This is a genomic window from Pseudomonas sp. 10S4, assembly GCF_034344865.1.
In the GTDB taxonomy this organism is placed as follows: Bacteria; Pseudomonadota; Gammaproteobacteria; order Pseudomonadales; family Pseudomonadaceae; genus Aquipseudomonas.
Genome location: NZ_CP133774.1, coordinates 115,343 through 170,778 on the forward strand (window position 1 = coordinate 115,343; position 55,436 = coordinate 170,778).

The following is a 55,436-nucleotide window of genomic DNA, read 5'->3' on the forward strand; positions in this document are numbered from 1 at the left end:
CGCCGCAACTGGTGCCCGCCCTCGCCTCGCTGGCCGGCAACATCGGGAACGAAGTGAAGGGCTACGGCTCGCTGTCGAAAGTCCCGGCCGAAGCCATGGGCAACGTGCGTAACGACATGTACCTGACCAGCGAAACCATTCGCCTGATGGACAAGAACAAGGTCGGTAACTTCGACGCTGACACCACCGGCAAGCTGCAACTGTTCAAGCAACAGATCGACAACGCCACGCGCTTCATTCCGCTGTGGGTGAAGATCGCCGTGGCCATCGCGCTGGGGCTGGGCACCATGGTCGGCTGGAAGCGCATCGTGGTGACGGTCGGTGAAAAAATCGGCAAGACCCACCTGACGTATGCCCAGGGCGCGTCGGCCGAAACCGTGGCCATGCTGACCATCGGTGCCGCCGACATGTTTGGCCTGCCGGTGTCCACCACCCACGTTTTGTCTTCAGGGGTGGCCGGGAGCATGGTCGCCAATGGCGGCGGCTTGCAGATGAAGACCATCCGCAACCTGATGATGGCCTGGGTGCTGACCTTGCCGGCGGCGATCCTGTTGTCGGGCAGTTTGTACTGGTTGTTCACCAAATTGTTCTGACCCACCAAGGATTTGTAGGAGCGAAGCTTGCTCGCGAAAGCGATCTGTCAGTCAACATCAGTGTTGAATATGAAATCGCCTTCGTGAGCAAGCTTCGCTCCTACACAGGTCAGTCAAAAGATCGCAGCCTTCGGCAGCTCCTACGGGGGCGAATATGTCCCGGCCTGGTTCATTCCGGAGCCGGGATTTTTTTGCCTGGCCTAAGCATTTCGTCGCAAATGCAGCCGTTCTCACTTTTATTGACCCACCAAGCGATGGATCGCACTTCAGTTTGTTACCGTGGTGCCGATTCTTAAGAGACTCGATGCATTCAGGAGTGCGAACCGTGAATCTGTACATCAATCAGCTTCAGAAAAAAGCTGACTTCAAAGAAGCCATCTACGCCGGCGACATCTTCTTGAACACTGAGCTACGCGCTGCCAAAGCGCTGTGCGCGTTCGCCCAGGAAAGCATCACCGCCGCCTTCAATGGCGAGACTAACCACCAGGCCCTGCATACCTTGATGCCGGTGGAAGAATTCGTTGTGCTGGTGACGCGCCTCAAGGGCCAGTTCACCAACAGTCTGCGCGCCAAGGAATTGATCCTGAGCTTCATCGATGAAATCGGTGTCGACCCGCACGAATACATTTTCGACGTGCCGCGTATTCGCGTCGTGCCCAACTACGAATACCTGCACGCGGGCGTCAGCTACGCCTACAAGCCCCATCGCGATACCTGGTACGGCAGCGTCGATTGCCAGATCAACACCTGGATGCCGGTGCACACCATCAGCCCCGACCAGACCATGATGATCAATGCTGGCTACTTCGACATGCCGGTGAAGAACACCTCCAGCGAATGGAGCCTCAACGACTGGATCAGCAACCAGCGGCATAAAGCCAAGGACAACCTCAAAGAGGAAGTCCGCGTGCACCCAGTGCCGCTGGAAGCGATCAACAGCGCCTCTGAAATGCGCGTGGCCGGCAACACCGGTGACATGCTGATCTTCTCCGGCTCGCACCTGCACGGTACTGTTCCAAACCACACGCAACAGACCCGCTTCAGCGTGGACTTCCGCCTGATGCACCTCGACGACCTCAAGCACAAGCGCGGCGCGATCAACGTCGACAGTGCCTGCCCTGACGTCGGCGCCGGTTTCAAAGACTATTTCCACGCCCACGACTTTTCGAATTTCCAAGGAATCCAGCAATGACCAAGCGTCGCATCACGCCCGCCGAGGCCCAGTACAACGAAACCCGTGCCAACGTCCTGAAACGGGTCGATGCCGAGTACGTGGCCGACGCGCCGTTCGTCTTTGCCAACCGCATTGGCGTAACCGCTGCACTGTCGCGCATGGAGCTGTTCAAGAAAGTCGCCGAAGTACCCGGCGCGATCATTGAGTGCGGCGTGTACAAAGGCAACTCGCTGATGCTTTACATGCACTTGTCGATGATCCTGGAACCCTACGCGATCAACCGCTCGATCATTGGCTTCGACACCTTCGAAGGCTTCCAGAGCATCGACAAGAAAGAAGACCCGGCGGACGTCAACGAGACCATGTTCTCCGACACCGACCAGTCGCTGATCCAGGACATGATCGACGCCAACGACCTGCTGCGCCCGGTCAACCGCATCCCGCGTTGCGAGCTGGTCAAAGGCGACATCGTCAAGACCGTGCCGGAGTGGGTCAAGACTCGCCCGGACCTGGTTGTCGCGATGCTGATCCTCGACACCGACCTGTACGAATCGACCAAAGTCGCGCTGGAAACCTTCCTGCCGTACATGCCAAAAGGCGCGGTCGTGGTGCTGGACGAAGTCGCGTACCGCAACTTCCCAGGCGAAACCAAAGCCCTGCGCGAAGTGCTGGACCTGAACAAAATCGAACTCAAGCGCCTGCCGTTTGATTCGTGCGTAGGCTACTTCCACGTTTGATGCATAACCCTGTGGGAGCGGGCTTGCTCGCGAAAGCGGTCTATCAGTCAACATTTGCGTTGAGTGTTATTCCGTCATCGCGAGCAAGCTCGCTCCCACAGGGGATTACGGTTGATCACAGATTTTGTGTACGCCGTAGGTCCATTGTGGGAGTGAGCCTGCTCGCGATAACGGACTATCTGTCGACATCAGTTTTGCAAGTGCCCCAATCCCACAATTCAATGGGTTGTCGGGATGACTTGTCCCAACCAATCCATGAACGCCCGCACCCGCAAGGGTAAATGCCGTTGCCGTGCATACAGCAGCGACACTTCCATCGACGGCGCGTTGAGTTGCGGCAAGACCGCCACCAGTTCACCGCTCAGCAAGTACAGGTGCATGCCCATCAGCGGCGCCTGGATCAAGCCGAAACCGCCCAGGCACGCCGACTCATAACCATCGGTGTTGTTCACCGTGATGCTGCCGGCCATCGGCACGCGATGCAGCTTGCCCTCTTCCTCGTACAGAAAACCTTCCGAACGCGAACCCAGCACGCCGACGTAATGCACCAGCCGATGCTGCGTCAGGTCTTCGAGTTGCTGTGGCATGCCATAGCGTTGCAAATAGGCCGGGCTATGCAGCGATGAAAGGCGCGATGGAAGCGCTGACTCGGTATCAGGCCAAGGAGTTGGGCGCGCGTGCGATTGCGGTGAACATCCTCGCACTTGGGGCCATCGAAACCGATTTCGGCGGTGGGACCGTGCGTGATAACAGCGCGGTGAACCAGATGGTGGCGAGCAATACAGCCCTGGGTCGCGCCGGTCAGCCGGATGATATTGGTGCGGCGATTGCGCTGCTGCTGTCGCCAGGTGGCCAGTGGATCAACGGCCAGCGCATCGAAGCGTCGGGCGGGATGTTTTTGTAAATAACCCATGGCATGAGCGGGCCGGCATCAGCCCGCTCAACGCGATCAATGGCGCGATAACAGTTGCCCCAAGACCGTCAACAATTCGACCCGGCCCTTGCGCGGTTCGCCTTCAAACTCGATCCAGCCCTCGTTGAAGCCATCGATCATCTGCATCCGTGGCAGTGGATGGTTCATCCCCTGACTTTCGAACAACCCCTGCCACGTCTCCCGAGGCACGCTTTGCATGCGCACCGGTTTGCCCAGCAGTTCGCTGAAACCGGCGCCCAGTTGCAGCGGTGAAATCCGATGTGGGCCTTCCAGTTCGACAATGCGCTGACCGCTCCAGGTTTCCAGCAGCAGTTGCGCCGCCACTCGACCGACGTCAGCGGTAGCAATCATCGGCACTGGTTTTTCCAGCGGTTGCAGGAAGCTCGGAATGACGCCCGAGCCGAGCGCATGCTCGACGTCCCACAAGGCGTTTTCCATGAACCAGGCTGGCCGCAAAAAAGTGACTGGCAGCGCCAGCGAACCCAATGCCAGCTCCAGCAATCGCAATTGATTGAGCAGGTTTGGCTGACTGGCCTGGGCGCCAATGGTCGACAAGCCCACCACTTTGCCGGGGCGTGCAGCTTCCAACGCCGAGCGAATGTTTTCCACCACTTGCCGGGTTTCCGGGAAGCCTGGCGATGGGTCGAAATTCGACGGCATCATCACGAACACCCCTTCTACGCCGGTGAACGCTTCGATCATGGCGTCGCGGTCATCGACATCGGCCACGGCCAATTCACACCCTTGCTGCGCCCACACCGCGCCTTTATCAGCACTGCGAACCACCGCACGCACAGTGTGCCCGGCGGCCAGCAACGTCCGGGCGACCGCGCCGCCCACTTTCCCGGTAATGCCCATGACTGCGTACATCAGCTGTTCTCCTGCTCGAGGGCGACGGTTATCGCGTTGGGCAGATTATTGAGCGCAAGGCAGACATTCTCCGATAGCATGAATGTCATTGAACAAATGACCAGGAATCACCAATGAGCTTTGACGCCAGTCTCGCCAGCGGCATGGGTGTGTTCAGCGCGGTGGTCGATGGCGGCAGTTTTGTCCGCGCCGCCGAGGTGTTGGAGCTGACACCGTCCGGGGTCAGCCGGGCCATCGCCCGACTGGAGAAACGCCTGGGTATCCGGCTGTTTGATCGCACCACCCGCACCGTCACTCTCACCGATGAAGGTCGGCGCTTCCATGGGGAAATCGCGCCGCTGCTGGCCAGTCTGGAAGAAGCCGCCAACTCGGCCTCGACCAGCGCCACTCAGGTGCGCGGCCGGCTGCGGGTCAACATGGACCCCTATTTCTCGCGGCTGATTCTGGGACCGCAGTTGGGGCAGTTCATGACGCGCTATCCCGAGCTGTACCTGGAACTGCAAACCCGCGATCAACTCGGCGACATGGTGGCGGACGGCTTTGACCTGGCGGTGCGTTTCGGTCATCCAACGTCCTCGTCGCTGGTGGCGCGCAAGTTACTGGAAGTGCGAGTCCTGACCCTCGCCTCGCCGGCGTACCTGAAGCGTCATGGCCGACCGCTGGCGCCGCTGGACATGGAGGACGAGCGGCATGTGTGCGTGCAGTTCCGTGACCCGCAAACCGCCCGGCCGTTTGGCTGGGAATTTCATCGCCCGGGCCGCGCGGTGCTGCATGTGCAGCCGCATTGCCGGTTGCTGGTCAATGATGTCGGCACCTTGCACAGTGTTTGCGAAAGCGGCCAGGCCATCGCCCAGGTGCTGGATTTAGGGATTGCTCCGGCGTTGGCCGAAGGACGGTTGGTGGAGTTGTTTCCCGATTGGCCGGATGAGCGATTTCCGTTGTACGCGCTGTACCCGTCGCGGCATTTGCCGGCGGCGAAGGTTCGGGCGTTTTTGGAGTTTGTGGGTGAGTTGTGTGGCGAATAACCCAGGCATCACACAGACCCTGTGGCGAGGGAGCTTGCTCCCGCTCGGCTGCGAAGCAGTCGTAAAACCATCCAACGCGGTTCCTCCCGATGCACCGCGGTTTGCCATTTTGGGACCGCTTCGCGCTCCAGCGGGAGCAAGCTCCCTCGCCACAAAAGCTAGTTGTGCCTCTTAACGCAGCGCTCGGCTCATCAACATCCGCTCCCGCACCACGTCATACCCCCAGTGGTAAACGTAGGTGTATGGCAGGAAGAACAGCAGCACACCGATGTCCAGCAGGAACGCCTGCCACAGACTGACGCTCAGCCACCAGGCAATCAGCGGCACGCCCATCACGATCAGGCCGCCTTCAAACAACAACGCGTGCACCACCCGGACCCAGGCGTTGCGCACAATATCCAGACGCTTGAGCAACCGGTCGAACATGCCGTTGAAGATCACGTTCCAGATCAGGGCAAGCGCGGCGATGGCCATGGTGACGAGACCCATTTCCACCATCGGTTTGTCCATGACCCAGGCCAGCAGCGGGGTGCAGATCATCACGGCGAGCGTTTCGAAACCGACGGCCTGGAAAATACGTTCAGTAATGGATTTGTTGGCGTTCATGGCCAGACTCCCTGAGTGACTGTGGTTGCCATGATCTGTCAGCACACCGATACTTCATAACCAATAACCATCGATCAAGGCGATAGTTCATGGCCTCTCACGAAGTGTTGCTCGCGTTTGTCCAGGCCGCGACCCAAGGTTCGTTTTCCGCGGCGGCACGCAAACTCGGGCGCAGTCAGTCGACCATCAGCGCCGCCGTGGCGAGCCTGGAAATCGACCTGAACCTGGTTCTGTTCGACCGCAGCAGCCGCAAGCCCAGCCTGACCCCGGCCGGGCACGTGATGCTGCAACGGGCCGAAGAAATCCTCGCCGCCACCAGTCGCCTGGAAATGACCGCCAGCCAATTGTCCCAGGGGGTCGAGGCAAAGCTGACCGTGGCGATTTCCGACACTTATCAGTCCGACCGTTTCGAAGCGGCCCTGAGTGCGTTCGAGCAGCGTTATCCGGACCTGGAGCTTGAATGCCTGATCGCCGAATGCGACGACCTGGTGGCCTTGCTGCAACGGGGGCGGGCTCAAGTCGCCTTTGCCGAAATGCAGGACAGTTACCCGCCGGACCTGGTCAGTTCGACTGTCGATGAGCGCACGGAAATCGCGTTGTTCGTTGCCCAAAAGCACCCGTTGGCGACGCTCAGCGGGATCGATCAAGACGTGTTGCGACAGCACCGGGAGTTGCGTCTGGCGACCATCGTCAACCCGTATGAAAGCCGCGCCAAGGGCCGGGTCTGGTCGGCGCCGAGTTACTTGATGCTGCTGGAAATGGCTCAGGGCGGATTCGGCTGGGCACCGCTGCCGCGTTGGCTGGTGGGGCGGTTTGGCGCCGGGTCGCTGGTAGAACTGGAGGTGCGGGGCTGGCCAAAACCGGTGTATGTCGATGCACTGTGGTCACGGCTGCATCCGCCGGGGCCGGCGGGGAGTTGGCTATTGAGCAAGATGCTGGAATGAGATCTTTTGATTTTGGTTTTGTTATGCAGCCTCAACCTCTACCGGCCGATTCACCTGAAAATACTCATGCAACCCCCGCAACGCCGGCAACTCCAGCGCCTGCGCCGCGTAACACAACCCGACCCGACGCGTCGGTGCCGGCAGGTGCAAGGCGCGGGTCACGACCCGTTCGTGCCCACTGACCAACGACTGCGGCAACATCGCCACACCGACCCCGGCGGCGACCATGTGCAGCGCCTGTTTCAATGACCCTGCTTGCCCCGCCACCGCTTCCGGCGAACGCCCGTACAACGCCATCAAGCGCTGATGGGACGGATGTTGCGGGCAGGTGATCCAGTCATCGATCGGCGCCCAGGCCTGTCCCGATTCCGCCGATGCCATCGGATGCCCGACCGGCAACGCCATCACATAGGACTCTTCCCACAATGGCAGGAACAATTCGTCCTCGCAGCACATCTCTTCCACCGCCAACCGACCGTCGCCGTGACAGCCTTCTTCCAGCGTCAGCAGCAGGTTGGGCAGCGCCTGATGAGCCATGCGCACGAAGGCTTCGATCTGACGATCCGCGATATCGCCTTCAATGCCCAAGGTTAGCGGCGCACGGTTTTCCCGGCCCCGAAACAAACGGCTCAAGGCCTCGGCTTCGGCCACCATCCGCCGCGCTTGCGGATACAGCACCCGCGCCTCGTCACTGACCTCGACACCTCGGGGCTGACGTACAAACAGCACGGCACCCATTTCTTCTTCGAGTTGCTTGATGGTCACGGATAACGTCGGCTGACTGATGAACAGCCGCTGGGCCGCCGAGGTGATATTGCGTTCCTCGAACACCGTGAGGAAGGCTTTGAGATGACGGATATCCATAGGAAATTCCGATAGCAGACAGAGGAATAAGGCATTTTTCAGCCTGAACGGCGGTAAATATACTGCGCCCCACGTTCAGATATTTGTTTTTCTTATTTCAGGAGTCTAGCCATGAGCAAGCCATTGATCATCATCACCGGGGCCAGTTCGGGCATTGGCGAAGCCGCTGCAAGGCTGTTGAGCGCTGCCGGCCATCCACTGTTGCTGCTGGCCCGTCGGGTTGAACGCCTGGAGGCGTTGGAACTGCCGAACACCCTGAGCCGCCGCGTCGACATCACCGACCGCGCCGCCCTGCTCGCGGCAGTCGCCGAAGCTGAAGCGCAATTCGGCCCGGCGGATGCCTTGATCAACAACGCCGGGGTGATGCTGCTGGGTGAAATGACCAAGCAGGACCCGGCCCAGTGGGACCAGATGCTCGACGTCAATGTGAAGGGTTTGCTCAACGGCGTGCACGCGGTGGTCGCGGGGATGGTCGAGCGCAAACACGGGACGATCATCAACATCAGCTCGGTGGCCGGACGCAAGACGTTCCCGAATCACGTGGCGTATGTCGGCACCAAGTTCGCGGTGCATGGTTTGTCGGAAAACCTGCGTGAAGAGTTGTCGCCGCACAATGTGCGGGTCATCACCATTGCACCGGGCGCGGTGGAAACCGAGCTGTTGAGCCACACCACCGATGAGGCGATCAAGACCGGTTACCAGGCCTGGAAACAGGACATGGGCGGTACAGTGTTGAGTGCCGAGGATGTGGCTTCGGCGATTGCTTATGCGTATCAGCAGCCGCAGAACGTATGTGTTCGCGAGATCGTGTTGACCGCGACTCGGCAGCAGGCCTGATCCTTTATCGCCGGTCCTGATGACGCTTTCGCGAGCAAGCCCGCTCCCACAGTGGATCCTCGGTGTGCATACAATCTGTGGCACACAGGCGATCATATGTGGGAGCCGGGCTTGCTCGCGAAGAGGCCGGCAATCATAAAGCACCTCCCGAATCATTCCAGATCCCTGAGCCGCCCCTCGATAAACCGCCGCTCCGGCTCTTGCTGCGTCAGTTCAAGCGCCCGTTGATACGCCTCCCGCGCCTCTTCCACCCGTCCCAACTGCCGACAAAACTGTGCTCGCGCCGAGTGCACCAAGTGGTAATCGCGCAACTCCCCGCGCGCCAGTATCCCTTCCACCACCGTCAACCCCGCCAACGGTCCATCGCGCATGGCCAGCGCCACCGCACGGTTCAGTTCGATTACCGGCGACGGCACCGCCCGCAGCAACAAGTCATACAAGCCAACAATCTGCGGCCAATCGGTCTCCCCCGCCGTCGGTGCTTCGGCATGCACCGCCGCAATCGCCGCTTGCAGGCAATACGGCCCGAAGCGCCGCAAAGTCAGCGCCCGCTCCACCAATGCACAACCTTCGGCAATCATCCCGGCGTCCCACAAAGAACGATCCTGCTCATCCAGCAGGATCAGCTCGCCAGTGTCCGAGGTCCGGGCCGGGCGCCGCGATTCATGCAACAGCATCAGCGCCAGCAACCCCATTACCTCGGGCTCGGGCAACAATTCCATCAACAAGCGCCCAAGGCGAATCGCTTCGCGGGTCAGATCTTCCCGGGTCAGTTCGGCGCCGATGGACGCCGAGTAACCTTCGTTGAACACCAGGTAAATCACTCGTAACACGCTGTCGAGGCGCTCGGGCAACTCGGCCAGTGACGGTACTTGATAAGGGATTTTCGCGTCACGAATCTTCGCTTTGGCCCGCTGACGATCGGGCGCTGGGCGATGGTGGCCGGCGCCGAGAGGAAGGCCCGGGCGATTTCTTCCGTGGTCAGGTCACAGACTTCGCGCAAGGTCAGCGGCACTTGGGCGTCGGCCGCGAGCGCCGGATGGCAGCAGGTGAAGATCAGCCGCAAGCTGGTCGTCTTCCACGTCTTCGTCACTCCAGTCGGCCTGTTCCAGCGCTTCCAACTGAGCGATCAACATCGGTCGCGACGCGTTGAAACGAGCGCGCCGACGCAACACGTCGATGGCCTTGAAGCGCCCGGTGGACACCAGCCAGGTCCGTGGATTGTCCGGCACACCATCGCGCTGCCAGCGCTCGACCGCGACGAAGAAGGCCTCGTGCAAGGCCTCTTCGGCGAGGTCGAAATCGCCGAGCAAACGGATCAGCGTCGCGAGAATCCGCCGCGAGTCTTCGCGGTAGACCTGCTCGACCCGCGCCTTGACGGCCTCGGCCGACATCAGTCCGGCATGCCTTCAGTCACCAGTGTCACCAGGCGATCGAGGCTCTGCCCCCAGCCGTCGTGGAAACCCATGGCCTCATGGGCCTGGCGATCTTCTTCGCTCCAGTGCATGGCGCGGGCGGTGTAGAGGGTTTTGCCGCCCTGGTCTTCGAGGGTCACTTCGGCACTCATGAACGGTTTGCCCGACGGAATCCAGCCGGGGATAAACGCGTCGGTGAACACCAGTCGCTCAGGCGCGACGATCTCCAGAAACACGCCCATTGTCGGGTACTCGCTGCCGTCCGGGGCGCGCATCAAGGTGCGAAACTGGCCGCCGACCCACAGGTCCATTTCGCACTCCGGCGTGGTCATGCCGTGCGGCCCCCACCATTGGACGAGCAAGGCCGGCTCGGTCCAGGCACGAAAGATTTTGCGGCGTGGCGCGTCGATCAGGCGGCTGATCGACAACTCAAATGGGGCAGGTTGTTTTTTAATCGGTTGTGGGCTCATGCAGATCTCCTGTTTATTTTTGATTGTTCAGGGATTCAACTGGCGAACGGGACGGACCTCGACGCAGCCGACCCGGGCCGCCGGAATATTGCCGGCGACCTGGATGGCTTCATTAAGGTCTTTGGCATCGATCAGGTAGAAGCCGGCCAACTGCTCCTTGGTTTCGGCAAACGGGCCATCGGTGATCGATAGTTTGCCGTTGCGCATACGCACGGTAGTGGCGGTCTGCACCGACTCCAGCGCCTCGGCGGCGAGCATCCGGCCGCTGCCCTGGATCGACTCGGCATAGGCCATGCATTCGGCGTCTTCGGGGCTGTCGGGCAGTGAGTGCAGCGCCTGCTCGTTGCTGTAAACCAGGCATAGGTATTTCATGGGGCTCTCCGTGATCGGCTGATCAACTATGGCTGCTGTTGGGTGGGGTGGCTGCTTTTCCGACGAATAAGCTCGACGAATTGGCCCGGGCGATCAGGGTTGCAGGCCGAACAGCGCAGTGCCGGTCATCATGTCGAACGGCGCCGACCAGTGCTCATGGATGATCTGCCAGAGCCCCGACTCTTGCCGATAGCACGCGGTGACGCGCATCCAGCAGGCCTGGGTTTCGCCCTTGTCATTGGTGCCACCGCAATGGGCCAGCCAATGAGCGAACGCGACTTCTTGCGACGCCTCGATGTCGAGTTCATGGAATTCGAAGATGTGCGGGCCGGGGCACATTTCCAGGCATTCCTGCCAATGCGCGCGGTACGCCGCTTTACCCTTGAATTGCAGGGCCTTGACCGCGTCGAAGGAGACGATGTCGTCGGCGTACAAGGCCATGACTTTTTCCACGTCCTTGGCGATGACAGCCTGGCGGTAGGTTTCGATCAGGTTGCGAATTTGGGTTTGCGCATTCATGGCGGTTCTCCATGTTTTTTGTTGTGAAGACACCCTTAGTCGTTCGGCGAAAAGCCAAATCGACAACCAAAATAAAAATAATCCAACAACGCAAACTCGCTAGAATCCGAAGCTCATTTCTATTGGGAAAAGGACACTCCAGTGACAGCCCTACTTGTGCCATACGAAAGCCTGAATGCGTTGCAGCGCCAACAGGTCGAGGCCATTGAAGTCCATTCGGAACAGATCAAGTTTAGCGGCGACATCCATGGTGCATTGCACACCCTGCTGTCCAAACCCGGCCCCGGCGTCAAAGGCTTTGCCTTATTGGTCGAAGAGATTCCCGTGGCGTTCCTGCTGCTCAAGCGCCCACCGGTTTTACCCGCCTGGGCGAATGAACACAGCGCCACGTTGCACGCCTTGCAGGTCGATCAACGCGCCCAGGGCAAAGGTTACGGCAAGGCCTGCCTGCAAGCCCTGCCCACAGCCGCGCGCCAGGCGTTCCCGGAAATAAAAGGGCTGGAATTGTCGGTGGATGCCGACAATGAAGCGGCTATTGCGTTGTATGCCCGATATGGCTTTGTCGACAGCGGCGAGGCGTACAAGGGCCGGATCGGTTACGAGCGGCGGATGGGTTTGGTTTTCTGAATCGCTTAGGGAAAAACGATGCCGAAGACTACGATCGGGAGGCGTCGGCTCGGGTGCGCGACAGCCTCTATTAGAGATTGAGATCTTCCGATCGCCTTCGCGGGCAAGCCTCGCTCCTACAGGATCGCGCGGGACCTGTAGGAGCGAGGCTTGCCCGCGAAAGCAATTTACGCTGCACCGAATCAATCAGAGCTCAAGCACCATCTCATGCCACGCCATCCCGCCATGATCCGACGCCGAGGGCTTGATGTAGGCAAACCCGAACCCGGCATACAGCGGAACATGCCGTTCCTTGCACATCAGGTGGATGCTGGCCTTGCCCATCGCGCGCATCCGCTCGATGAACTCACCCATCAAGCGCTTTGCCAAGCCAAGCCCCTGATAATCCGGATGCACCACCACCGACATGATCACCACATGGGGACCTGCCGGGTCGTGGCCGATCAGTTCCTTGAACGCTTCGTCCGACATTTCCACCTCAAACGCCGCACCGGAATTGACGAAACCGGCTACAACGCCATCGACTTCAGCCACGATAAAGCCCTCTGGCCAGGTGGCGATGCGGGTGGCGATTTTTTCCCGAGTGGCGGCTTCGTCGCCTTCGTAGGCGACGGTTTCGATGGCGTAGCAGCGTTCCAGATCGGCAGGCGTGACGTGGCGGATGACGGTGTTCATGGCAGCTCGGTTTCAGCGATGGAAAGGTGGGAGATCATAAATTAATAAGGTGTTCATATCGATCACCGCAAGCGCCGTAAAGCCTGCGTATAGGCGCTGTCATTGCTCAATAATTCAGACTATTTGTGTTTCCTGTCTCTGATCATCAATAGGGAAACACACCATGAGCAGCGTTCAGATCGGCCTTCTTATGCTGTTGGGCATCAGCACCTTTGGCTTCATTACCTTGTCTGTCGACCTGTTGCGGGCGCGACGGATGAAGCAAGGTAAATGAGAAGTCGAGAGGCGGACGCGTGGTCCGCCTCTCGCGGTATTCATTCGGGTTTGAGCGGCAGCCAGATTTCCAGCACGCCGGTATTGAGCTTCGGGTTGAAGTCCTCGCTGTAGCGTTCAAACTCCGGGGCATCCGCCGCCGCGCGACCAGACTGCGGCAACCAGGTTTTCCAGATGTACTGAAAGGTCTGCGCCAAGGTGTCCAGTGAACCCTGGTGTTCGAAGACTGCGTAATGCTGTGGCTGAACCTCGACCCAGCGATACTTCTCAGGCAGGTCGTCGAGCTTGCTGATTTCGACGCCGGCGATGTACTCGAAACCGCCCTTGCCGTCGGGATTGCAGCAGATGCCGTAGGTCACTTCGCCTTTTTGACCTGGAATTTTGCCAATCTCGGGAATGAATTTGTCCCAGAGATCGGGGATTTTCTTCGAGGTTTCCTGGGTAAATCGCCCGCCAAACCCGGCAATGAGCAGGAAATGCCCGCTCTCGAATCGTGGCTCGGCCGGTTTGACGCGTGTTTGCTCATCCATGACTCGACTCCTGGTACAAAAAAGTGGGTTCGGCTGGAAGTATAGAAGCCAAACCCGATTCGCCCAATCAGAGGCCGGGAAGCTGCCCGACGGCAGCCTTTTCGATGAACTCGTTATAGCCCGATAGAATCACGTAAACCGCGAAATAGCAGAAGATCGCTGCTGATGCCATATAGGAATAGCGCAGTAACTTGTCACCCAGCAATTTGCCGCCATGGCTCGCAGCGAAGCACAAACCGGCACTCCAGAGCAGACCGGCACAGAGAAACCCACCAAGGAACAACGCAGAACTGAGTGCACCACCACCGCCGGAACGCGCGATCAGCGTGCCGCCCACCGCGGCGAACCAGAGAATCGCGCTAGGCGACGACATCGCCAGGAAAATGCCACGAAAAAATTCTTTGCGGTGCGAGTTCTGACCGACTTCGGCGGTCTGGGCCAACGCTGCTTCGTGGTGAATCGCCGAATAAATCATCTTCGCCGCGAAGTACACCAGCAGCGCCGAACCACCGATCCACAGTACCCAGCGCACGGTTTCGTATTGCAGCAAAACGGTCATACCGGCCAGAGCCAGCACGGCGTAGATCAGGTCGCCGACACACGTCCCCAACCCCAGCGCAAAGCCTTGAAAATAGCCGCGCTGCATCGCCAAAGTGATCATTGCAATGTTGGCCACGCCGATATCCAGGCACAGCGAAAGGCTCAGCAAGAAGCCGCTGCTAAATTCCATCAACCCGTTTCCTTCGGAAAAAATTGTTCACATAGTCGCTGGACAGTGTGCCACATCAGCCCTTACATTCCGCCACAGGCCACCGCAGTGGCCAGCGTCGCTCGGACGGTTCCGGGCGCTCACGTTATCCGAGGCAACAATGGCTAACCCAGGTTCGCCGCGCCGCTTTGCGCGCATAGATCGACTCCCCCTTACGTATTCAACATCACTGCCGAGCTGAAGATGGCCGCCCGTCGTCGTGGCGAAGACATCATCGACTTCAGCATGGGCAACCCTGATGGCCCGACCCCGCCGCACATCGTCGAAAAACTGGTGACCGTCGCCCAGCGCGAAGACACCCACGGTTATTCAACGTCCAAAGGCATTCCACGTCTGCGCCGGGCGATTTCCAATTGGTACAAGGATCGCTACGAGGTCGACATCGACCCGGAAACCGAAGCCATTGTCACCATCGGCTCCAAGGAAGGCCTGGCACACTTGATGCTGGCCACCCTCGACCAGGGCGACACCGTGCTGGTGCCAAACCCGAGCTACCCGATTCACATCTACGGCGCGGTGATTGCCGGCGCCCAGGTGCGTTCGGTGCCGTTGATACCGGGCGTGGACTTCTTCGCCGAACTGGAAAGCGCGATTCGCGGCTCGATCCCGAAACCGAAGATGATGATCCTTGGCTTCCCGTCGAACCCTACCGCTCAATGCGTAGAGCTGGATTTCTTCGAACGAGTGATCGCCCTCGCCAAACAGTACGACGTTTTGGTGGTGCACGACCTCGCCTACGCCGACATCGTCTACGACGGCTGGAAAGCCCCGTCGATCATGCAAGTGCCAGGCGCCAAGGACATCGCAGTGGAGTTTTTCACCCTGTCCAAGAGCTACAACATGGCGGGCTGGCGGATTGGTTTCATGGTCGGTAACGCTGAACTGGTCAACGCCTTGGCGCGGATCAAGAGTTACCACGACTACGGCACCTTCACTCCGCTACAAGTTGCAGCGATTGCCGCGCTCGAAGGCGATCAGCAGTGCGTCAAAGACATCGCCGAGCAGTACCGCCAGCGTCGCAACGTGCTGGTCAAAGGCCTGCATGAACTGGGCTGGATGGTCGAAAATCCGAAAGCATCGATGTACGTCTGGGCCAAAATTCCCGAGGCCTATGCACATTTGGGCTCGCTGGAATTCGCCAAGAAAATGCTCGCCGAGGCGAAGGTTTGCGTCTCGCCGGGGGTAGGATTCGGCGAATACGGGGATGATCATGTGCGCTTCGCACTGATCGAAAACCAGGACCGGATTCGTCAGGCCGTGCGCGGGATTCGCGGGATGTTCCGGGCGGATGGGTTGGTAGCAAAAACCAACGCCTGACACACACCAATGTGGGAGCGGGCTTGCTCGCGAAGAGGGCCTGACATTCAACGATGATGTTGACTGTCAGACCGCTTTCGCGAGCAAGCCCGCTCCCACATTTGGTTTTGCGGTGTACTTAGACCACCAGCGACAACAACATAATGAAGCCCAGCGCGACCACAGACAGGATGGTTTCCATCGCAGTCCAGGTCTTGAAGGTTTCCGCTACGGTCATGTTGAAGTACTGCTTCACCAGCCAGAAACCCGCGTCGTTGACGTGAGACAGCACCAACGAACCGGCACCGGTGGCCAACACCAGCAGCTCACGGTTCACACCTGGAATCATCCCCACCACCGGCACCACGATGCCCGCGCCAGTAATGGTCGCCACGGTCGCCGAACCCGTTGCTACGCGAATCACCGCCGCTACCAGCCAGGCCAGAAGGATCGGCGAGATCTGCGCGTTCACTGCCATGTGGCCGATCACGTCACCCACACCGCTGGTGACCAGCATCTGCTTGAAACCACCACCGGCACCGATGATCAGAATGATCGCCGCAGTCGGCGCAAGACTCGAATCCAGCAGTTTGAGAATCTGTTTGGAGCCGATGCCCTGACGATGGCCGAAGGTGTACAGCGACAACAGTAACGCCAGCAACAGTGCCGAAATCGGGTGACCGATCAGGTCCATCCAGTTGCGGAAGAAATGCCCGTCCGGCAGTGCCACGTCGGCAAAAGTCTTGAGCAGCATCAGGAACACCGGCAGCAGCACGGTGATCAGGGTGATGGCGAAGCTCGGCAGGGTCGTGGCTTGTGGCTCGCGCGCCAGTTGATCCACCAGTTCCTGGTTAGCATGGCCGGGAATGTACTTGGCGATGAACGTGCCGTAGATCGGGCCGGCAATGATGGCCGTCGGCAACGCAACGATCAGGCCGTACAGAATGGTTTTACCGATGTCGGCACCGAACACGCCGATGGCCAGCAGCGGACCGGGGTGCGGAGGCACCAGGCCGTGCACCGCCGACAGACCGGCCAACAGCGGGATACCGATCTTGATGATCGACACGCCGGTACGCCGGGCAACGATGAACACCAATGGAATCAGCAACACGAAGCCGATTTCGAAGAACAGCGGAATACCGACCAGGAACGCCGCGAACATCATGGCCCACTGCACGCGTTCTTTACCGAACGCGCGAATCAGCGTCTGGGCAATCTGATCCGCCCCGCCTGATTCGGCCATCATTTTGCCGAGCATGGTGCCCAGCGCCAGGATGATCCCGACAAAACCAAGCACACCACTCGAAGCCGTCCTGGAACGCCTTGAGAATGGTGCCTACCGGCATGCCGGAAGTCAGGCCGAGGAAACCGGCGGCAATGATCAGGGCAATGAACGGGTGCAGCTTGAACTTGGTGATCAGGAAGATAAGCCCGATCACAGTGACCACTGCATCTAGCAGTAGAAAGGTTTCATGGGACATGCCAAACATGGGGGGTGTCTCCTGTTTGTTGTTGTTATGAAAGCAATTATTCAAAAGCTATCAGGACAGCGCTATCTCTTGGAGCAAGACTTAACCGGCGAGTTTCAAACCGTGTTTGAGCCACCAGGCTTGAGCTTGTTGAGCCAATTCGTCGACGCTGTGATTCGAGGCGTCGAGGGCCAGGGTCAAGGGTTCGCCGACTGGCGACTCAAGGGTGGCGAACTGGCTGTCGATCAGGGTCGACGGCATGAAGTGGCCCGGTCGATGGGACACCCGCTCGGCGGCGACTTCAGGGGTCAGCTCAAGGAACACAAAGCCCAGGCCCGGCAAGGCACTGCGCAGTACTTCGCGGTAACTGTGTTTGAGGGCCGAACAGGTCAGCACCGGGCGTTCGCCCTTGGCATCGACGCGGCGCAGTTCATCGCACAGGCTGTCGAGCCAGCCGGCACGGTCTTCGTCATTCAGGGGAATACCCGCGCTCATCTTTTCGATATTGGCGGCAGGGTGGAAAGTATCGCCTTCAATGGCAGTCGCGCCGCTGAGTTGGCACAAGGCCTCGCTGACGCAAGTCTTGCCGCAACCGGCAACGCCCATGATGACCAGGGCGGTGATGGGATGATTCATGAAACACCTCAGCGCGCAGACAGCGCTACCTTTGCCAGTTATGACACTAGACCAAAAGTAGAAGTTGCCGACGCCTTCTTGTCATTTTTGTGGGTTGCAGCATGTTCGTTCCCAACGCCAAAAAGCGAGGATCAGGCAAAACTCGCTTACGCATTTGCAGCTGCTTCGGGACAGCGCTACCTTAGTGCCTTGAATTTTGTTTGGCAAGCCGCCCGATGACCTCCCCTAAAAACGACAAAAATACACGCACCACCGGCCGCCCTACCCTCAATGAAGTCGCGCGCCTGGCCGGCGTCAGTCCGATTACCGCTTCCCGGGCCTTGCGCGGTGTCAGCACCGTGGCCACCGAACTGGTGGAAAAAGTCCAGAAAGCGGCGCTTGAGCTGAACTACGTGGTCAACCCCGCCGCCCGCGCCCTCGCCTCGGCCCAGAGCCATTCGGTGGTGGTGTTGGTGCCGTCGCTGTCCAACCTGTTGTTCATCGACACCCTGGAAGCCATTCATCAGGTTCTTCGGCCCAAGGGCTTTGAAGTGCTGATCGGCAACTTCCATTACTCGCGCGATGAAGAAGAAAACCTGCTGCGTAACTACATGGCCTATCAGCCACGCGGCTTGCTGCTGACCGGTTTCGACCGCACCGAAAGCTCGCGACGGATGATCGAGGCGAGCAATATTCCCTGCGTGTATATGATGGAACTGGACAGCGGCGCGGGCCTTAATTGCGTCGGTTTCTCGCAACTGGCCGCTGGCGAAACGGCAGCCGAGCATCTGCTGTCCCGCGGTCGCAAACGCCTGGCCTACATCGGCGCGCAGCTCGACCAACGCACCTTGTTGCGCGGCGAAGGTTTCCGCAAATCCCTGCAAAAGGCCGGCTTGTATGACCCGGACCTCGAAGTGCTGACCCCGCGCGCGTCCTCCGTCGGTTTGGGCGGCGAACTGTTCCTGCAACTGCTGGCCAGCCATCCGGACGTCGATGCGATCTTCTTTGGCAACGACGACCTGGCCCAGGGTGCACTGCTCGAAGCCATGCGTTGCGGGATCAAGATCCCCGAGCAAGTGGCGATCCTCGGCTTCAACGACCTGCCGGCCTCGGCGCACATGGTGCCGCGCCTGAGCAGCATCAGCACCCCACGCGAAGCCATCGGCCGGCGCGCGGCGGAACAGATGCTGACGCTGATGGCCGGCAATGCAGTGGCCAAACCGGTGCAGGACATGGGGTTTGAGTTGAAGGTGCGGGAAAGCACCTAAGGCCAACCGCAGTCCATTGTGGCGAGGGGGCTTGCCCCGTTGGGTTGCGAAGCAGCCCCAGAACCTACGACCGCATTTTTTCAGGTAGTCCGCATGCACCGGTCTACGACTGCTTCGCAGCCGAACGGGGGCAAGCCCCTCGCCACAGGTTAACTCTCAGCCCTGGATTCAGCGGTTAGTCTTGCGAATCGAGGTTATCCAGCACCCGGTTCACCGCCAGTTCAGCCTGCAGAATGATCTGGGCAATCCCCTGCGCCGTGTTGCGCTGCGTACCTTCCAGAAACGCAGCGAAGTCATGGGCAATGACACACGCCGAGGCCAGTGATTCGCAGGCGTGGGCCAGCAGGGTCTCGTTGTCGATATTGGGATTGATGGCGAAGATTGGACTGGGTTTACGCGGGGGATTGGGGGTTGGCTTGAACATGATCACGCTCCTAGAGTCATGGAGCTGCCACGATTCGCTGCTAGACGAAAATAAGGTGACAGCTGTGCGCGGGCTAGCAGACCGGGACTCTAGAGACCGGTAGACCCGAAGGTCTTCCCACGCACAGCCGCCATAACGTGAACGGATCACGAACGGTGAACGCTATGCGTCTAAAGTACCCAGGCTGCTAGACCCGATCGCTGAATTGCAGCGACACGGGAACGATAGTGTCCGGATGCCAGGCACACAAGCCGGCGGATTCTGGCGTAGTTGTAGGCAATGGAGCAAGAACCTGTAGCCTTCGGCAACCTGCTGAAACCTCTTTCCTACGGAGCATTCCTACATGCTTGTCTGTGGCGAGAGAAGCTGAGACCGGCGACTGATCATCCGCATTCTGAAACACCTTTTATCGGACACTCTATCGGCACGCGTGCAGAATCCTCGGCACTCGTGACCTGACTCAACAACGGCCCCCGGCACTTCCCCCCGGACACCTCCATGCGCAAAACATCCCTTTTTAACCCACTCCTGCTGCTCTGCATCAGCCAGCCACTCCACGCCGCAGAGCCAGACAACTGGACGCACCTTTTGAACGAACCAGGCTTCATGCCGGCGATCAAAAGCTGCCTCGCCGTTCATCCGCAAGGTCAGGGACCGGCCGTTGTCATGAATGTCTGGCATGCCAGTCTCGAAGAGGCCGGCGTCATGACCACCGATCTGGGCGGAGGCCGACAGGTATGTTACGCCAGTAAACAAACGGGCCAGGTCAGTCGATCCGAGACGTTGTTCGATCTGCCCGGGCCGTTGTTTGTTTCCGTTGATCAGGTTTCGGTCGCCCCCAAGGGAACGTGCATCGAATCCACCCCGGTGTACGTCAACCTAAAACTCCAGGGCTGGATTCTCAGGCAACCCGTACTCGACCCCAACCTTCCCAGCGCCTGTTCGTCTCCAATCTGGGACGAACTGCTCAACACTGAACGGGCTAAGTCCGCCCCATCAACTCAACAAACGCCAACGCGCCCTTCTGCAACGGCTGGCTCTTGAGCCACACCGCATGCACCGGCAACACCAAGCCGTTTTCGATGTTCCTGAACCTCAGGCGCTTGAGCCTTCCAGCGTCCAGCAACGGCTGCACAACCGACAACGGAAAGTTGCCCCAGCCCAACCCGGCTTCGACCATTTCCAGTGCCGCCGCCAAGGTGTCGGTGCGCCAGTAAGACTCAGCCACCAAGGGCCGGGTTTCGCTGATCGGCAAGTCTCGGCTGGCGACGATGATCTGCCGTACATGCACTAGGTCTTCCAGAAACAAACCCTGCCCCTGGAACAGCGGATTGTCCGCCGCCAGCGTGGCGATCATCCGCTCGGTGCCGACGAACTGAAACCGCTCCAGCACGTTCATGCTCAACCCGGCGAATGCCGGGCACACGCTGACCCGTCCACTGTGAAGCATCGCCAGCACATCATCCTGGGGCGCACTGAGCACTTCGATTTCCAGCAGCGGATGACGCTCGGCAATGACCTTGATCGCCGCCATCAAACCGCGCTTGTCGATGTCCGCCACCACCCCGATCGATAACTTGCTTTCCAGCCCCAACGACAACTCGACCGCATGCACCTGCAACTGCTTGAGCTGATCAAAAATCAGCCGGGCATGAGGCACCAAGGCACTGGCCATGGCGGTCGGCACCGGTTCGCGATGACTGCGGTCAAACAGCGGATAACCGAGCTCGGCTTCGAGGTTGCCGATGCCCATGCTCACCGCCGACGGTACTTTGCCTAACGCCCGGGCAGCGGCGGAAAACGAGCCGCGCTCGATCACCGCGAGAAACAATTCGATGCTGTCGCTGTTGAAGTTCATCCGACGTCCTATCAATAAAACTGAAAGCTACTGACTTTTTCTATCAGCCATATTGAAGCTATCTTTTGTCGCCTTCGCCAGCGCTGCTGGCATTTGTTCGCAAGAAAGAGGCAAAACCCTATGCAAGGCGTTAAACGCAAACTGGTCTACGTGTCGCTGTATGAAGTCATCGGCATGACCTTCTCGGCCCTCGGTCTAGCGCTGTTGTCCGGCACTTCGACCGGCAGCACTGGCCCGCTGGCGGTGATCATCACCACCCTCGCCGTGACCTGGAATTTCATTTACACCGCGCTGTTCGAACGCTGGGAAAGCCGCCAGCCCTCGCGCACCCGCACCGTTAAACGGCGCATCGCCCATGCCGTGGGTTTTCAACTAACCTTGATTGTGTTCCTCATCCCGTTGATCGCCTGGTGGATGAACATCAGCCTGGTCCAGGCGTTTCTCCTCGACCTGGCGCTGATCATCTTCATCCCGTGCTACACCTTCGCGTTCAATTGGTTGTTCGATCGCACGTTTGGCTTGCCGGCGTCGGCGCTGCCGGACCCCGCTTAATGTTAGATTCCCGAGGCGTCGATTCGCTAAAGGAGTAGCTCCATGGAACATGCACTGAAGATTCTCGGTAAAGCGTCGTCCATCAACGTCAGAAAAGTCCTGTGGACCTGTGATGAGCTGGGCGTTTCCTACGAACGTGAGGATTGGGGCAGCGGTTTTGCCTCGACCCACAGCCCCGAGTTCACCCGTCTCAACCCCAACGCCCAAGTGCCGGTGATCATCGATGAGGCCGGGGTGTTGTGGGAGTCCAATACCATTTGCCGTTACCTGGCCGGCAAGCATCACAACCACGATTTGCTGCCCAGCGAACCGGCCGCGCGCGCGCGGGTAGAACAGTGGATGGATTGGCAGGCCACCGAGCTCAATCGGTCCTGGGGCTATGCGTTTACCGCGTTGGTGCGCAAGGACCCGGAATGCCAGGACCAGCACCAGATTGTCGTCGGCGTCAATGACTGGAACCACAAGATGGGCATCCTCGAACATCAACTCGCGACCACCAAAGCCTACGTCGCCGGACCACGCTTCACACTGGCCGACATCGTTATCGGTTTGTCGGTCAACCGCTGGTTGATGACGCCGATGGAGCGGCCCGACTACCCCGCTGTCGACGAGTATTTCCAACGGTTGGCGCAGCGTCCGGGCTTCATGAAGCACGGCTGCAACGGCTTGCCATAACGACTGTCATCGCCCAAAAAGATAAAGCTGACAATGAATACCCTGTGGCGAGGGAGCTTGCTCCCGTTGGACTGCGCAGCAGTCCCCTTCTTTTGGATAAAGAGAGGGGCCGCTTCGCAGCCCAGCGGGAGCAAGCTCCCTCGCCACTGGTTCGGTGTCAGGCTTAACTGATCGGCATTACCACCGCCCCTTTTCCAAAAAGAGAGATTCATGAACGGACTCAACGTACTGCTGACCGGTGCCTGCGGCAGAATCGGCAAAACCTTTTTCGAAGCCTCGAAGGATCGCTACACCTTCGTGCTGACTGATCGCATCAAACCCGACTTCCCAATCGAGGCTCCCCACCGCTTTGCACGGGTGGATCTGACCGATCCCACCGCCATAAGTGAAGCGCTGAAAGGCATCGACGTCATCGTCCACCTGGCCGGAATCCCCCACGCCACCGCGACCTTCGATGAACTGTTGCCCAACAACATTCTGGCCACCACCTACCTGTTCGAAGCGGCAGTGGCGGCGGGTTGCAAGCGACTGGTGTTCGCCAGCAGCGCGCAAACCATCGAAGGCTACCCGGTGGACCGGCAGATCACCCCTGGCATGCAGGTCATGCCGGCCAATCTGTATGGCGTCAGCAAATGTTATGGCGAAGCGTTGTGCGCGTTTTACGCCACAAAACGCGGGCTCTCGACCATCGCCATTCGCATCGGCGCATTCGAATTCCCGGATCGTCATGAGCTGACCAACGCCCGAGACTTGAGCGCCTGGCTCAGTCCTCGGGATGCGGTGCAGTTGCTGCAGCGTTCCGTGGAAGTCGAAGGCGTGCAGCACCTGATCGCCCATGGGATTTCCAACAACCGGTTCAAACGTCTCGATCTCAGTGAAACCACGCGGGTGCTCGGTTATCTGCCAGTGGATGATGCGTTTCGCGAGTTTGATATCCCGATCGCGCCATAACCCCTTAAAACGTAAGCCGTTATTGCAATAAATAAGCGAGTTTCGGGATAACGCCGCCAAGATTCACAACCATTCATTTCCGATAGCAGGCTAAGCTTCCTCTTCAACAAAAATCGGATCAGCCCATGCCTGCTCACTCCCCCGCCGCTGCTCAGTCAGACGGCATCGACCCTGTTCGTGCCGCACAGATTTCCGCCCGCATCGACCGCCTCCCCGCCGTCTCCACGATATGGAGACTGGTGGCATTACTGTCGATTGGTGGTTTTTTCGAGCTGTATGACCTGTTCCAGACCGCATACATCAGCCCCGGCCTGATCCGCGACGGGATCTTCGCCACCGGCAGTCAGGGTGTGTTCGGTTTCTCCGATCAGGCAGCGTTTGCCTCGGCGACATTTCTTGGACTGTTCCTTGGCGCGAGCTTGCTGAGCCCTTTGGCTGACCGCTTCGGGCGGCGTGCGATCTTCACGTTTGCGCTGATCTGGTACACCATCGCGACCGTGGCCATGGGCGTGCAGAGTTCGGCATTGGGCATCATCTGCATGCGCTTTCTGGTGGGCATTGGTCTGGGCATTGAGTTGGTGACCATCGACGCCTACCTCTCGGAATTAGTGCCCAAACGCATGCGCAGTTCGGCGTTTGCCTTCGCGTTTTTCGTGCAGTTTCTGTCGGTGCCGGCGGTGGCACTGATGTCCTGGTGGCTGGTGCCGCAGGCGCCGTTCGGGGTCTCCGGCTGGCGCTGGGTGGTGTTGGCCAGTGCGGTGTTTGCCTTGTTCATCTGGTGGTTGCGTTCGCGCTTGCCGGAGTCGCCGCGGTGGTTGGCCCAGCATGGCCGTTTTGATGAGGCCAGCCGGATTCTGGATGGCGTCGAAGCGCGTTGTGTGAAGGATCAGGGCAAGCCACTGGACGAGCCGGAACTCGCGGCGGTCGACGTTCAGGGCCCGGGCCGTTTTGCCGATATCTGGCAGCCACCCTATCGTCGTCGGGCGTTGATGCTGATTGTCTTCCACGTGTTCCAGGCCATCGGCTTCTTCGGTTTCGGCAACTGGTTGCCGGCGCTGCTTTCGGGCCAAGGCGTGAGCGTGACCCACAGCCTGATGTACGCCTTCATCATCACGCTGGCCTACCCGCTCGGGCCGCTGCTGTTCGTGAAGTTTGCCAACCGCTTCGAGAACAAATGGCAGATCGTCGGTTCGGCCTTGGGCGCCATGACCTTCGGCACGCTGTTCGCGCTGCAGACCAGCGCTGTCGGACTGATCGTCTGTGGGGTGATGATCACCTTCTGCAACGCCTGGCTGAGCTTCGCCTATCACTCCTACCAAAGCGAACTGTTCCCCACCAACATCCGTGCCCGGGCCGTGGGCTTCTGCTATTCGTTCAGCCGTTTGTCGACGGTGTTCAGCAGTTTGCTGATCGGGATCTTTCTCGAACACTTCGGCACGCCGGGGGTGCTGGCGTTTATTGTCAGCAGCATGCTGATCGTGATGATCACCATCGGCTACTTCGGGCCGCGCACCCGGAACCTGGCACTGGAGAACATTGCTCACCGCTGACGCCTGCGCGGTTGCCGCCCAGCGGCAAAGTTTGACCGCTGCCGTCGCTCAAACGCCCCAAATACAGGGCGATTCAGCGACGGCACGCTAATTGCTCCGACACACCCGACAGCAATTACCTACAGGCTTACCCATCATGTTGGTCAACGCCCAGAAAGCTTCCATCATTCAACCGACGCAACGCACGGACATGGACCCGACCACGGCCGCCGCCAGCGCGCTGTACAGTGGTTTGATCCAGAACGCGCAGAACACCGTCGCGCAGATCAAGCAGGACAGCACCAACGTCCAGGCCTCCGGACTGACATCTGCCACCCAACAAGTCAGCGCCGCGAGCACCATCAGCGACAACGTTGATGAAGCGTTCGCCAAAACCCGCGTAGGCCTGCAAACCGCTGTCCCGGATGACTCCACCACCAAGTCCACCGACAGCACTGCGATGACCGACTTCAAGGACTACATGAGCAAATCCCCGGAACAGCGGATGCGCGACAGTATCCTGCAAGGGATGGGCATTACCGAAGACCAATTGAGTGCCATGCCACCGGCGCAACAACTGGCCATCGGCAAAGAGATCGCCCAGCGCCTCGAAGATAAAATGAAAGTGGCGCAGACAGAGAAAGCAAATAGCAGTACCTCGAGTGACACGACTCAGGCGACTGACAAGTTTCTTGCTTCGCTGTAAGCCAAAGTACAAAACCTGTGGGAGCGGGCTTGCTCGCGAAAGCGGTATGACAGTCAACGTAGATGTTGAATGTAATTACGCCTTCGCGAGCAAGCCCGCTCCCACATTTGATTTGCGGTGTTCCTGGGATCAGTTCAGTTGCAGGGTTGAGTTGAACTGACTGATCGCATCCACCACATGCCGCGACCCTTGCTGAATCTCCAGAATCACCTCCCCCGCCTCGTTCGCCAGTTCCACGCCTAGCCCGGTTCGGCTCAAACTCGATTGCATGCTCGACACCGCGCTCAGCGACAAATCATGGTTTTTGCGCACCACCTCGACAATCTCCAGCGTTGCCTGACTGGTTCGGGCCGCGAGGCTGCGGACTTCATCCGCCACCACCGCGAACCCGCGCCCATGCTCCCCGGCCCGGGCCGCTTCGATCGCGGCGTTGAGCGCCAGCAGGTTGGTCTGGTCGGCGATGCCGCGAATGGTCTGGACGATGGTGCCGATGATGTCGGACTGCTTGCTCACCGCATCGATGCTCAGGGCCGCTTCGTTGAGGTCGCGGGAAATGTCCTGAATGATCTGCACCGTTTGCTGAACCACCAGGGAACCTTTCTGCGCACAGGCGTCGTTTTGTACCGAGGTGCTGTGGGCCGATTCCGCGGCGGTTTGCAGGGTCGTGACCTGTTGAGTGATATCGCTGGCGAACTTGACCACTTTGTACAACCGGCCCTTGGTATCGAACAGTGGGTTGTAGGACGCTTCCAGGAATACCGTATGACCGTACTTGTCTTTGCGCTCGAAACGGTGCGAGTGATATTCGCCGCGATTGAGTGACGCCCAGAACGCTTTGTACTGCGCGGACTCGGCTTCGGCACGGTGGCAGAACAGGCTGTGGTGTTGACCCACTACTTCGTGGAGCGAGTAATGCATGGTTTTGAGGAAGTTTTCATTGGCGGTAATAACGCGACCGTCCGGGGTGAATTCGATTACCGCCATGGACCGCCCGATGGCCGCCAGCATGCTCTCCTCTTCGTGCTCTTTATAGATTCGGCCAGAGATGTCCGAGGCCACTTTCATCACACTTTTAATCTGGCGATCGGGTCCGAATACCGGCATGTAACTGGCTTCAAGCCAGATCTCTTTGCCCGCCTTGTTCAATCGCAGGAAGGTGCCACTGACCGGTTCGCCACGAGCGAGGTCGCGCCACAACTTGGCGTAGGCTTCACTGCGATAGAACGCTTCTTCACAGAAAATGCGGTGGTGTTTACCGCGAACTTCTTCGACGCTGTAGCCCATGGCGGCGCAAAAGTTTTCGTTGGCGTCGAGCACGATGCCTTCGGGGCTGAACTCGATCATCGCCATCGAACGACTGACCGCCGCCAACTTGGCGTTGGTCTCGGTCAATGCACAGTTGAAGCGTTCGATCTCCAGCAAGTCAGCCTTGTGATGTAGGTTGAACATGGCTCTATCACCTTAAGCGCGTTTTTTTGATTGATGAAAGTTCTTGGTCTTTCAAGATCCACCACTACGTTCCACGGAACAGGCGCACGCATCCCTCCACAGGAAGGATTTGTCAGGTGATAAATGATGTTTAATCGGAGAGTCCCTGCTGCGACGCTCTTATCAAGGCATCCTTCTCTTGATAGCCCGGTCGGGCCAACCTAACGTTTTGCTAAGTAACTCCATTTACCGGATGGCTCCATGTTGTTCAGTGTCGGTGCCTTGAGTTGCGCACTCTGCGGCTTATGTCACGGGCTCACTTTTGCAGTCACGAACCATTCATTTTTGCGACTGAAATAGTTAGTTACGACTGAGCATAGCCAGTGAAATGTCGGATGCAATGCCATTAGTCGGCCAGTATTCAGCACAAAATCGGTTCAGCATCCATTCATTGCCGATCATTGATCGGCGAGCATGCCCAGCAACGCTTGTACTGCGGCCGACGGTGCCTTGTGTGCCGCCACCACCAGGGCAAACTCGCGATCGATCCGCGGGGTTAACGGAACAACCCGCAGGCCCTGGCGATTGGCTGGCAGTGTCATTTCTGGCACCAGCGTCACCCCGATGTTTTCTCGCACCAGGGTGAACGCGCTGCTCCACTCGCGGACCTCGGCCCGCACGTCCAGCAATTGCAACCCGGCGTCGGCCGCCAGGCTGCGGGCATTGGTCGAACAACCGCCGGTGGCCAGTACAAAGGGTTGCGCCACCAATTGAGCGAGACTGATACCGTCTTCAATGCAGCCACGCGCCAGAGGGTGGCCGGCGGGCAGCACCGCCACCCAGGCATCGCGCCCCAAGCGCCCGACGCTGCGCCCGGACGCCGGGTTCAACACCACGCCGACATCCACCAAACCGGCTTCGAGCAAGGTTTCGACTTCATCGTCGCTGACTTCCAGGGCCACTACTTGAATGCCGGGGTAGAGACGATTGAACTGGCGTAGCAGCGGCGGTAGAAACGTTGCCAGCACCATCGGAAAACTGGCCAGCCGAATGCTCCCGCGCTGGACGTCCCTGGCGGCATCGACGGTGCTGCGAATGTTCTCCAGGGCACCGAGCATGGTGCGTGCCTGCTCGATCACCGGCAGGCCGATGGCGGTCGGCAGGGTCTGGCGGTTTTCCCGGCTGAACAGTTGAACGCCCAGGGTCTCCTCGATCAGCGCCAACGCCTGACTGGCGCCGGACTGCGTCATGCCGACCCGCTCGGCCGCCCGGGTGATGTTGCCGGTATCGGCCACCGCCACCACCATTCGCCAATGCATCAGATTCATCATGGCAGTAGCTGTCCTTATGGCAGTGTTCTGAAAGATTAATTTTACGAAGCCCGGCGCGCACTATGACACTGGCCTAAACCCCCAACCAGAGCCCTGCCCATGAAGTTGTATTACGCACCCCAAGCCTGTTCGATGGCGCCGCACATTGTGTTGCGCGAACTGGGTCTGCCCTTCGCATTGATTCGTGTCGATAACAGCACCAAGCAAACCGTCGCCGGTGAAGACTTCCTCGCCATCAACCCCAAGGGCTACGTCGCGGCGCTGCAACTGGACAACGGCGAGGTGTTGACCGAAGGCCCGGCGATCCTGCAATACCTGGCGGACCTGCGGCCCGAAGCGAATCTGGCGCCGGCGAACGGGAGTTTCGAGCGAGTGCGATTGCAGGAATGGCTGAACTTCGTCTCGACCGAGATTCATGGCGGGCTCGGTGCATTGTTCAATGCGCAGTTTCCCGATGAGGTGAAAGTGCTGATCAAGGCGAAACTGTTCAAGCGTTTTGGGGTGTTGAGCCAGACGCTGGAGCGACAGGATTATTTGATGGCGGGTGGGTTCAGTGTTGTCGATGCGTATCTGTTTACGGTGTTGCGCTGGACCGGTTTTTTTGGCATCGATCTAAACGAATGGCCAGCATTGGCGCGGTTTCAGGCAAGGATTGATGCGCGTCCGACGGTGAAAGCGGCGTTGGCGGCGGAATTGGCGTAGGGCTGAAGGCCATTCGCGAGCAAGCCCGCTCCCACAGGGGATCTCCAGTGAACACAGACTTTGTGAACACCAAAAATCCAATGTGGGAGCGGGCTTGCTCGCGAAGGCTATCGCTCAAACACCACAAAAACATCAGAAAGAACCTACAAACTCCCACTCACCTTGGTCGCCACCTCCCCCGGCACCCAAGCCTTCCATACCTGCGGCTGATCACGCAAAAACGCTTCGGCCACCTGACGCGGTTGCTGACGTTTTTCGCTCATCTGCGCCAGGGTCTGGTTCAGCAGACCAATCGGCAAGTCGACCTTTTCAAAGAACGCCACCAGGTCCGGGTACTGCGTCTTGAACGGCGCGGACACGCCAATCGCCAAGCTGGCCGGCATTGAACGGGTGCCCTTCGGATGCGGGTTGTTGGCATCGGCCAGGGTCTTCCAGGCTTCGGCATCGAACGGCGGCTCTTCAAGTTTCACCAGTTTGAAACGGCCCAACAACGGTGTCGGCGACCAGTAGTAGAACAGCACCGGTTTGCCACGGCGGATCGACGACGCCACCTCGGCATCCAGCGCCGCACCGGAGCCGGTACGGAAGTTGACGTAGTCGGCAGTCAGGTCATAGGCCTTGAGTTTCTGGCTGTTGACGATCTCCGAAGTCCAGCCAGTAGGGCTATTGAGAAAGCGCCCGCGGCTCGGGTCTTCAGGGTCGCGGAACACGTCCTTGTAGCGGGCCAGGTCAGCAACGGACTTCAGCTCCGGGGCCAACGGTTTGATGCCGCGTTCCGGGTCACCCTTGATCACGTATTCCGGCACCCACCAACCTTCGGTGGCGCCTTTGACCGTGTCGCCGAGGCCGAACACTTTGCCTTCGGCCGAGGCCTTGACCCACGCCGGACTGCGCCCGGCCCATTCTTCGCCGATCACCTGGATATCGTTCTTGGACAGCGCCGCTTCGAGGCTGACGGTGCTGCCGGGCAAGGTGTCGGTCGGGTAGCCGTAACCTTTCTCGACGATCAGTCGCAGGACTTCGGTGATGAAACTGCCGCTTTCCCAGGCAATGTCGCCAAAGTGGATCGGCGTGGGTTTTTCGGCGGCAGGAACGTGGGTAGCCACGAGGCTCAGGGCCAGCAGCGAACTGCCGAGCAGGGTTTTGATCGATCTCATGCGGACCTCTGGGTCAAAGGTGTTCGATTGATGGATTCATTGGCGCTGTGCTGGACGCACAAAGCCTGGGAGCGGGTCATGTAGACGCTGACCGAACGCTGGGAAATGCCCAGTTCCGCGGCGATTTGCGGGTAGGTCAGGCCATCGATTCGCGACAACAGGAACGTTGCCCGGACCTTGCCCGGCAAGCGTTCAAGCGTGCGGTCGAGGCCATGCAAGGCTTGGGTCAGTTGCAGCAGGTCTTCGGGCGATCCCGCCTGATGCGGGTCGAGTTGCTGCAATTGATCGAGGTGCTGGCGCTCCAGATCCCGGCGGCGCCAAAGCTGATAGATCAAGCGCTGGGCGATGGTGGTCAGCAAGGCGCGGGGCTCGCGAATTGGCGTCAGCCCTGGGGATTCCAGCAGTTGGGTGAAGGTTTCGGCGGCAATGTCTTCGACGCTTGCGCTGGCGCCCAACTGCCGGCGCAACCGTGCGCACAGCCAGGCGTAATGCGCGCGGAACAATCCGCCCACGTGGTGACGATGGGAAAGGTCGGCGCCGGACATAGGGGCTCCTGGGGTTAGGGGTCGCTGAATGTCCGGTGATCCGGTGGCGCGATTCTAGCCAAGAGCCTTATTCTTTAATAAGACTTAAAAGGCATTTTTATATTCGATTATGGAATTTAAAGAGATAAAGTCAAAAGATCGTACCTAACGCAACCGCCCATACCCCAACGCCTCGGCCTCTTGCTGGTAATCGAGCACGATCTGATAGTCGCTTTCCGTCGCGGGTAACACCTCTCGCAAACCCAGGATCTCGGCAACGTCCGGCAACTCCCGCAACGCCTCATTCATCACCCGCCGAAGCCTCTCGATCTGCTCATCGCTGGCACTGGCAGCGGTGATGTAAGGCAAGGTCGGACTGAAGGCACTTCGAGCGATAACGCGCAAGCCGGCCACTTCCGCTTCGGCGTGCCGCGCCAGGTAGGCGAAGGTCACGCTGTCGATGGCCGCCAGGTCAGCCAGGTCTTCACGCAGCCAGCGCAGGCTTTCGCGGTGGCCACCGCTGATGCCGACACTGGCGAAGAACTGGCCGTCGCGGTGCAACGGCGCCAGTCGATGACGCAGCAGGTTCATGCCGCTGTTGGATCCTTCGTCGTTGATCACCCCGCGACTGTTGTGAAAGGCCGGCAAGCTGCGGCGCGGATCGTCGGCGCGGCAGAGCAACAGGCTGCAATGGTTGCCGGTGTTGCTGTCCGGCAGTTCATAACGCGGGCGACCAACGACCCGGACCTGACCGCGTAACAAGGTCATCAGCGGATAGCCGCAGGTTTGGGTCAGCAGCAGGTTCGGGGAGCACCAGAGGTCTGGCAGTGACAGCCCTTCGGCGGTTTGGCGGGACACGCCCAGTCGCTCGATCATTCGGGTCAGCCAGACTTCATTGGCCTGGCGGATTGGCTCGGGGGCGACGTACATCAGTAGTTCGGCGATGCGTTGTGTCATCGAAATCTCCCATACAACGAATATCCAATGTGGGAGCGGGCTTGCTCGCGAATGCGCTGTGTCAGTCGACATCTTGGGTGCCTGATACGCCGCATTCGCGAGCAAGCCCGCTCCCACAAGGGATCACCTTCAATCAATAGAATGGATGCTGCGGGCTGTCGATCGCCTTCACGCCATTTTGGCGCCACAACTGCCCATAACCCTGCACCAAAAACCCGCCACTGCGCGCCAGCCATTGCTCACGACGTGCGTGATAAGCCGTGGGCAAGTCATACCAGGGCAGGCTCGGCAAGTCGTGATGCACCAGGTGCAGGTTGTTGTTCAGGAACAGCCAGCTCCACGGCCACGCCGCTTCATTGAGCACGGTACGTTGCTCGGGTTGGGCGTTCGGGCGGTGTTCATAGTAGGAGCGAATCATTGCAATCGACAGCGCCGGCACGCTGATCAGCAACAGGTAATGCCACACCGGCAGCACGCTGAAGTGCGCGATGAACGCCAGCATCAACACCGTAAGCGTGCTGTGGGTCAACCACATCAGCCAGGCTTGGCGCTCGCCCGTGCGCAGGCGTCGCAGTTCTTTGCGGGCCAGGGCCTGCAACGCCATGGGCGCGCCAACCATGACGCGCCCGAGCACGGTTTTGTTCAGCCGGTGCAGGGCCTGTTTGAACACCGAGCTGCGTTGCCAGTGCGCGGCGCTGAGGTAACGGCTTTCCGGGTCGCGACCGGGGACGGTCAGGTCTTCGTCGTGGTGATGCAGCAAATGGCTGTCGCGATAGAGGGTGTACGGAAACCACACTGCAAACGGTGCGTAACCGAGGAGTTTGTTCAGGGCCAGCCTGCGCGTGGGGTGCCCGTGGAGCAATTCGTGTTGCACCGACAACCAGAGCACCACCAACGGAATCAGCAACAGCGTGCTCCACCAAAGGCCCAGCCGGTCACTGGCCAAGACAATGCTGAACCAGGCCGCGTACACGCCAATCAGCAACAACCAGGTGGGCCATTCGGTGCGAGCGGTCAGGCGTTGGCGCAGGGTTTCGATTTCTTCTCGATGGGCGGCGTCGAAGTAATGGGACATGGCTTTGCTCAGAACGGGACTTGTCCCTCTCTGTGCAATAGCGTGGGGAAATCTTGCAGATTATTTGGTTAGGTCGTCAGAGTGTGTTGGTTAAGCATTTGTGGCGAGGGGCTTGCCCCCGTTCGGCTGCGCAGCAGTCGCAAAGGCGATGACCATTCTTCAGGTCAACCGCAGGGGAGCGCTTCGCGCTCCAACGGGGGCAAGCCCCCTCACCACAAAAAGCCCCTTAGCCACAGGGTGATTCAGGTCTCAGTGCCCGAACACGTCCACCTTCTTGGCCTTCTTGTCCGCGCGCTTTTCATCGGCGGTTTTTGCCGGTTTTTTCTTCGCAGCTTTCTTTGAATCCATGCCTTTGGCCATGATACGTACTCCACTCATACGGGATGTGAAGTCAGGTATACACCTATCGCGCCGCTCGCGTTCTTTTATAATCGCCCGCTCAGCCAACCGACAGCCAAAGCCCATGCCAGACACCCAATACACCTTGCTCGACGAGCCGTTATGGCCGTTGATGAACAAGTTTTACCGCGCCCACCAATCGCCAATGAAAGCGGTGCGCGATGCTCAACTCTGGGTGGCCAGGCGCGGGGAAATCGTCGCCGCGCTGTGCTTGCGCCCCGTGTCGGGCGGGCATTGGTTGACGGGGTTGTTTGTCGATCCGGCCTGTCGCGAGCAAGGCGTGGCGGCGGCGCTGATCGCCGCAGCCGTCAAGGACCTCGACAGCCCGGCGTGGCTGTTCTGCCACCCGGATTTGCGCGGATTTTACGAGCGTCGCGGCTTTTATTTCGACCCGCAAATGCCCTACGCCATGGTCGAGCGCTTGAGCCGTTACGCGCGTAGCAAACCCATGATCGCCATGGGCTTAGAACCGTTGGCGAGGTCGACCATCGATAATGTGTGATCGCCCGTCGATGGCTGCGTGCTAGCCTCGTGGTCGACTTCGACTTCGCCAGGATGCGCCATGAAACCTGCCCTACTCGCCTTGACCCTCACCGCCCTGCTCGCCCCTGTTTTGGCTCACGCTGCCGACACGCAACCCGTCTCGGCCAAGCAATACGCCGAGGTGCTAAAAGGCACTTGGCGCGCGCCGCAGAACGTGGTGCGCGACGTCTACCGTCACCCGCACCAGAGTCTGCAATTCTTCGGTTTGCGGCCGAATCAAACAGTCATCGAAATCACCCCCGGCAGCGGTTGGTACAGCGAATTGCTCGCCCCGCTGCTCAAGGATCACGGCACCTATATTGCCGCTGTCCAGGCGCCGACGGTCAGTGACTCGGCGCGCAAGAACGAAGAAACGCTGAAGACGAAATTCGCCGTCGCGCCTGCCCAATATGCCAAGGCCCGGGTGGTCGAGTTCGACCCCAAGGCCCCGGTGTTGGGCAAACCCGGTTCAGCCGATACCGTGCTGACCTTTCGCAACGTGCACAACTGGGTGCTGGCGGACACGGCGCCGTTGATGTTCGAGTCGTTCTTCAAGGTGTTGAAACCGGGTGGCGTGCTCGGTGTGGTGGATCATCGGGCCAAGGACGGGGCGTCGCTGGAGGACATCAAGCACAGCGGTTACCTGACCACGGCGTATGTGGTGAAACTAGCGACCGATGCCGGGTTCAAGCTTGAGGGACAAAGCGAGATCAATGCCAACCCGAAGGACACCAAGGATTACCCTGAAGGCGTCTGGACCTTGCCGCCGACGTTGACGTTGGGGGAGAAGGACAAGGCTAAATATCTGGCGATTGGTGAGTCGGACCGGATGACGTTGCGGTTCATCAAACCCGCGAAATAAAGATTCAGAGCACACCTAAATCAACTGTGGGAGCGGGCTTGCTCGCGAAGAGGGAGTGTCAGTCGATATCTTTTCGCCTGACACACCGCTTTCGCGAGCAAGCCCGCTCCCACATTGTTTTGTGGTGATTCAGTCGTCGGCGTTGGGGTCGAGGTCCGGAAACATCACTTCAGTGAAGCCGAACTTAGTGAAGTCACTGATCCGCGACGGGTACAACCGACCGATCAAATGATCGCACTCATGCTGCACCACCCGCGCATGAAACCCCGAGGCAATACGCACGATCGGCTGGCCCCTCGGGTCAACGCCTTCATAACGAATGTGCTGGTAACGATCCACCGCGCCGCGCAGGCCGGGCACCGACAGGCAACCTTCGAAGCCCTCTTCCAGGGTCGGACTCAACGGCGTGATCAGCGGGTTGATCAGAATCGTCTGCGGCACGGCTTCGGCGTCGGGATAGCGTTCGCTGTGCTCGAAACCGAAGATCACCAGTTGCAGGTCGACGCCGATCTGCGGCGCGGCCAGGCCAACGCCACCCACGCTTTCCATGGTCTGGAACATGTCGTCGATCAGTTGCCACAACTCGGGGCTGTCGAACATTTCGGCCGGCACGGGAGGGGCAATGCGCAGCAGGCGTTCATCGCCCATTTTCAGGATTTCACGGATCATGTTCAGGCTTCGTCAGAGGTCGGTTTGAGCGAGTGGTCCCGTCCCAGTCCCGAAACGTGTTGTTTGGGTTCGTCGTTCTCGCCAGGGACCTTTTCGCCAGGGTCCTTGCCTTCGCTCGACATATGCTCGATCACCGCATTCATCTCCGCGCCGAGCAACAGCACCGCCGAGGAAATGTAGAAGTACAGCAACAGCACGATGATCGCGCCGATACTGCCATACATGGCGTTGTAGTTGGCGAAGGTCTTGACGTAAAACGCGAAACCCAACGACGCGATAATCCACACCACCACGGCCAGTACCGAGCCTGGGGTGATGAAGCGAAACTCTTGTTTGACGTCAGGCATGACGTAATAGATCAATGCCACCGCGACCATCATCAGGATCACGATGACCGGCCAGCGCGCGATGGTCCAAACCGTGACGATGAAATCTTCCAGCCCGACCTGCGACGCGATCCAGCCCATCACCTGCGGCCCGAGCACCATCAATGCGGCAGCGGCCAGCAGCATGCCAGCAATGCCGACGGTGTAGAAAATCGACAGTGGAAAACGCTTCCAGAGCGGACGACCCTCGACCACATCGTAGGCGGCGTTCATCGCGTTCATCATCAGCCGCACACCGGCAGAAGCGGTGTACAGGGCGATGACGATACCGACCGAGAGTAACCCCCCTTGGATTGCTGGAGTTGATCAATGACCGGGTTCACTTGTTCCAGGGCCTGGGGCGGCAATACCAGTTCCGATTGCAGACGCAGCCAGGAGAAGAAGTCCGGCAGGTGCAGGAAACCGATCAGGGCAATCAGGAACAGAATGAAGGGGAACAACGAGAACAGCATTTGATAGGCCAGCGCCGAGGCGTAGGTCGACATTTCATCGTCGATGAACTCTTTGACCGTACGCACCATCACGTGGTGCAGGGGCAGACCTTTCATGTCCGGGAAAATCATTAGCGTCTCCTTTCGCCGCAAAAAGGTTGAAGTCGGGGCGACTCAGAGGCCGTTTTCTACATCAAAGTAGCCTACTTGGCGACTCTGAAACAATTTCGTTGTTTTAACCGGGGCGGCTGACGCAAAAACGGCCATCCGCGGATGGCCGTTTCAGTGTGCCTTGAAGGGGCGGCACGTCAGGACTTATCGACCGCTTTCTTGATCGCGTCCTTGGCTTTGCCGACTGCTTGCTGTGCCTCGCCTTTCTTCTCCTGCATCTTGCCTTCAACTTGCAGTTTGGTGTTGTCAGTGGCCTTGCCGACGCCTTGCTTGACGTTGCCGACCGCTTCGTTTGTCACGCCTTTAACTTTATCGCCAGTGCTGCTCATGGTGTTTCTCCTGTGAACAATTCAAAGGGCATAGTCGTTACACAAAGATTGACCGGCAGCGTTTGCACGGAGTTTCATTTATTTTTAACGCGACATTTCATCGCTGCGCGCAGGTTGGGCTTTATGTTTGCCGTCCAACCCCGAGAATGCGCAACGTATTCAGGCCATGGCGCTGAAGATCCAATCCCGTAGGAATGTTATGAAACTCGATAAAAAGCAGGCCATTGCCCGCAGAAACCTGGAGCTCGGCGGTGCTGTGCTTGGCGTCAACAACTGCCATTTCACCGAATTGAACCGCAATCGCAACATCTGGTGGTTCGACATCCCGGTAGCGCGCCTTGCCGTTGGTCAGTACGAATGGGTTCACCTGCTGATGCACACACCGGACACCGACGAACTGGTGCACCTGAAAGTGCCGACGGTGTTCCTGCGCGAGAAGCTCGAAGGCCTGGTGGTGCGCAATGAAGGCAAACGCAAAGCAGCCCTGAGCCTGGAACTGAGCGCCGACAAGGACTCGTACCTGCAGGACATGCGTCCGGCGGGCACCAACGTCAACTTCGCGCCGTTCCGACTCTAAAAGCCAACGCGGACCATTGTGGCGAGGGGCTTGTCGGAATGCCGCATCACCCCGTTCGGCTGCGAAGCAGTCGTAAAACCATCTTATGCGGTGCACCTGATGCACCGCGGTTGCAGGTTTTAGGGGCGCTTCGCACCCCAACGGGGTGGTGCGGCATTCCGACAAGCCCCCTCGCCACAGAAAGCTCTTTACCCACAAGAGCGCGCCTGATATTTCGGGCAAACAAAAAGCCCCGCATCTGCGGGGCTTTTGTGTTTTACGCGGGGCTTACTTCTTCAGGCCCAGCTTTTTCAGCTCTTCGTCGCGCAGTTCGCGGCGCAGGATCTTGCCGACGTTGGTGGTCGGCAGCGCATCGCGGAACTCAACGGAACGCGGGACCTTGTACCCGGTGACGTTGGCGCGCATGTGCTCCATCACCGTTTCCTTGGTCAGCGTGACGCCCGGCTTGGCAACGATGAAGATCTTGATCGCCTCGCCCGACTTCTCGTCCGGAATACCGATGGCTGCACATTGCAGCACGCCCGGCAGGGTCGCGAGCACATCTTCCAGTTCATTCGGGTATACGTTGAAACCCGAGACCAGAATCATGTCTTTCTTGCGATCGACAATGCGCATGTAGCCATCAGGCTGGATCAGCGCGATGTCACCGGTCTTCAACCAGCCTTCGCTGTCGAGCATTTCATCGGTGGCTTCCTGACGCTGCCAGTAGCCCTTCATGACTTGCGGACCTTTCACACACAGTTCGCCGATTTCGCCTAGCGGCTGTTCAACACCGGCATCGTCGATGACTTTGCACAGGGTCGATGGAACCGGAATACCGATGGTGCCGACCTGAATGTTCTGGATCGGGTTGACCGTGGCCACCGGGCTGGTTTCGGTCATGCCGTAACCTTCGCAGATGGCGCAACCGGTGACCGCTTTCCAGCGCTCGGCGGCGGCCAGTTGCAGGGCCATGCCACCGGACAGGGTGACCTTCAGCGCCGAGAAATCCAGCTTGCGGAACGCTTCGTTATTGCACAGCGCCACGAACAAGGTGTTCAGGCCAACGAAACCGCTGAACTTCCACTTCGACAGTTCCTTGACCATCGCCGTCAGGTCGCGTGGGTTGCTGATCAGGATGTTGTGGTTGCCGATCAGCATCATCGCCATGCAATGAAAGGTGAAGGCATAGATGTGGTACAGCGGCAGCGGCGTGATCAGGATCTCGCAACCTTCATTAAGGTTGGAACCCATCAGCGCCTTGCACTGCAGCATGTTCGCCACCAGGTTGCGGTGGGTCAGCATTGCGCCCTTCGCTACGCCGGTGGTACCGCCGGTGTATTGCAGCACCGCGACATCGCCGCTGTCCGGGTTGGCTTCAGCCACTGGCTGGCCGTGGCCCTTGCTCAGCACGTCGTTGAACTTGACGGCCTTGGGCAAGTGATACGCCGGGACCATCTTCTTCACATACTTGATGACGCTGTTGATCAGCAGGCGCTTGAGTGGCGGCAGCAGGTCGGCGACTTCGGTGACGATGACGTGCTTGACGCCGGTTTTCGGCACCACGGTCTGGGCCAGATGCGCCATGTTGGCCAGGCAGACCAGGGCTTTGGCACCGGAGTCGTTGAATTGGTGTTCCATCTCCCGCGCGGTGTACAGCGGGTTGGTGTTGACCACGATCAGCCCGGCGCGGATCGCACCGAATACGGCGACCGGGTACTGCAACACGTTAGGCAGTTGCACGGCGATTCGATCACCGGGCTGCAAGTCGGTATGCTGTTGCAGGTAAGCGGCAAAGGCACCGGACAATTCGTACAGTTCACCGTAGGTGATTGTCTTGCCCAGGTTGCTGAATGCCGGTTTGTTGGCGAAGCGTTGGCAGGACTGCTTCAACACTGCCTGAATATTCGGATACTCGTCTGGATTGATGTCGGCAGCAATCCCGGCAGGGTACTTATCCTTCCAAAAGTCTTCGATCATGGAAGCCCACTCCTCAGCAACGCGAATTCATCACCGCATTTGATGCGATTATTATTGGTGTATGTTTTTTATTGGTGAGTCTGGCTTTTATATAGCCGAGATGTCACAAAGCGCGCCGAGAGTAGCAGCTTTGCAAAGGGCCGCCTAGAGCCCAAAACAGCCTCCACAGTCATATTAGTGACTCAAGACCAATCAATGGTCTTTTTTAGAGCAAAGATTCTATAGCGACAGAAAACGCTCTAAAACAAGCCTTACAGCCAAACAGCGAATACAAAAAAAGGGGCGACCGCATTTGGTCGCCCCTTTTTGCTGTAGCTTCGCTAACAATTCATTACGCGATATCGCGTAACTCCCGCCGCAAGATCTTGCCCACCGGCGTCATCGGTAACGACTCACGCAACACAATATGCTTGGGCACTTTGTAGGCGGTGAAGTTTTCTTTGCAGTACGCCTTCAACTCTTCAAGGCTGACTCCCGACTCACGAGCCACCACAAACAACTTCACCGCTTCCCCCGAACGTTCGTCCGGCACGCCGATGACTGCGCAGTTGGCGACTTTCGGGTGAGCCATCACCACGTCTTCGATTTCGTTCGGGTACACGTTGAAGCCCGAGACGATGATCATGTCTTTCTTGCGATCGACGATACGCACGAAACCGTCCGGGTCGATCACCGCGATGTCACCCGACTTGAACCAGCCCTCGGCATCCAGCACTTCGGCGGTGGCTTCGGGTTTCTGCCAGTAGCCCTTCATGATCTGCGGGCCCTTGATGCACAACTCGCCCCGCTCGCCCAACGGCTGCTCAATGCCGTCATCATTGATAATTTTGAGCGTAGTGCCCGGCACCGGCAGGCCGACCGTGCCGATTCGCGACTTATCGCCATACGGGTTGGTGCAGGCCACCGGTGAGGTTTCGGTCAGGCCGTAACCTTCGGTGATGCGGCAACCGGTGAGCTGTTCCCAACGCTCGGCGGTGGCCTTGACCAACGCGGTGCCGCCGGAGTTGGTGAGCTTGAGGCTGGAGAAGTCGAGGGTCTTGAAGTCCGGGTGATCCATCAGCGCCACGAACAATGTGTTGAGCCCCAGCAATGCCGAAAACCGCCAGTTCTTGAGTTCCTTGATAAAGCCTTTGATGTCCCGTGGATTGGTGATCAGCACGTTATGGTTACCGGTCACCATCATGCACATGCAGTTCGCCGTGAATGCATAGATGTGGTACAGCGGCAGCGGCGCGATCATCACCTCCTGCCCTTCGCGCAGCAGCGGCTGACCGTCGTCGCCGAACTGCCCCAGGCACGCCCGCGCCTGCTGCATGTTTGCCACCAAGTTGCCATGAGTGAGCATCGCGCCCTTGGCCAGACCGGTGGTGCCGCCGGTGTATTGCAACACCGCGATGTCGTCGAGGCCGACGCTCAGTGGCTTGATGCCCAGGCCCCGGCCCAGACGCAGCGCGCTTTTGAAGGAAATAGCCTGGGGCAAGGAATAGTCCGGGACCATTTTCTTGACCTTGCTCACCATCGTGTTGACCAGCCAGCCTTTGGCGGTGGGCATCAGGTCGCCCATCTTCGCTTCGATCAAATACTGGATGTCGGTGTCGGCCAGCACTTCCTGAACCTTGGCGCCGAACATGTTCAGGTAGACCAGCGCCCGGGCACCGGAATCCTTGAACTGATGACGCATCTCCCGCGGGGTGTACAGCGGGTTGGTGTTGACCACGATCAGCCCGGCGCGCAAGGCACCAAACACCGCTATCGGGTAATGGAGGACGTTGGGCATCTGCACCGCGATGCGATCGCCCGGCAGCAGGTCGGTGTGGGCTTGCAGGTAACCGGCGAAGGCAGCGCTGTGGCGTTCGAGTTCGGCGTAGGTCAGGGTCACGCCCATGTTGCTGAACGCCGGGCGATCCGCGAACTTCTTGCAGGAACGCTCGAACACCTCGATCACCGACTTGTAAGCCCCAAGATCAATGTCCAGGGGCACGCCGGCCGGGCGTTTGTCATTCCAGAAATCAGGTTGCATTGTTCTTGTCCTCTTTACCTGAATCACCTCGGCCACTTTTCTGTCACTTCTGAAAAAACAAAAAGTGAAAAGCGGAGCTTCACGGACACTAGCAGCTATGGCGAATCAGGCAAATACGGCCAACACCGTCATTGATCGTGTGAATCTTCCTAGCGTGCTGTGGGCTGATCAGACGCCGGGCGAGGGATGCGCTATACAATGCAACCACATCGTGCAAAGGAATCGCCATGATCCACGACACTTTCTGGCTGACCGCGTCTGACCACAGCCGCCTCTTCGTCAACCAATGGTTGCCCGCCACGCCTTTAAAAGCCGTGATTCTGCTGGCCCATGGCATGGCCGAGCACAGCGGTCGCTACGGGCGTCTGGCAGAAAAACTCTGCGAGCAGGGCTACGGTGTCTGCGCGCCGGACCTGCGTGGACATGGCAAAACTGCCGAAAACGGGACACTGGGCCATTTCGCTGATGACGATGGCTGGTGCAAGGTCGTCGGCGACCTGGCCAGCCTCAACCAGCACATCGGCCAGCAGCACCCCGGGGTGCCGATTGTGCTGCTTGGCCACAGCATGGGCAGCTACATCGCCCAAGCCTATCTGCTGCATCACAGCGCCAGCCTGCACGGGGCGATTCTCAGTGGTTCGAACTTCCAGCCCGTGGCGCTTTATCGCGCGGCGCGGCAGATTGCCCGTCTCGAACGGTTGCGTCAGGGGCCGAAGGGGCGCAGCGCGTTGATCGAGTTCCTGTCCTTTGGCTCGTTCAACAAGCAATTCAAACCGGCGCGCACGCGATTCGACTGGCTGAGCCGCGACCCGCTCGAAGTCGATAAATACGCCAACGACCCGCTCTGCGGCTTTCGCTGTACCAATCAGCTGTGGATCGATTTGCTCGGCGGCTTGCAGCAAATCAGCAAAGCGTCCAATCTCGCCCAGGTCGATCCGGGCCTGCCCTTGCTCGTAATAGGCGGCGAATGTGATCCGGTAAGCGAAGGTAAGCGTCTCAAAGATCTGGCTCATGCGCTACGCGCGGCCGGCAGCCAGAACCTGCAATTGAATATTTACCCGCAGGCACGGCATGAGCTGTTCAACGAGAGCAACCGCGATGAAGTGACCGCTGACGTACTGAACTGGATCGCCCAGGCGCTCAGCCACCGCCGTCCGGCCAGAACCGAATAGTTTTTCGAATAGTTTTTTTGTGGATTTTTAAATTCGTCACAGGAATTGAGACAGATGACCCAGGTTACCAACACCCCTTACGAAGCCCTTGAAGTCGGCCAGACCGCCAGTTACAGCAAGACCGTCGAAGAGCGCGACATTCAGTTGTTCGCCGCGATGTCCGGCGATCACAACCCGGTGCATCTGGACGCCGAATTCGCCGCCGGCACCATGTTCAAGGAACGTATCGCCCACGGCATGTTCAGCGGCGCCCTGATCAGCGCTGCCGTCGCCTGCGAGTTGCCTGGGCCGGGCACTATTTATATCGGTCAACAGATGACCTTTCAGAAACCGGTGAAAATCGGCGACACCCTGACCGTGCGTCTGGAAATTCTCGAAAAGCTGCCCAAGTTTCGGGTGCGCATTGCCACTCGCGTGTTCAACCAGCGCGATGAGTTGGTAGTGGATGGCGAGGCGGAGATTCTGGCGCCGCGTAAGCAGCAGACGGTGAACTTGCCGGTTCTGCCGCCGATCAGCATTGGCTGAAACGCCGCTTATCTGTGGCGAGGGAGCTTGCTCCCGCTGGGGCGCGAAGCGGCCCTAGAGTCTGAAACAGTATCAGGTACACCGAGTGCAATGGTTTTACGACTGCTGCGCAGCCGAGCGGGAGCAAGCTCCCTCGCCACAGTGATTAGCAGGCACAAAAAAACGCCAGTCAGACTGGCGTTTTTTATTACAGCCAAGAACCCTTACGAACGAGCACGAGCCTGATTACGCAGGGCTTTCACCTGGTCGTGGTTGCGTTGCACGCCGTGATACTGACGCTCAACCAGGTCACGAATACCCACCAAGTTGTGTTTGGTAATTTTTTCCAGCGCTTCCTTGTACGCCTTCAGCGCATGGTCTTCACCGCGCTCGGCTTCGTTGAGCACAGCCTCCTCGCCCTTGCCGGTAAACATTGCTTTCACATCGACCCAGCGACGATGCAAGTCACCGCTAACGCTGGTGGAGGTTTCCGGATCGCCACCCATGGAACGCACAGCGCTCTGCAGTTCGGCAGCAGCAGTCGCGCAATCGGCGGAACGCTGAACGAACAGGGTTTTGAGTTCTGGGTGTTTGATGTCTTCAGCGCAAGTCTTGAACCCTTCCTGACCGTCTTTGCTGGTTTCAATCAGGTCGTTGAGTACAGAGATCGCTTCTTTATTGAGGTCGGTCATTTTTCAATTCCTTGCGGGTTGATGAAAGATGCAATAGTTGTTGCAGCTCGCATGCCAGCCTTGAATTGATAATTTATTTGTTATTTTTCAATTGCTTAACCTTTAATCAGAAATCTGCATCCGCTTTATTTGCATGATCTGTCAATTGGCCTGCATGCAGAATGCCTGTATTTTCCAGACTGTTTGAATCAAGACGATTAATTGATGAATCCTGAAAAGCTCGAACTGCTGATTACCCGCGAAATGCCCTTCGGCAAATACAAGGGCCGCATCATTGCCGACCTGCCCGGCCAGTACCTGAACTGGTTCGCTCGCGAAGGTTTCCCCCATGGCGAACTGGGGGATTGCTGGCGCTAATGCAGGAAATCGATCACAACGGTTTGTCGGAACTGCTCGAACCGCTGCGCGCCAAACATGGTAGACCAGCCCCCCGCCACTGAATTGATTGAGTAGCCCATGCCCGAGAATACTCGCCGTGCCCGTGATGAAGCCTTCTGGCAAACCTTTGCCGACCGTTACGCAGTCGAACCTGGCCCCATCAACCTGGAGAACGGTTACTTCGGGCGCATGTCGCGCACGGTGGTCGAGGAGTACCAGCGCAATATCGAGCTGATCAATCGCAGCAACTCGGTCCATGTGCGCCAGCGTTTCGAACAGGGCGAAAGCCTGGACATTCGAGCGCAGCTGGCCGAGATGATTGGCGTGCGCGCTCAATCCGTCGCCTTCACCCGCAACGCCTCGGATGGCCTGCAGTCGCTGATCCGCAACTACAACCGTTTACAACCCGGCGATCAGGTGCTGCTGTGCGACCTGGAGTACGACACGGTCAAGGGCGCGATGCGCTGGCTGGCCCGGCATCGCGGCGTCGAAGTAATCGAAATCGACCACCAGCACCCCGCCACATTCGAGAGTTTGCTGGCCACTTACCGCGAAGCTTTCGTGCGCTATCCGCGACTCAAACTGATGGCCCTGACCCATGTCACCCACCGCACCGGCCTGGTAATGCCGGTGCAGGCGATTGCCGCACTCGCCAAGGAGCACGGCATTGATGTGATCCTCGACGGCGCTCATGCCCTGGGTCAGATCGACTTCGATCTGGAAACGCTGGGCATCGCCTTTGCCGGCTACAACCTGCACAAATGGATCGGCGCGCCGCTAACCCTCGGGTTCATCTACATAGCTCCCCAACGCCTGGCCGATATCGACCCGGACATGGGCGAGATGCATTTCCCGGTCAACGACATTCGCGCCCGCACGCCCTACAGCACGCCGAACATCCCGGCGCTTTTGACCTTGCCGCTGGTGTTCGAAGAACATCTGGCCATGGGCGGTTCCGCCGCCAAGGGTGCACGGCTCAACTACCTGCGAAATCGCTGGGTCAACGCCGTGCGCGAGCTGCCGGGGATTGAAGTCATGACCCCGGATGATCCTCGACTGTATTGCGCCATCACCTCGATGCGTTTTACCCGTCATGCCGATCAATACCTGATGGTCGAACGGCTGCTCAACGACTACAACCTGTTCACCGTGGCCCGCAGCGGCGCGGCGTGCGGGCCGTGTATCCGCATTACTCCGGGGCTGACTACCACCGCGGCGCAAATGGACCTGCTTGTGCAGGCACTGACCGACCTGCGCTGACGCACTGAGGACTGGCGCCTACACCGTGTACTTGTCGAAGTCCTCGGGCCTGATCTGGCTCGACACCGCAAAGGTGTCGATGCCAATGGTCAATTGCCCGAAAAAACCGTCGTCATGGGACTCTCGACCGATGGAGTGAACATCCAGGGTCGAAGCCTCACCGCCCATGCGTTCGTAGTAGTGGTCTTGATCGTTGGTCAGCCGCGACACGGTTCGGCCCCGATACTCCCGCGCATTGAGCACCGACCGGGACGCCACTTCGGGGAAGTAAAGCTGACCGACCCAGGCGACATGCCGCTCTTCCAGATAATTGTTGCCCGCCGTGATTCGAACCGCTACGTGAATGTGCAGCGCACGACCGGCATAAAAACCCGGGTAGATGGTGGTAAACCGCACGACGCCTTTGTTGTCGCTGAATTGCCCGCCGCGCAGGTAGGTGTGGTCATCCGTACGCGGAATCGAACCGATGGTGTCAGCGTCGACCTCTTTGTCCGGATCGACTTTGCTCCAGCCCGAGTAAGCCCCGCGAGCATTGCAATGCCAGATGTCCACCAACGCCGCCGATCACCGGCTCGCCGGTCATGGCATCGACAATCGCCAGCCGCATCACCAGGGGAATGCCATCCTGGCCTTCGCTGATGTTTCTTCTGATCAGTTTCGAATTGCGGAAATAGGGACCGGCGATTTGCTCCGGGGACAGCAGGCAGACGGTTTCGCGGGGAGTTGCAGTGTTGTAATCCATGAGGTTCTCTCTTCCATAAGATGATTCAAGGATAGAGAGAGATGCTAGCGGGTATGCGGTAACTATGTATCGTCTGATGTTTTTGTGTAGGAGCGAAGCTTGCTCGCGAAGGCGGTCTGACATTCAACATTTTTGTTTGATGTGATGGCCTCTTCGCGGGCAAGCCTCGCTCCTACAGAGGAATTCTTGTGAGGGACACAGGCATTTTTTGGGCAAAAAAACGGTGCACCGACCAAGTGCACCGCTAAAGCCGTAGAACACACAACGAAGTGTCAGGTAACAATCAGTCCAGCATCAGTCCAGCAGCGCCAAGGCCTCGGCGGTGCATTCCTGAATGCGGGCCCAGTCGCCGTTCTTGATCCACTCCGGATCAAGCATCCAGCTACCGCCCACGCACATCACGTTTTTCAACGCCATGTAGCTTTTGATATTGGCCGGGCTCACGCCGCCAGTCGGGCAGAATTTAACTTCGCCGAACGGACCGCCCAACGCCTTGATGGCCGCGACGCCACCGCTGACTTCCGCCGGGAACAGCTTGAAGCGGCGATAGCCCAGGCCATAGCCTTCCATGATGCCGGAGGCGTTGCTGATGCCGGGTAACAGCGGGATCGAGCTGTCGACACTGGCTTCGAGCAAGTCACGGGTGATGCCCGGGGTCACGATGAACTGCGAACCGGCCCTTTCGGCGGCGGCCAACATAGTGCGGTCAAGCACGGTGCCAGCACCGGTCACCAGTTCCGGACGCTGCTCGCGCAAGATCTGGATGGCTTTGAGGCCGAACTGCGAACGCAGGGTCACTTCCAGGGCTGTCAGGCCACCGGCGGCCAGGGCGTCGGCCAGAGGCAGAATGTCCTGTTCGCGAGCGATGGTGATCACCGGCAAAATCCGCGCTTTGGCGCAGAGGCTGTCGATCAGGGCAACTTTGTCCGCCATGGAAACGGTCGGGGATGTGTTTGTCATAGCGGCTGATCCTTGGCTCATGGGCACCAGTAAATCTCTAACGTAGGTTGCAGAAACGCGCGAATCGGCATGGCGGCGACATCGTCACCGGCCAATGCGGCACTCAGGGTGGTCAGCTTGGACTGACCGGAAATCGATAGAACGGTGTTCTTCGCCGAAGCCAGCAGCGCCAGGCTCATGGTCAGGCGCTGATGCGGCACGGTCGGCGCCAGCATCGGCCAGCAACGACGGCTGCCGTCGACTTTCAAGGCGTCGGCCAGGTTCGGGCTGTTGGGGAACAGCGAGGCGGTGTGACCGTCGTCGCCCATGCCCAGGATTAGTACGTCGATCGCCGGTAGTTCGGCGAGCAAACGGTCGGCCTGCTCGGCTGCCAGTTCAAGGTTGGCCGTGGCGCTATAGAGGCTCAGAAACTTCGCCTTCGACGCCGGGCCTTGCAACAAGTACCGCTTGAGCAAACCAGCATTGCTGTCGGCGTGCTCGACGGGTACCCAGCGCTCGTCAGCCAGGGTCACGACAACCTTGGACCAGTCCAGCGTCTGCTTGGCCAGATGCTGGAAGAACGCTACCGGGCTGCGACCACCGGAAACCACCAGGGTCGCGGTGCCGCGAGCGTCGACCGCCTCACTCAGTTGCTTGGCCACGCTCAGCGCGAGGCCTTCGGCCAACAACGCCGGGCTCTTGAACTCATGGGCGCTGACGCCCTGAGGCAGTTTCAAATTAGATATCGCCATACCACGACCTCCCATCCCGCGTGATCAGTGCAATGGAGCTCATCGGCCCCCAGGACCCGGCCGCGTACGGCTTGGGCGCATCACCGGATTTTTTCCACCCGGCGATCAACTGGTCACACCACTTCCACGCGGCTTCGATTTCATCTTTACGGACAAACAGGTTCTGATTGCCGCGCATCACTTCCAGCAACAACCGCTCGTAGGCATCGGGAATCCGCGCGCTGCGATAAGTGTCGGAAAAATTCAGCTGCAACGGACCGCTGCGCAGCTGCATGCCCTTGTCCAGGCCTTGTTCTTTGGTCATCACGCGCAAGGAGATGCCTTCGTCCGGTTGCAGGCGGATAATCAGCTTGTTGCTGATTTGCAGGCGCTGCTCGGGAGCGAAGATGTAGTGCGACGGCTCCTTGAAGTGGATGACGATCTGCGACAGCTTCTGCGGCATGCGCTTGCCGGTACGCAAGTAAAACGGCACGCCGGCCCAGCGCCAGTTGCGGATGTCGGCACGCAGGGCGACGAAGGTTTCGGTGTCACTCTGGGTATTGGAATTCGGCTCTTCCAGATAACCCGGCACCGGTTTGCCTTCGCTGTAACCGGCAATGTACTGACCGCGTACGACCTGAGTGGTCAGGCCTTCCGGACTGATCGGCGCCAGCGCCTTGAGCACTTTGACTTTCTCGTCACGGATGCTGTCGGCGGACAGGTCGGCCGGTGGGTCCATGGCGATCAGGCAGAGCAGTTGCAGCAGGTGATTCTGGATCATGTCCCGCAGCTGGCCGGCCTTGTCGAAGTAACCCCAGCGGCCTTCGATCCCGACCTTCTCGGCCACGGTAATTTCCACGTGGGAGATGTAATTCTGGTTCCACTGGGTTTCGAACAGACTGTTGGCAAACCGCAGGGCGATCAGGTTCTGGACGGTCTCTTTGCCCAGGTAATGGTCGATGCGGTAGGTGCGGTTCTCCGGGAAGAACTGCGCCACAGCGTCGTTGACCTTGCGCGAGGATTCCAGGTCCGAACCGATGGGTTTTTCCAGAACGACACGGGTGTTTTCAGTCAGACCGACCTTCGACAGGTTGTCGCAGATGGCGCCGTAGACCGCTGCCGGGGTGGCGAAGTAAGCAATGACTCGCTGAGCGGTCCCGGCCTGTTCGGCCAGGGCGACGTAGTCGTCAGCCTTGAGGAAGTCGACGTGCAGGTAGCTCAACCGAGCGAGGAAGCGTTCGAGCACGGCCTCGTCCAGCTCTTTGGCGTCGACGTAGCGGCGCAGCTCCGAGGCGATGAACGCCAGGTGTTGCTGCTCGCTGCCGGGTTCACGGGCCAGCGCGATGATTCGCGAGTCCTCGTGCAACAGGCCGGCGCCGTCGAGTTGATAAAGGGCAGGAAACAGCTTGCGCAAGGCCAGATCGCCAAGGGCGCCGAACAAGGCAAAGGTGCACGGTTCAACCGTAATCGAAGGCATGATGTTTGTTCTTTTATCAAGTTAAGCTACAAATACCTTTTTTCAAGGCATCACTCAAGGGAAAATGTAGTAATAACCACAACATTTTCTCAAAATACAGATTCCGAGTGGTGGTCGGTCGGAGCCATCAGTAGGATAGGCCACCGTTACGGGCCACATCAAAGGCCCTTTTTGCATAGCAGACTGCGTGTTTGCGCTGCTGACTCAAGGAACATCTATGGACCGCGTGCGAAATTTACTGGAACAAATCCAGAGTCGCCTTGAAGACCTGAACAAGGCCGAACGCAAAGTCGCCGAAGTGATCCTGCTCAACCCACAGCAGGCCACCCGGTTCAGCATTGCCGCCCTCGCCCAGGCCTCAAAGGTCAGCGAGCCGACGGTCAACCGTTTCTGCCGCTCATTCGGCGTCAGCGGCTACCCGGAACTCAAACTGCAACTGGCCCAGAGCCTGGCCAGTGGCGCGGCGTATGTCAGCCGTGCGGTTGAGGCCGATGACAATCCTGAAGCCTACACCCAGAAGATCTTCGGCAGCGCCATCGCCTCGCTGGACAGTGCTTTGCAGGCCCTGGACCCAAGCCTGATCAGCCGCGCCGTCGACCTGCTGATCCAGGCCCGGCAGATCCACTTTTTCGGCCTCGGTGCTTCGGCCCCGGTGGCGCTGGATGCGCAGCACAAGTTCTTCCGTTTCAATCTGGCCGTTACCGCCCACGCCGATGTGCTGATGCAACGGATGATTGCCTCCGTGGCGCACACCGGCGAGTTGTTCGTGATTATTTCCTACACCGGCCGCACCCGCGAACTGGTGGAAGTGGCGCGCATCGCCCGGGCGAACGGTGCTTCGGTGCTGGGTTTGACCGCCGAAGGTTCGCCATTGGCCAAGGCCAGTACCCTGAGCTTGAACATTCCGCTGCCAGAAGACACCGACATCTATATGCCGATGACGTCGCGGATTATTCAACTGACCGTGCTGGACGTGTTGGCGACCGGCATGACCTTGCGCCGCGGGGTGGATTTCCAGCCGCATTTGCGCAAGATCAAAGAGAGTTTGAATGCAAGCCGATATCCGGTGGGTGACGAGTTCAACTAGTCAGATATCTTCATTGGCTGTCCCGGCCTCTTCGCGGGCAAGCCTCGCTCCTACAGGGATAGGTGATCTTCTGTAGGAGCGAGGCTTGCCCGCGAAGGCGTCAGTAGCAACACCGCAGATTTTCGCCTACACCCCAACCCGCGCCTGCAAACTCAAATGCGCCCTCTCCCCCGGCGCCAGGCTCAGGCTGTCGGTCCCGCCACTCGCCGCTTCCACACAGACAAATTCCAACACCTCGTTCCAGCTCACTCCCAGCAACGGCCGCGCCCCCGGATGCCAGACCACCGTGTCTGCATGGTCACCGGTGTCGATGCACAATTCGCGCTGCCAGGCGTGATCCTTGAGCTGCAATTCGCCGTCATGCTGGAACACTCGCTGACAGCCGCCGTCGACCCGCAACTCGCCTTCCTGATGACAAACCTGGCGGTTCAACTGATCGTAACCTTGCGCCCCATCAAGCCCGGACAGCGCTACCTCACCCACGTCACCAATACGCCAGTAAGCATGCAATGCCTGACTCAGTTGGCACGGTAAGGTGTCTTGATGCTCAGTGCTCAGGCGCAAATCCATGCGTTCGCCCAGGTGCGCATGCAGGTCCACCGTCCAGTCGCACAGCTGCAATTGCCAATGCAGGCGCACACCATCGTCGTCATGACTGCTGTCGAGCAGCTTCCAGTCAATCAGCCGCGCCCAACCATGGGACGGCCAGGCGTTTTCGCTCGGATGACGACCAAACCACGGCCAGCACACCGGCACGCCGCCCCGAATGGCACCCACCTGCGGCCATTTCGCTGCGCACCATAACCAGGGTTTCTGCCCCTTTGGCTGAAAGTGCAACAACTGCGCGCCCTGGCGACTGAACACCGCCTGGCACAGCGGATGATCGATCACCAGCACATCGCGCATCTGATAGCGTTCCCACGCAAACACCGGACGTTCGCGCAAGGATTTGAAGAAGCGTTGTAGCGGATGCTCATGCATGTGCCGCGGTCCTGAAAATCATCTTTTACCCGGGGTGCGCAGCCCCCAAAAAAGCGGATAGCCTTGGCCATCCGCAAATATGCGCACATAGAGAGGAGCTTATCGCAACAGCGTTAGAACACCGACTGAATTTTCAGACCGGCCACCAGCGCGTTGTCGACTTCATCAACACCGCCCGGGTGAGTGATGTATTGCAGGTTAGGACGCACAGTCAGCCAGTTAGTAACGTGGAAGCCGTAGTTGATCTCGTAGTTGTATTCGGTGGAACGCAGCGGCGAGAACAGCGGATCGTCGTAGTTGGTGGCACCATCGGCGGCGTTGACCAACTCGGCGTTTTTCTTCACGTCATCGTTGACATGGATACGGGCGAAACCGATCCCGACGTCATCTTTTGGACGTGCATCAAACGGACCTTTGTAGACAAACATCAGCGACTGATAGTTGTCGACGACGTTGGTGTCTTTGTCGTGGAAGGTGGCGTTGGCCGCAACGTTCAGACCGCGGGAAGCGTCGCCGTTGTGGGTCGTAAGTTGCTGTTGGATGACGCCCCAGTAGCCGTGCTTGCTGTCGTGAACGCGATAGGCTTCACCGGTGGTCGCTGCGTCATTGCCGTTGCTGTCCTTGAGAACGTCATTGGCGTTGGCCGTGCTCTTGTAGTAACCCACACGGTATTCACCCGGCAGGCCGTTGAGCTTCGGCGACCAGACCAATTCGACCGGCAACACGGTGCCCGCGGTACCACTGCCGCTGAGTTTGAAACCGTTGCCGTGTTCCAGTTGCGACGGGTTCTGGTTGTACGCACCGATCTGCGCATACAACTCAGGTGTGATGTTGTACTTCACACGCAGCGCGGCTTGGCTGACTGGCCAGTTGTACCAGATACCGGTCGCCCAGTTCCCCGCCTGGGAACCGCAGAACGCCAGGTTCTGGAACTCGCACGGGAAGGTGTTGAAGTCTTCGCCTTCGCCGAAGTAACCGGCCTTGACGTCCAGCTTGCCGTCGAGGAACTGGTGCTGAACCCACAACTGGGTCAGACGGACCATATGGCCACGGCCGTAGACTTCCTGGGAGGAACTCAAGGTGCCGGCACGCGGGTCGCCCACACGGTCATTGGAGATGTTCTGACCGTTACGGCTGGTAAGCTCGATCTTGGCCTGGGTGTTATCCCAGCCCATCAGTTTTTGCAGGTCCAGCGCCACGCCCAAGCCAAACTGGTCGGCGTAACGCGCGGTCTTGTCGTTGTTGTAGCCGCCATGAAGGTTGCCGCCCACTTCACCGACGTAGTCAGCCTTGATGTCGACACCCTGCTCAAGCAGCTTGGTCCGCTCGCCACCCCAGTCACCGGTCATCCACTTGGAATCGGCGCTGAACGCGTCAGCCGCGTGAACGCTACCGGCCAGGGTTAATGCCGCCGCAACAGCAGACAACTGGCAGATAAGCTGAGCGTTGTTCTTCTTCTTCATCCCTACATCCTCGTTTTATTGTTATTAACTGTTTTTATCTAACGCGGTTTACATTGAATGCAACGGATGTCCCCATCCGTCGCGTATCCCCTTGTGGGAGCGGGCTTGCTCGCGAAAACGGTGTATCTGTCGACATCACAGGTGAATGTCAGACCGCTTTCGCGAGCAAGCCCGCTCCCACATTTGATCTTCAGCGACCCTTGAACTGTGCGATGTTGCCTACCGATGCTTCGGCTTTTGGCACACCGGCAACCCCCAGGCGCTCCCCAGTCTTGGCATCGAACAACAGCACTTTCGACGGATCAAATTGCAGGGTCAGGGTCTCGCCCACACCCGGCGCAACGTCTGGCGCCAAGCGGCAGCAGACCTTGGTTTCATTCAGATTGACGAACACCAGGGTGTCCGGACCGGTCGGCTCAGTCACCTGGACTTCGGCACGAATGGTCGGCAAACCATTGGCTTCGCTGCCGGCCAGCACGATCTGCTCCGGACGCAAGCCGAGGATCACTTCGCGATCTTCCAGCCCAGCGTCTTGCATGCCCATTGGCAGTTCGCAACGGGCCTGGCCGCTGTCGAGCAGCGCTACCAGACGACCATCCTTGCGCTGCAAACGCAGCGGGATGAAGTTCATCGGCGGCGAACCGATGAAGCTCGCCACGAACAGGTTGGCCGGGTTGTTGTAGATGTCTTTCGGCGTACCGAACTGCTGAATGATTCCGTCCTTCATCACTGCCACTTTGTCGCCCAGAGTCATCGCTTCGATCTGGTCGTGGGTCACGTAGACCGTGGTGGTTTTCAGGCGCTGGTGCATCAGTTTCATTTCGGTACGCATCTCGACCCGCAGCTTGGCGTCGAGGTTGGACAGCGGTTCGTCGAACAGGTAAATCTTCGGCCGCCGCGCCAGGGCACGACCCATGGCCACACGCTGTTGCTGGCCACCGGACAGCTGGCCGGGTTTACGGTTAAGCAAGTGTTCGATCTGCAACAGCTTGGACACCCGCGCCACTTCGGCTTCGATATCGGCGGCGGGCATTTTGCGGATCTTCAAGCGCAAAGGCGATGTTCTCGGCGACACGCTCATGGTGCGGGTACAGCGCGTAGTTCTGGAAGACCATGGCGATGTCGCGGTCCTTCGGGCTCATGCCGCTGACGTCCTGGTCACCGATCATGATCGCGCCGCCGGTGATGGTTTCCAGGCCGGCGATGCAGTTCATCAAGGTCGACTTGCCGCAACCCGAAGGTCCGACCAGGATCAGGAACTCACCGTCCTTGATCGACAGTTCGATGTTCTTGAGGGTGTCCGGCAGGCCGGGGCCATAGGTCTTGTTTACATTGCGAAGTTCGAGCGTAGCCATGATTACCCCTTGACTGCGCCGGCCGTCAGCCCGCGCACGAAATACTTGCCTGCGACCACATAGACCAGCAGGGTCGGCAGCCCGGCGATCATCGCCGCCGCCATATCAACGTTGTATTCCTTGGCACCGGTACTGGTGTTGACCAAGTTATTCAGCGCCACTGTGATGGGTTGCGAGTCACCGCTGGAGAACACCACGCCGAACAGGAAGTCGTTCCAGATCTGGGTGAACTGCCAGATCAGGCAGACCATGATGATCGGGGTGGACATCGGCAGGATGATCAAACGGAAGATGGTGAAGAAACCCGCGCCATCCAGCCGCGCCGCTTTCACCAACGCATCCGGAACGCTGACGTAGTAGTTACGGAAAAACAGCGTGGTGAACGCCAGGCCGTAGACCACGTGCACAAACACCAGGCCGGTGGTGGTGCTGGCCAGGCCCATTTTGCCGAGGGTGAACGAGGCTGGCAGCAGGACTGTCTGGAACGGCAGGAAGCAACCGAACAGCAACAGGCCGAAGAACAGCTGCGACCCACGAAAGCGCCACATCGACAGCACATAGCCGTTCAGCGCACCGATGGCCGTGGAGATCAAAACCGCCGGGACGGTGATCTTGATCGAGTTCCAGAAATACCCGTCGACCGTGGCCCAGGCCTTGACCCAGCCAATGCCGCTGACCACGGTCGGCCAGCTCAGCAGGTTGCCGGTGTTGATGTCTTCCGGCGTCTTGAAACTGGTCAACAGCATGACCACCAGCGGTATCAGGTAAAGAAATACCGCAAGGATCAGCACCGCGTAGATCGCGATGCGACTCAGGCTGATGGAAGGTTTCGCGGCGAAACTAGTCATGACGCTTGGTCCTCAGCTCGGAGTACAGGTAAGGCACGATGATTGCGAGAATCGCACCGAGCATCAGAATCGCACTGGCCGAACCCATGCCCATCTGGCCGCGACTGAAGGTGAAGGAATACATGAACATCGCAGGCAGGTCGGAGGAGTAACCCGGACCACCGGCAGTCATTGCCGCCACCAGGTCGAAACTCTTGATCGCGATGTGGGCCAGGATCATCACGGCGCTGAAGAACACCGGGCGCAGGCTTGGCAACACCACTTTCAGGTAAATGCGCGGCATGCTCGCGCCATCGATCTGGGCGGCACGGATGATCGATTGATCAACGCCACGCAGGCCGGCGAGGAACATCGCCATGATAAAACCCGAGGCTTGCCATACCGCAGCGATCACCAGGCAATACACAACGCGATCCGGGTCGATCAGCCAGTCCAGGCGGAAGCCTTCCCAACCCCAGTCACGCAGCAATTTGTCCAGGCCCATGCCCGGGTTGAGCAGCCATTTCCAGGCCGTACCGGTGACGATCATCGAGAGCGCCATCGGGTACAGGTAAATGGTGCGAATGAAACCTTCGCGACGAATGCGCTGATCCAGGAACACCGCCAGCAGCACACCGATCACCAAGGTGATGCCGATAAACATGCCGCCGAAAACCGCGAGGTTCTTGCTTGCTACCCACCAACGGTCGTTCTCGAACAGCCGCTGGTATTGCGCCAAACCGGCCCAT

Annotated in this window: 53 protein-coding genes and 10 pseudogenes (2 of these 63 running past the window's edge); 25 read left to right on the forward strand and 38 right to left on the reverse strand. The window is 59.0% G+C overall.

Annotation, left to right across the window (positions count from 1 at the left end):
- The 3 genes from RHM58_RS00570 to RHM58_RS00580 form a co-directional block, all read left to right on the forward strand.
- On the forward strand, positions 1 to 593 hold the final stretch of the coding sequence (locus tag RHM58_RS00570; RefSeq protein WP_201206017.1) for an inorganic phosphate transporter. 1,021 nt of this gene lie to the left of the window's left edge; only the last 593 of its 1,614 coding nucleotides appear in the window; its start codon lies off the left edge, out of view; it ends in the stop codon at positions 591 to 593.
- A 325-nt stretch (positions 594 to 918) separates the two neighbouring features.
- Positions 919 to 1,785, forward strand: a complete 867-nt coding sequence (locus tag RHM58_RS00575; RefSeq protein WP_201257438.1) for a hypothetical protein — start codon at positions 919 to 921, stop codon at positions 1,783 to 1,785.
- Positions 1,782 to 2,504: a TylF/MycF/NovP-related O-methyltransferase gene (locus RHM58_RS00580; RefSeq protein WP_123514271.1), complete on the forward strand. Its 723-nt coding sequence runs from the start codon at positions 1,782 to 1,784 to the stop codon at positions 2,502 to 2,504. The genes RHM58_RS00575 and RHM58_RS00580 overlap by 4 nt, the downstream gene beginning before the upstream one ends.
- A 218-nt stretch (positions 2,505 to 2,722) precedes the next feature.
- On the opposite strand, the pseudogene RHM58_RS00585 reads toward RHM58_RS00580, so the two are convergent.
- Positions 2,723 to 3,118: pseudogene (locus tag RHM58_RS00585) on the reverse strand (LysR substrate-binding domain-containing protein); the annotation flags it as partial.
- Between RHM58_RS00585 and RHM58_RS00590 the strand changes: the two are divergent.
- Positions 3,115 to 3,408 (forward strand): annotated as a pseudogene (locus RHM58_RS00590) (SDR family oxidoreductase); the annotation flags it as partial. The pseudogenes RHM58_RS00585 and RHM58_RS00590 overlap by 4 nt on opposite strands.
- A 45-nt stretch (positions 3,409 to 3,453) precedes the next feature.
- Here RHM58_RS00590 and RHM58_RS00595 read toward each other — a convergent pair.
- A complete protein-coding gene (locus tag RHM58_RS00595; RefSeq protein WP_322269408.1) occupies positions 3,454 to 4,308 on the reverse strand; it encodes an NmrA family NAD(P)-binding protein in 855 nt (284 codons plus the stop codon).
- A gap of 113 nt (positions 4,309 to 4,421) precedes the next feature.
- Here RHM58_RS00595 and RHM58_RS00600 point away from each other — a divergent pair, with 113 nt between their 5' ends.
- Positions 4,422 to 5,333: a LysR family transcriptional regulator gene (locus RHM58_RS00600; protein ID WP_322269410.1), complete on the forward strand. Its 912-nt coding sequence runs from the start codon at positions 4,422 to 4,424 to the stop codon at positions 5,331 to 5,333.
- A 171-nt stretch (positions 5,334 to 5,504) separates the two neighbouring features.
- Here RHM58_RS00600 and RHM58_RS00605 read toward each other — a convergent pair whose 3' ends face one another.
- Positions 5,505 to 5,939 (reverse strand): multidrug/biocide efflux PACE transporter, encoded by a 435-nt coding sequence (locus RHM58_RS00605; protein WP_201257441.1) that lies wholly within the window; start codon positions 5,937 to 5,939, stop codon positions 5,505 to 5,507.
- An 89-nt stretch (positions 5,940 to 6,028) separates the two neighbouring features.
- Between RHM58_RS00605 and RHM58_RS00610 the strand changes: the two genes are divergently transcribed.
- A complete protein-coding gene (locus RHM58_RS00610; RefSeq protein ID WP_201206025.1) occupies positions 6,029 to 6,883 on the forward strand; it encodes a LysR family transcriptional regulator in 855 nt (284 codons plus the stop codon).
- Between the two features lie 21 nt (positions 6,884 to 6,904).
- Here the strand turns inward: RHM58_RS00610 and RHM58_RS00615 are convergent, their stop codons facing one another.
- Entirely contained in the window at positions 6,905 to 7,747 is an 843-nt protein-coding gene (locus RHM58_RS00615) for a LysR family transcriptional regulator (protein WP_201206027.1), read from the reverse strand.
- 111 nt (positions 7,748 to 7,858) lie between these two features.
- On the opposite strand from RHM58_RS00615, the gene RHM58_RS00620 reads away from it, so the two are divergent.
- Positions 7,859 to 8,584 carry an SDR family oxidoreductase gene (locus tag RHM58_RS00620; protein ID WP_201206029.1) on the forward strand — a complete coding sequence of 242 codons (726 nt, stop codon included), beginning with the start codon at positions 7,859 to 7,861 and terminating at the stop codon, positions 8,582 to 8,584.
- Positions 8,585 to 8,736: 152 nt separating this feature from the next.
- Here the strand turns inward: RHM58_RS00620 and RHM58_RS00625 are convergent.
- The 4 genes and pseudogenes from RHM58_RS00625 to RHM58_RS00640 form a co-directional block, all read right to left on the reverse strand.
- Positions 8,737 to 9,978, reverse strand: a pseudogene (locus tag RHM58_RS00625) (RNA polymerase sigma factor).
- Positions 9,978 to 10,469, reverse strand: coding sequence for an SRPBCC family protein (locus RHM58_RS00630; protein ID WP_322269412.1), 492 nt, complete (start codon positions 10,467 to 10,469; stop codon positions 9,978 to 9,980). The pseudogene RHM58_RS00625 and the gene RHM58_RS00630 overlap by 1 nt, the downstream one beginning before the upstream one ends.
- A 27-nt stretch (positions 10,470 to 10,496) precedes the next feature.
- Positions 10,497 to 10,841, reverse strand: a complete 345-nt coding sequence (locus RHM58_RS00635) for a YciI family protein (protein ID WP_201257444.1) — start codon at positions 10,839 to 10,841, stop codon at positions 10,497 to 10,499.
- A gap of 93 nt (positions 10,842 to 10,934) precedes the next feature.
- Entirely contained in the window at positions 10,935 to 11,360 is a 426-nt protein-coding gene (locus RHM58_RS00640; RefSeq protein ID WP_322269414.1) for a YybH family protein, read from the reverse strand.
- A 141-nt stretch (positions 11,361 to 11,501) separates the two neighbouring features.
- Between RHM58_RS00640 and RHM58_RS00645 the strand changes: the two genes are divergently transcribed.
- Complete coding sequence (locus RHM58_RS00645; protein WP_201206037.1) at positions 11,502 to 11,987, forward strand: GNAT family N-acetyltransferase; 486 nt, start codon at positions 11,502 to 11,504, stop codon at positions 11,985 to 11,987.
- A gap of 186 nt (positions 11,988 to 12,173) precedes the next feature.
- On the opposite strand, the gene RHM58_RS00650 is transcribed toward RHM58_RS00645, so the two are convergent.
- The 3 genes from RHM58_RS00650 to RHM58_RS00660 all read right to left on the reverse strand — a co-directional run bounded on the left by RHM58_RS00650 (position 12,174) and on the right by RHM58_RS00660 (position 14,195).
- Positions 12,174 to 12,662: a GNAT family N-acetyltransferase gene (locus RHM58_RS00650; RefSeq protein WP_201257445.1), complete on the reverse strand. Its 489-nt coding sequence runs from the start codon at positions 12,660 to 12,662 to the stop codon at positions 12,174 to 12,176.
- Positions 12,663 to 12,976: 314 nt separating this feature from the next.
- Positions 12,977 to 13,465 carry a GyrI-like domain-containing protein gene (locus tag RHM58_RS00655; protein ID WP_201257446.1) on the reverse strand — a complete coding sequence of 163 codons (489 nt, stop codon included), beginning with the start codon at positions 13,463 to 13,465 and terminating at the stop codon, positions 12,977 to 12,979.
- 67 nt (positions 13,466 to 13,532) lie between these two features.
- Positions 13,533 to 14,195: a LysE family translocator gene (locus RHM58_RS00660; RefSeq protein WP_201257447.1), complete on the reverse strand. Its 663-nt coding sequence runs from the start codon at positions 14,193 to 14,195 to the stop codon at positions 13,533 to 13,535.
- 139 nt (positions 14,196 to 14,334) lie between these two features.
- Here RHM58_RS00660 and alaC point away from each other — a divergent pair.
- Positions 14,335 to 15,551 (forward strand): annotated as a pseudogene (alaC, locus tag RHM58_RS00665) (alanine transaminase).
- A 118-nt stretch (positions 15,552 to 15,669) separates the two neighbouring features.
- Here alaC and RHM58_RS00670 read toward each other — a convergent pair.
- Positions 15,670 to 17,023, reverse strand: a pseudogene (locus tag RHM58_RS00670) (GntP family permease).
- Positions 17,024 to 17,104: 81 nt separating this feature from the next.
- Positions 17,105 to 17,638 carry a gluconokinase gene (locus RHM58_RS00675; protein ID WP_201206048.1) on the reverse strand — a complete coding sequence of 178 codons (534 nt, stop codon included), beginning with the start codon at positions 17,636 to 17,638 and terminating at the stop codon, positions 17,105 to 17,107.
- Positions 17,639 to 17,853: 215 nt separating this feature from the next.
- Between RHM58_RS00675 and RHM58_RS00680 the strand changes: the two genes are divergently transcribed.
- On the forward strand, positions 17,854 to 18,885 hold the full coding sequence (locus RHM58_RS00680; protein WP_201257448.1) for a LacI family DNA-binding transcriptional regulator: 1,032 nt from the start codon (positions 17,854 to 17,856) through the stop codon (positions 18,883 to 18,885).
- A gap of 175 nt (positions 18,886 to 19,060) precedes the next feature.
- Here the strand turns inward: RHM58_RS00680 and RHM58_RS00685 are convergent, their stop codons facing one another.
- Entirely contained in the window at positions 19,061 to 19,309 is a 249-nt protein-coding gene (locus RHM58_RS00685) for a DUF6124 family protein (RefSeq protein WP_201257449.1), read from the reverse strand.
- 498 nt (positions 19,310 to 19,807) lie between these two features.
- On the opposite strand from RHM58_RS00685, the gene RHM58_RS00690 reads away from it, so the two are divergent.
- Positions 19,808 to 20,353, forward strand: coding sequence for a hypothetical protein (locus RHM58_RS00690; RefSeq protein ID WP_322269416.1), 546 nt, complete (start codon positions 19,808 to 19,810; stop codon positions 20,351 to 20,353).
- Here RHM58_RS00690 and RHM58_RS00695 read toward each other — a convergent pair.
- Complete coding sequence (locus RHM58_RS00695) at positions 20,292 to 21,167, reverse strand: LysR family transcriptional regulator (protein WP_322269417.1); 876 nt, start codon at positions 21,165 to 21,167, stop codon at positions 20,292 to 20,294. The two genes, RHM58_RS00690 and RHM58_RS00695, sit on opposite strands and share 62 nt — an antisense overlap.
- A 120-nt stretch (positions 21,168 to 21,287) precedes the next feature.
- On the opposite strand from RHM58_RS00695, the gene RHM58_RS00700 reads away from it, so the two are divergent.
- From RHM58_RS00700 to RHM58_RS00720, 5 genes are all read left to right on the forward strand, one after another.
- The gene (locus RHM58_RS00700; protein WP_322269419.1) at positions 21,288 to 21,719 is read left to right on the forward strand and encodes a PACE efflux transporter; all 432 of its coding nucleotides are present in this window, start codon (positions 21,288 to 21,290) and stop codon (positions 21,717 to 21,719) included.
- Positions 21,720 to 21,761: 42 nt separating this feature from the next.
- Positions 21,762 to 22,394 (forward strand): glutathione S-transferase family protein, encoded by a 633-nt coding sequence (locus RHM58_RS00705; RefSeq protein WP_201257452.1) that lies wholly within the window; start codon positions 21,762 to 21,764, stop codon positions 22,392 to 22,394.
- Positions 22,395 to 22,604: 210 nt separating this feature from the next.
- Complete coding sequence (locus RHM58_RS00710; RefSeq protein ID WP_322269421.1) at positions 22,605 to 23,345, forward strand: NAD-dependent epimerase/dehydratase family protein; 741 nt, start codon at positions 22,605 to 22,607, stop codon at positions 23,343 to 23,345.
- A gap of 125 nt (positions 23,346 to 23,470) precedes the next feature.
- A complete protein-coding gene (locus tag RHM58_RS00715) occupies positions 23,471 to 24,895 on the forward strand; it encodes an MFS transporter (RefSeq protein ID WP_322269423.1) in 1,425 nt (474 codons plus the stop codon).
- Positions 24,896 to 25,031: 136 nt separating this feature from the next.
- A complete protein-coding gene (locus RHM58_RS00720) occupies positions 25,032 to 25,580 on the forward strand; it encodes a hypothetical protein (RefSeq protein ID WP_322269424.1) in 549 nt (182 codons plus the stop codon).
- A 129-nt stretch (positions 25,581 to 25,709) separates the two neighbouring features.
- On the opposite strand, the gene RHM58_RS33840 is transcribed toward RHM58_RS00720, so the two are convergent.
- From RHM58_RS33840 to RHM58_RS00730, 3 genes and pseudogenes are all read right to left on the reverse strand, one after another.
- Positions 25,710 to 26,168 (reverse strand): methyl-accepting chemotaxis protein, encoded by a 459-nt coding sequence (locus RHM58_RS33840; protein ID WP_416195310.1) that lies wholly within the window; start codon positions 26,166 to 26,168, stop codon positions 25,710 to 25,712.
- 84 nt (positions 26,169 to 26,252) lie between these two features.
- Positions 26,253 to 27,029: pseudogene (locus RHM58_RS33845) on the reverse strand (PAS domain-containing protein); the annotation flags it as partial.
- Between the two features lie 437 nt (positions 27,030 to 27,466).
- Positions 27,467 to 28,339, reverse strand: a complete 873-nt coding sequence (locus RHM58_RS00730) for a LysR family transcriptional regulator (RefSeq protein ID WP_322269426.1) — start codon at positions 28,337 to 28,339, stop codon at positions 27,467 to 27,469.
- 99 nt (positions 28,340 to 28,438) lie between these two features.
- On the opposite strand from RHM58_RS00730, the gene gstA reads away from it, so the two are divergent.
- Positions 28,439 to 29,041: a glutathione transferase GstA gene (gene gstA / locus RHM58_RS00735; protein WP_322269427.1), complete on the forward strand. Its 603-nt coding sequence runs from the start codon at positions 28,439 to 28,441 to the stop codon at positions 29,039 to 29,041.
- A 143-nt stretch (positions 29,042 to 29,184) separates the two neighbouring features.
- Here gstA and RHM58_RS00740 read toward each other — a convergent pair whose 3' ends face one another.
- From RHM58_RS00740 to RHM58_RS00755, 4 genes are all read right to left on the reverse strand, one after another.
- Entirely contained in the window at positions 29,185 to 30,198 is a 1,014-nt protein-coding gene (locus RHM58_RS00740; RefSeq protein ID WP_201206062.1) for an ABC transporter substrate-binding protein, read from the reverse strand.
- The gene (locus RHM58_RS00745; protein ID WP_322269428.1) at positions 30,195 to 30,743 is read right to left on the reverse strand and encodes a sigma-70 family RNA polymerase sigma factor; all 549 of its coding nucleotides are present in this window, start codon (positions 30,741 to 30,743) and stop codon (positions 30,195 to 30,197) included. The genes RHM58_RS00740 and RHM58_RS00745 overlap by 4 nt, the downstream gene beginning before the upstream one ends.
- 144 nt (positions 30,744 to 30,887) lie before the next feature.
- Positions 30,888 to 31,679, reverse strand: a complete 792-nt coding sequence (locus RHM58_RS00750) for a phosphate/phosphite/phosphonate ABC transporter substrate-binding protein (protein WP_322269429.1) — start codon at positions 31,677 to 31,679, stop codon at positions 30,888 to 30,890.
- Between the two features lie 133 nt (positions 31,680 to 31,812).
- Positions 31,813 to 32,754, reverse strand: a complete 942-nt coding sequence (locus RHM58_RS00755; protein WP_322269430.1) for a fatty acid desaturase — start codon at positions 32,752 to 32,754, stop codon at positions 31,813 to 31,815.
- Between the two features lie 463 nt (positions 32,755 to 33,217).
- Here RHM58_RS00755 and RHM58_RS00760 point away from each other — a divergent pair, with 463 nt between their 5' ends.
- Both RHM58_RS00760 and RHM58_RS00765 read left to right on the forward strand, forming a co-directional pair.
- Positions 33,218 to 33,655 (forward strand): GNAT family N-acetyltransferase, encoded by a 438-nt coding sequence (locus RHM58_RS00760; RefSeq protein WP_322269431.1) that lies wholly within the window; start codon positions 33,218 to 33,220, stop codon positions 33,653 to 33,655.
- 60 nt (positions 33,656 to 33,715) lie between these two features.
- Positions 33,716 to 34,537 (forward strand): class I SAM-dependent methyltransferase, encoded by an 822-nt coding sequence (locus RHM58_RS00765; RefSeq protein ID WP_322269432.1) that lies wholly within the window; start codon positions 33,716 to 33,718, stop codon positions 34,535 to 34,537.
- Positions 34,538 to 34,666: 129 nt separating this feature from the next.
- On the opposite strand, the gene def is transcribed toward RHM58_RS00765, so the two are convergent.
- The 3 genes and pseudogenes from def to RHM58_RS00780 form a co-directional block, all read right to left on the reverse strand.
- Positions 34,667 to 35,206, reverse strand: a complete 540-nt coding sequence (def, locus tag RHM58_RS00770) for a peptide deformylase (RefSeq protein WP_201206073.1) — start codon at positions 35,204 to 35,206, stop codon at positions 34,667 to 34,669.
- Between the two features lie 2 nt (positions 35,207 to 35,208).
- A pseudogene (locus RHM58_RS00775) lies at positions 35,209 to 36,155 on the reverse strand (YihY/virulence factor BrkB family protein).
- A 176-nt stretch (positions 36,156 to 36,331) separates the two neighbouring features.
- Positions 36,332 to 36,523 carry a CsbD family protein gene (locus RHM58_RS00780; protein WP_201206077.1) on the reverse strand — a complete coding sequence of 64 codons (192 nt, stop codon included), beginning with the start codon at positions 36,521 to 36,523 and terminating at the stop codon, positions 36,332 to 36,334.
- Between the two features lie 199 nt (positions 36,524 to 36,722).
- Here RHM58_RS00780 and RHM58_RS00785 point away from each other — a divergent pair, with 199 nt between their 5' ends.
- A complete protein-coding gene (locus tag RHM58_RS00785) occupies positions 36,723 to 37,100 on the forward strand; it encodes a hypothetical protein (protein WP_322269434.1) in 378 nt (125 codons plus the stop codon).
- Between the two features lie 267 nt (positions 37,101 to 37,367).
- Here the strand turns inward: RHM58_RS00785 and fadD1 are convergent, their stop codons facing one another.
- Positions 37,368 to 39,059 carry a long-chain-fatty-acid--CoA ligase FadD1 gene (fadD1, locus tag RHM58_RS00790; protein WP_322269435.1) on the reverse strand — a complete coding sequence of 564 codons (1,692 nt, stop codon included), beginning with the start codon at positions 39,057 to 39,059 and terminating at the stop codon, positions 37,368 to 37,370.
- Between the two features lie 331 nt (positions 39,060 to 39,390).
- Entirely contained in the window at positions 39,391 to 41,079 is a 1,689-nt protein-coding gene (gene fadD2, locus RHM58_RS00795; RefSeq protein WP_201206083.1) for a long-chain-fatty-acid--CoA ligase FadD2, read from the reverse strand.
- A gap of 227 nt (positions 41,080 to 41,306) precedes the next feature.
- Between fadD2 and RHM58_RS00800 the strand changes: the two genes are divergently transcribed.
- Positions 41,307 to 42,251 (forward strand): alpha/beta hydrolase, encoded by a 945-nt coding sequence (locus tag RHM58_RS00800; protein ID WP_201206085.1) that lies wholly within the window; start codon positions 41,307 to 41,309, stop codon positions 42,249 to 42,251.
- 54 nt (positions 42,252 to 42,305) lie between these two features.
- Positions 42,306 to 42,776, forward strand: a complete 471-nt coding sequence (locus tag RHM58_RS00805) for a MaoC family dehydratase (RefSeq protein WP_201206087.1) — start codon at positions 42,306 to 42,308, stop codon at positions 42,774 to 42,776.
- A 203-nt stretch (positions 42,777 to 42,979) separates the two neighbouring features.
- On the opposite strand, the gene RHM58_RS00810 is transcribed toward RHM58_RS00805, so the two are convergent.
- On the reverse strand, positions 42,980 to 43,447 hold the full coding sequence (locus RHM58_RS00810) for a ferritin-like domain-containing protein (protein WP_201194003.1): 468 nt from the start codon (positions 43,445 to 43,447) through the stop codon (positions 42,980 to 42,982).
- Between the two features lie 243 nt (positions 43,448 to 43,690).
- Between RHM58_RS00810 and RHM58_RS33850 the strand changes: the two are divergent.
- Both RHM58_RS33850 and RHM58_RS00820 read left to right on the forward strand, forming a co-directional pair.
- A pseudogene (locus RHM58_RS33850) lies at positions 43,691 to 43,791 on the forward strand (putative quorum-sensing-regulated virulence factor); the annotation flags it as partial.
- 112 nt (positions 43,792 to 43,903) lie between these two features.
- Positions 43,904 to 45,085 carry an aminotransferase class V-fold PLP-dependent enzyme gene (locus RHM58_RS00820; RefSeq protein ID WP_201256793.1) on the forward strand — a complete coding sequence of 394 codons (1,182 nt, stop codon included), beginning with the start codon at positions 43,904 to 43,906 and terminating at the stop codon, positions 45,083 to 45,085.
- An 18-nt stretch (positions 45,086 to 45,103) separates the two neighbouring features.
- On the opposite strand, the pseudogene RHM58_RS00825 reads toward RHM58_RS00820, so the two are convergent.
- The 4 genes and pseudogenes from RHM58_RS00825 to zwf all read right to left on the reverse strand — a co-directional run bounded on the left by RHM58_RS00825 (position 45,104) and on the right by zwf (position 48,974).
- Positions 45,104 to 45,827 (reverse strand): annotated as a pseudogene (locus RHM58_RS00825) (intradiol ring-cleavage dioxygenase).
- Positions 45,828 to 46,121: 294 nt separating this feature from the next.
- Positions 46,122 to 46,787: a bifunctional 4-hydroxy-2-oxoglutarate aldolase/2-dehydro-3-deoxy-phosphogluconate aldolase gene (locus RHM58_RS00830; RefSeq protein WP_201206093.1), complete on the reverse strand. Its 666-nt coding sequence runs from the start codon at positions 46,785 to 46,787 to the stop codon at positions 46,122 to 46,124.
- 17 nt (positions 46,788 to 46,804) lie between these two features.
- Positions 46,805 to 47,518 (reverse strand): 6-phosphogluconolactonase, encoded by a 714-nt coding sequence (gene pgl, locus RHM58_RS00835; RefSeq protein WP_201206095.1) that lies wholly within the window; start codon positions 47,516 to 47,518, stop codon positions 46,805 to 46,807.
- Positions 47,505 to 48,974: a glucose-6-phosphate dehydrogenase gene (gene zwf / locus RHM58_RS00840; protein WP_201206097.1), complete on the reverse strand. Its 1,470-nt coding sequence runs from the start codon at positions 48,972 to 48,974 to the stop codon at positions 47,505 to 47,507. The genes pgl and zwf overlap by 14 nt, the downstream gene beginning before the upstream one ends.
- Before the next feature lie 226 nt (positions 48,975 to 49,200).
- Here zwf and RHM58_RS00845 point away from each other — a divergent pair, with 226 nt between their 5' ends.
- Positions 49,201 to 50,061 (forward strand): MurR/RpiR family transcriptional regulator, encoded by an 861-nt coding sequence (locus tag RHM58_RS00845; RefSeq protein ID WP_201206763.1) that lies wholly within the window; start codon positions 49,201 to 49,203, stop codon positions 50,059 to 50,061.
- Positions 50,062 to 50,187: 126 nt separating this feature from the next.
- On the opposite strand, the gene RHM58_RS00850 is transcribed toward RHM58_RS00845, so the two are convergent.
- The 6 genes and pseudogenes from RHM58_RS00850 to RHM58_RS00875 all read right to left on the reverse strand — a co-directional run.
- A complete protein-coding gene (locus tag RHM58_RS00850; protein WP_201256792.1) occupies positions 50,188 to 51,042 on the reverse strand; it encodes a D-hexose-6-phosphate mutarotase in 855 nt (284 codons plus the stop codon).
- Between the two features lie 113 nt (positions 51,043 to 51,155).
- Positions 51,156 to 52,505, reverse strand: a complete 1,350-nt coding sequence (locus RHM58_RS00855; RefSeq protein WP_201206101.1) for a carbohydrate porin — start codon at positions 52,503 to 52,505, stop codon at positions 51,156 to 51,158.
- A gap of 190 nt (positions 52,506 to 52,695) precedes the next feature.
- Entirely contained in the window at positions 52,696 to 53,421 is a 726-nt protein-coding gene (locus tag RHM58_RS00860) for an ABC transporter ATP-binding protein (RefSeq protein ID WP_416195311.1), read from the reverse strand.
- A 6-nt stretch (positions 53,422 to 53,427) separates the two neighbouring features.
- Positions 53,428 to 53,860 (reverse strand): annotated as a pseudogene (locus tag RHM58_RS00865) (ABC transporter ATP-binding protein); the annotation flags it as partial.
- 2 nt (positions 53,861 to 53,862) lie between these two features.
- On the reverse strand, positions 53,863 to 54,708 hold the full coding sequence (locus RHM58_RS00870; protein ID WP_201206105.1) for a carbohydrate ABC transporter permease: 846 nt from the start codon (positions 54,706 to 54,708) through the stop codon (positions 53,863 to 53,865).
- Positions 54,701 to 55,436 carry the 3' portion of a carbohydrate ABC transporter permease gene (locus RHM58_RS00875; protein ID WP_201206107.1) on the reverse strand. It continues 173 nt past the right edge of the window, so the window shows 736 of its 909 coding nt (coding positions 174–909); its start codon lies beyond the right edge, outside the window — the gene reads right to left on this strand; its stop codon occupies positions 54,701 to 54,703. The genes RHM58_RS00870 and RHM58_RS00875 overlap by 8 nt, the downstream gene beginning before the upstream one ends.

Coding starts and splice junctions, on each gene's coding strand:
- RHM58_RS00580 (WP_123514271.1), top strand. CDS start 1,782: ATGACCAAGCGTCGCATCACGCCCGCCGAGGCCCAGTACAACGAAACC.
- RHM58_RS00595 (WP_322269408.1), bottom strand. CDS start 4,308: ATGTACGCAGTCATGGGCATTACCGGGAAAGTGGGCGGCGCGGTCGCC.
- RHM58_RS00600 (WP_322269410.1), top strand. CDS start 4,422: ATGAGCTTTGACGCCAGTCTCGCCAGCGGCATGGGTGTGTTCAGCGCG.
- RHM58_RS00605 (WP_201257441.1), bottom strand. CDS start 5,939: ATGAACGCCAACAAATCCATTACTGAACGTATTTTCCAGGCCGTCGGT.
- RHM58_RS00610 (WP_201206025.1), top strand. CDS start 6,029: ATGGCCTCTCACGAAGTGTTGCTCGCGTTTGTCCAGGCCGCGACCCAA.
- RHM58_RS00615 (WP_201206027.1), bottom strand. CDS start 7,747: ATGGATATCCGTCATCTCAAAGCCTTCCTCACGGTGTTCGAGGAACGC.
- RHM58_RS00620 (WP_201206029.1), top strand. CDS start 7,859: ATGAGCAAGCCATTGATCATCATCACCGGGGCCAGTTCGGGCATTGGC.
- RHM58_RS00630 (WP_322269412.1), bottom strand. CDS start 10,469: ATGAGCCCACAACCGATTAAAAAACAACCTGCCCCATTTGAGTTGTCG.
- RHM58_RS00635 (WP_201257444.1), bottom strand. CDS start 10,841: ATGAAATACCTATGCCTGGTTTACAGCAACGAGCAGGCGCTGCACTCA.
- RHM58_RS00640 (WP_322269414.1), bottom strand. CDS start 11,360: ATGAATGCGCAAACCCAAATTCGCAACCTGATCGAAACCTACCGCCAG.
- RHM58_RS00650 (WP_201257445.1), bottom strand. CDS start 12,662: ATGAACACCGTCATCCGCCACGTCACGCCTGCCGATCTGGAACGCTGC.
- RHM58_RS00655 (WP_201257446.1), bottom strand. CDS start 13,465: ATGGATGAGCAAACACGCGTCAAACCGGCCGAGCCACGATTCGAGAGC.
- RHM58_RS00660 (WP_201257447.1), bottom strand. CDS start 14,195: ATGGAATTTAGCAGCGGCTTCTTGCTGAGCCTTTCGCTGTGCCTGGAT.
- RHM58_RS00675 (WP_201206048.1), bottom strand. CDS start 17,638: ATGAATCATCCCATCACCGCCCTGGTCATCATGGGCGTTGCCGGTTGC.
- RHM58_RS00680 (WP_201257448.1), top strand. CDS start 17,854: ATGACCTCCCCTAAAAACGACAAAAATACACGCACCACCGGCCGCCCT.
- RHM58_RS00685 (WP_201257449.1), bottom strand. CDS start 19,309: ATGTTCAAGCCAACCCCCAATCCCCCGCGTAAACCCAGTCCAATCTTC.
- RHM58_RS00690 (WP_322269416.1), top strand. CDS start 19,808: ATGCGCAAAACATCCCTTTTTAACCCACTCCTGCTGCTCTGCATCAGC.
- RHM58_RS00695 (WP_322269417.1), bottom strand. CDS start 21,167: ATGAACTTCAACAGCGACAGCATCGAATTGTTTCTCGCGGTGATCGAG.
- RHM58_RS00700 (WP_322269419.1), top strand. CDS start 21,288: ATGCAAGGCGTTAAACGCAAACTGGTCTACGTGTCGCTGTATGAAGTC.
- RHM58_RS00705 (WP_201257452.1), top strand. CDS start 21,762: ATGGAACATGCACTGAAGATTCTCGGTAAAGCGTCGTCCATCAACGTC.
- RHM58_RS00710 (WP_322269421.1), top strand. CDS start 22,605: ATGAACGGACTCAACGTACTGCTGACCGGTGCCTGCGGCAGAATCGGC.
- RHM58_RS00715 (WP_322269423.1), top strand. CDS start 23,471: ATGCCTGCTCACTCCCCCGCCGCTGCTCAGTCAGACGGCATCGACCCT.
- RHM58_RS00720 (WP_322269424.1), top strand. CDS start 25,032: ATGTTGGTCAACGCCCAGAAAGCTTCCATCATTCAACCGACGCAACGC.
- RHM58_RS00730 (WP_322269426.1), bottom strand. CDS start 28,339: ATGATGAATCTGATGCATTGGCGAATGGTGGTGGCGGTGGCCGATACC.
- gstA (WP_322269427.1), top strand. CDS start 28,439: ATGAAGTTGTATTACGCACCCCAAGCCTGTTCGATGGCGCCGCACATT.
- RHM58_RS00740 (WP_201206062.1), bottom strand. CDS start 30,198: ATGAGATCGATCAAAACCCTGCTCGGCAGTTCGCTGCTGGCCCTGAGC.
- RHM58_RS00745 (WP_322269428.1), bottom strand. CDS start 30,743: ATGTCCGGCGCCGACCTTTCCCATCGTCACCACGTGGGCGGATTGTTC.
- RHM58_RS00750 (WP_322269429.1), bottom strand. CDS start 31,679: ATGACACAACGCATCGCCGAACTACTGATGTACGTCGCCCCCGAGCCA.
- RHM58_RS00755 (WP_322269430.1), bottom strand. CDS start 32,754: ATGTCCCATTACTTCGACGCCGCCCATCGAGAAGAAATCGAAACCCTG.
- RHM58_RS00760 (WP_322269431.1), top strand. CDS start 33,218: ATGCCAGACACCCAATACACCTTGCTCGACGAGCCGTTATGGCCGTTG.
- RHM58_RS00765 (WP_322269432.1), top strand. CDS start 33,716: ATGAAACCTGCCCTACTCGCCTTGACCCTCACCGCCCTGCTCGCCCCT.
- def (WP_201206073.1), bottom strand. CDS start 35,206: ATGATCCGTGAAATCCTGAAAATGGGCGATGAACGCCTGCTGCGCATT.
- RHM58_RS00780 (WP_201206077.1), bottom strand. CDS start 36,523: ATGAGCAGCACTGGCGATAAAGTTAAAGGCGTGACAAACGAAGCGGTC.
- RHM58_RS00785 (WP_322269434.1), top strand. CDS start 36,723: ATGAAACTCGATAAAAAGCAGGCCATTGCCCGCAGAAACCTGGAGCTC.
- fadD1 (WP_322269435.1), bottom strand. CDS start 39,059: ATGATCGAAGACTTTTGGAAGGATAAGTACCCTGCCGGGATTGCTGCC.
- fadD2 (WP_201206083.1), bottom strand. CDS start 41,079: ATGCAACCTGATTTCTGGAATGACAAACGCCCGGCCGGCGTGCCCCTG.
- RHM58_RS00800 (WP_201206085.1), top strand. CDS start 41,307: ATGATCCACGACACTTTCTGGCTGACCGCGTCTGACCACAGCCGCCTC.
- RHM58_RS00805 (WP_201206087.1), top strand. CDS start 42,306: ATGACCCAGGTTACCAACACCCCTTACGAAGCCCTTGAAGTCGGCCAG.
- RHM58_RS00810 (WP_201194003.1), bottom strand. CDS start 43,447: ATGACCGACCTCAATAAAGAAGCGATCTCTGTACTCAACGACCTGATT.
- RHM58_RS00820 (WP_201256793.1), top strand. CDS start 43,904: ATGCCCGAGAATACTCGCCGTGCCCGTGATGAAGCCTTCTGGCAAACC.
- RHM58_RS00830 (WP_201206093.1), bottom strand. CDS start 46,787: ATGACAAACACATCCCCGACCGTTTCCATGGCGGACAAAGTTGCCCTG.
- pgl (WP_201206095.1), bottom strand. CDS start 47,518: ATGGCGATATCTAATTTGAAACTGCCTCAGGGCGTCAGCGCCCATGAG.
- zwf (WP_201206097.1), bottom strand. CDS start 48,974: ATGCCTTCGATTACGGTTGAACCGTGCACCTTTGCCTTGTTCGGCGCC.
- RHM58_RS00850 (WP_201256792.1), bottom strand. CDS start 51,042: ATGCATGAGCATCCGCTACAACGCTTCTTCAAATCCTTGCGCGAACGT.
- RHM58_RS00855 (WP_201206101.1), bottom strand. CDS start 52,505: ATGAAGAAGAAGAACAACGCTCAGCTTATCTGCCAGTTGTCTGCTGTT.
- RHM58_RS00860 (WP_416195311.1), bottom strand. CDS start 53,421: ATGGGTCGTGCCCTGGCGCGGCGGCCGAAGATTTACCTGTTCGACGAA.
- RHM58_RS00870 (WP_201206105.1), bottom strand. CDS start 54,708: ATGACTAGTTTCGCCGCGAAACCTTCCATCAGCCTGAGTCGCATCGCG.